At 69.9% G+C, this 57,671-nt stretch carries 41 protein-coding genes and 1 CRISPR repeat array (2 of these 42 running past the window's edge); of the genes, 18 read left to right on the forward strand and 23 right to left on the reverse strand.

The annotated features are described in order from the left end of the window. Both UA75_RS18370 and UA75_RS18375 read right to left on the reverse strand, forming a co-directional pair. Positions 1 to 3,129, reverse strand: partial view of a discoidin domain-containing protein gene (locus UA75_RS18370; protein WP_075741298.1) — the 5' portion only. The gene continues 1,086 nt to the left of window position 1, outside the view; only the first 3,129 of its 4,215 coding nucleotides appear in the window; the start codon lies at positions 3,127 to 3,129; its stop codon lies beyond the left edge, outside the window. Between the two features lie 276 nt (positions 3,130 to 3,405). After that, complete coding sequence (locus tag UA75_RS18375; RefSeq protein WP_083683304.1) at positions 3,406 to 4,182, reverse strand: DUF2306 domain-containing protein; 777 nt, start codon at positions 4,180 to 4,182, stop codon at positions 3,406 to 3,408. Positions 4,183 to 4,512: 330 nt separating this feature from the next. Between UA75_RS18375 and UA75_RS18380 the strand changes: the two genes are divergently transcribed. The 4 genes from UA75_RS18380 (at position 4,513) to UA75_RS18395 (ending at position 7,773) form a co-directional block, all read left to right on the forward strand. Further along, a complete protein-coding gene (locus UA75_RS18380) occupies positions 4,513 to 5,265 on the forward strand; it encodes a TetR/AcrR family transcriptional regulator (RefSeq protein WP_075741299.1) in 753 nt (250 codons plus the stop codon). 203 nt (positions 5,266 to 5,468) lie between these two features. Further along, the gene (locus UA75_RS18385) at positions 5,469 to 6,608 is read left to right on the forward strand and encodes an LLM class flavin-dependent oxidoreductase (RefSeq protein ID WP_075741300.1); all 1,140 of its coding nucleotides are present in this window, start codon (positions 5,469 to 5,471) and stop codon (positions 6,606 to 6,608) included. Continuing rightward, positions 6,605 to 7,231 (forward strand): FMN reductase, encoded by a 627-nt coding sequence (locus UA75_RS18390; protein ID WP_075741301.1) that lies wholly within the window; start codon positions 6,605 to 6,607, stop codon positions 7,229 to 7,231. The genes UA75_RS18385 and UA75_RS18390 overlap by 4 nt, the downstream gene beginning before the upstream one ends. After that, the gene (locus tag UA75_RS18395; RefSeq protein ID WP_232237309.1) at positions 7,228 to 7,773 is read left to right on the forward strand and encodes a MarR family winged helix-turn-helix transcriptional regulator; all 546 of its coding nucleotides are present in this window, start codon (positions 7,228 to 7,230) and stop codon (positions 7,771 to 7,773) included. The genes UA75_RS18390 and UA75_RS18395 overlap by 4 nt, the downstream gene beginning before the upstream one ends. A 256-nt stretch (positions 7,774 to 8,029) precedes the next feature. On the opposite strand, the gene UA75_RS18400 is transcribed toward UA75_RS18395, so the two are convergent. The 3 genes from UA75_RS18400 to UA75_RS18410 form a co-directional block, all read right to left on the reverse strand. Further along, positions 8,030 to 9,958, reverse strand: a complete 1,929-nt coding sequence (locus UA75_RS18400; RefSeq protein WP_075741302.1) for a S9 family peptidase — start codon at positions 9,956 to 9,958, stop codon at positions 8,030 to 8,032. Between the two features lie 123 nt (positions 9,959 to 10,081). Continuing rightward, positions 10,082 to 10,813, reverse strand: a complete 732-nt coding sequence (locus UA75_RS18405) for a MerR family transcriptional regulator (RefSeq protein WP_075741303.1) — start codon at positions 10,811 to 10,813, stop codon at positions 10,082 to 10,084. Positions 10,814 to 10,926: 113 nt separating this feature from the next. Next, a complete protein-coding gene (locus UA75_RS18410; protein ID WP_232237854.1) occupies positions 10,927 to 13,500 on the reverse strand; it encodes a bifunctional FO biosynthesis protein CofGH in 2,574 nt (857 codons plus the stop codon). Positions 13,501 to 13,878: 378 nt separating this feature from the next. Here UA75_RS18410 and UA75_RS18415 point away from each other — a divergent pair, with 378 nt between their 5' ends. Next, the gene (locus UA75_RS18415; protein WP_075741305.1) at positions 13,879 to 14,103 is read left to right on the forward strand and encodes a hypothetical protein; all 225 of its coding nucleotides are present in this window, start codon (positions 13,879 to 13,881) and stop codon (positions 14,101 to 14,103) included. Positions 14,104 to 14,129: 26 nt separating this feature from the next. Here UA75_RS18415 and UA75_RS18420 read toward each other — a convergent pair whose 3' ends face one another. Then, entirely contained in the window at positions 14,130 to 15,095 is a 966-nt protein-coding gene (locus UA75_RS18420; protein ID WP_075741306.1) for an ankyrin repeat domain-containing protein, read from the reverse strand. A 273-nt stretch (positions 15,096 to 15,368) separates the two neighbouring features. Between UA75_RS18420 and UA75_RS18425 the strand changes: the two genes are divergently transcribed. The 4 genes from UA75_RS18425 to UA75_RS33105 all read left to right on the forward strand — a co-directional run bounded on the left by UA75_RS18425 (position 15,369) and on the right by UA75_RS33105 (position 19,849). Next, positions 15,369 to 15,551: a hypothetical protein gene (locus UA75_RS18425; protein ID WP_075741307.1), complete on the forward strand. Its 183-nt coding sequence runs from the start codon at positions 15,369 to 15,371 to the stop codon at positions 15,549 to 15,551. Between the two features lie 71 nt (positions 15,552 to 15,622). Beyond that, positions 15,623 to 15,913 carry a hypothetical protein gene (locus tag UA75_RS18430; protein ID WP_075741308.1) on the forward strand — a complete coding sequence of 97 codons (291 nt, stop codon included), beginning with the start codon at positions 15,623 to 15,625 and terminating at the stop codon, positions 15,911 to 15,913. 101 nt (positions 15,914 to 16,014) lie between these two features. Further along, a CRISPR array of direct repeats spans positions 16,015 to 17,009; the repeat unit is 37 nt; unit sequence GTTGCGATCCTCACCGGCCCCGAAGGGCCGGTGCCAC. A 352-nt stretch (positions 17,010 to 17,361) separates the two neighbouring features. Beyond that, a complete protein-coding gene (locus UA75_RS18435) occupies positions 17,362 to 18,651 on the forward strand; it encodes a YeeE/YedE family protein (RefSeq protein ID WP_075741309.1) in 1,290 nt (429 codons plus the stop codon). A gap of 310 nt (positions 18,652 to 18,961) precedes the next feature. Further along, on the forward strand, positions 18,962 to 19,849 hold the full coding sequence (locus UA75_RS33105) for an HIRAN domain-containing protein (protein WP_157434281.1): 888 nt from the start codon (positions 18,962 to 18,964) through the stop codon (positions 19,847 to 19,849). Between the two features lie 159 nt (positions 19,850 to 20,008). Here UA75_RS33105 and UA75_RS18440 read toward each other — a convergent pair whose 3' ends face one another. The 5 genes from UA75_RS18440 to UA75_RS18450 all read right to left on the reverse strand — a co-directional run bounded on the left by UA75_RS18440 (position 20,009) and on the right by UA75_RS18450 (position 25,097). Then, entirely contained in the window at positions 20,009 to 22,819 is a 2,811-nt protein-coding gene (locus UA75_RS18440; protein WP_232237310.1) for a family 78 glycoside hydrolase catalytic domain, read from the reverse strand. Positions 22,820 to 23,055: 236 nt separating this feature from the next. Continuing rightward, on the reverse strand, positions 23,056 to 23,187 hold the full coding sequence (locus UA75_RS34940; protein ID WP_257787607.1) for a hypothetical protein: 132 nt from the start codon (positions 23,185 to 23,187) through the stop codon (positions 23,056 to 23,058). Continuing rightward, complete coding sequence (locus UA75_RS33110; protein WP_157434282.1) at positions 23,184 to 23,378, reverse strand: hypothetical protein; 195 nt, start codon at positions 23,376 to 23,378, stop codon at positions 23,184 to 23,186. The genes UA75_RS34940 and UA75_RS33110 overlap by 4 nt, the downstream gene beginning before the upstream one ends. Beyond that, positions 23,375 to 24,235, reverse strand: a complete 861-nt coding sequence (locus tag UA75_RS18445) for an AfsR/SARP family transcriptional regulator (RefSeq protein WP_075741311.1) — start codon at positions 24,233 to 24,235, stop codon at positions 23,375 to 23,377. The genes UA75_RS33110 and UA75_RS18445 overlap by 4 nt, the downstream gene beginning before the upstream one ends. A 571-nt stretch (positions 24,236 to 24,806) precedes the next feature. After that, positions 24,807 to 25,097 (reverse strand): hypothetical protein, encoded by a 291-nt coding sequence (locus tag UA75_RS18450; protein WP_075741312.1) that lies wholly within the window; start codon positions 25,095 to 25,097, stop codon positions 24,807 to 24,809. A 581-nt stretch (positions 25,098 to 25,678) separates the two neighbouring features. Between UA75_RS18450 and UA75_RS18455 the strand changes: the two genes are divergently transcribed. Beyond that, the gene (locus UA75_RS18455) at positions 25,679 to 25,957 is read left to right on the forward strand and encodes an SHOCT domain-containing protein (RefSeq protein ID WP_075741313.1); all 279 of its coding nucleotides are present in this window, start codon (positions 25,679 to 25,681) and stop codon (positions 25,955 to 25,957) included. Between the two features lie 241 nt (positions 25,958 to 26,198). Here the strand turns inward: UA75_RS18455 and UA75_RS18460 are convergent, their stop codons facing one another. Continuing rightward, positions 26,199 to 26,924, reverse strand: coding sequence for a hypothetical protein (locus UA75_RS18460; RefSeq protein ID WP_075741314.1), 726 nt, complete (start codon positions 26,922 to 26,924; stop codon positions 26,199 to 26,201). A gap of 658 nt (positions 26,925 to 27,582) precedes the next feature. On the opposite strand from UA75_RS18460, the gene UA75_RS18465 reads away from it, so the two are divergent. The 3 genes from UA75_RS18465 (at position 27,583) to UA75_RS34655 (ending at position 29,087) form a co-directional block, all read left to right on the forward strand. Beyond that, entirely contained in the window at positions 27,583 to 28,437 is an 855-nt protein-coding gene (locus UA75_RS18465; RefSeq protein WP_075743941.1) for a siderophore-interacting protein, read from the forward strand. A 114-nt stretch (positions 28,438 to 28,551) separates the two neighbouring features. Further along, positions 28,552 to 28,788: a hypothetical protein gene (locus UA75_RS34650; protein WP_232237311.1), complete on the forward strand. Its 237-nt coding sequence runs from the start codon at positions 28,552 to 28,554 to the stop codon at positions 28,786 to 28,788. After that, positions 28,785 to 29,087, forward strand: coding sequence for a pyridoxamine 5'-phosphate oxidase family protein (locus UA75_RS34655; RefSeq protein ID WP_232237312.1), 303 nt, complete (start codon positions 28,785 to 28,787; stop codon positions 29,085 to 29,087). The genes UA75_RS34650 and UA75_RS34655 overlap by 4 nt, the downstream gene beginning before the upstream one ends. Before the next feature lie 445 nt (positions 29,088 to 29,532). Here the strand turns inward: UA75_RS34655 and UA75_RS18475 are convergent, their stop codons facing one another. From UA75_RS18475 to UA75_RS18505, 7 genes are all read right to left on the reverse strand, one after another. After that, the gene (locus UA75_RS18475) at positions 29,533 to 30,588 is read right to left on the reverse strand and encodes an MDR family NADP-dependent oxidoreductase (protein ID WP_075741315.1); all 1,056 of its coding nucleotides are present in this window, start codon (positions 30,586 to 30,588) and stop codon (positions 29,533 to 29,535) included. Continuing rightward, positions 30,585 to 32,336, reverse strand: a complete 1,752-nt coding sequence (locus tag UA75_RS18480; protein ID WP_075741316.1) for a phytoene desaturase family protein — start codon at positions 32,334 to 32,336, stop codon at positions 30,585 to 30,587. The genes UA75_RS18475 and UA75_RS18480 overlap by 4 nt, the downstream gene beginning before the upstream one ends. A gap of 34 nt (positions 32,337 to 32,370) precedes the next feature. After that, positions 32,371 to 34,038: a phytoene desaturase family protein gene (locus UA75_RS18485; RefSeq protein ID WP_075743942.1), complete on the reverse strand. Its 1,668-nt coding sequence runs from the start codon at positions 34,036 to 34,038 to the stop codon at positions 32,371 to 32,373. Beyond that, the gene (locus UA75_RS18490; protein WP_075741317.1) at positions 34,028 to 43,531 is read right to left on the reverse strand and encodes a hybrid non-ribosomal peptide synthetase/type I polyketide synthase; all 9,504 of its coding nucleotides are present in this window, start codon (positions 43,529 to 43,531) and stop codon (positions 34,028 to 34,030) included. Before UA75_RS18490 ends, UA75_RS18485 begins: the two co-directional genes overlap by 11 nt. Positions 43,532 to 43,589: 58 nt before the next feature. Beyond that, positions 43,590 to 44,468, reverse strand: coding sequence for a sterol desaturase family protein (locus UA75_RS18495; RefSeq protein ID WP_075741318.1), 879 nt, complete (start codon positions 44,466 to 44,468; stop codon positions 43,590 to 43,592). Positions 44,469 to 46,560: 2,092 nt separating this feature from the next. Beyond that, a complete protein-coding gene (locus tag UA75_RS18500; RefSeq protein ID WP_075741319.1) occupies positions 46,561 to 47,514 on the reverse strand; it encodes an alpha/beta fold hydrolase in 954 nt (317 codons plus the stop codon). Then, on the reverse strand, positions 47,511 to 48,341 hold the full coding sequence (locus UA75_RS18505; protein WP_075741320.1) for an NAD(P)H-binding protein: 831 nt from the start codon (positions 48,339 to 48,341) through the stop codon (positions 47,511 to 47,513). Before UA75_RS18505 ends, UA75_RS18500 begins: the two co-directional genes overlap by 4 nt. 479 nt (positions 48,342 to 48,820) lie before the next feature. Here UA75_RS18505 and UA75_RS18510 point away from each other — a divergent pair, with 479 nt between their 5' ends. Further along, positions 48,821 to 49,705: a tachylectin-related carbohydrate-binding protein gene (locus UA75_RS18510; RefSeq protein WP_198042766.1), complete on the forward strand. Its 885-nt coding sequence runs from the start codon at positions 48,821 to 48,823 to the stop codon at positions 49,703 to 49,705. Between the two features lie 562 nt (positions 49,706 to 50,267). Here UA75_RS18510 and UA75_RS18520 read toward each other — a convergent pair. Further along, positions 50,268 to 50,915 (reverse strand): dienelactone hydrolase family protein, encoded by a 648-nt coding sequence (locus UA75_RS18520; RefSeq protein WP_075741323.1) that lies wholly within the window; start codon positions 50,913 to 50,915, stop codon positions 50,268 to 50,270. 982 nt (positions 50,916 to 51,897) lie between these two features. Next, complete coding sequence (locus UA75_RS18525) at positions 51,898 to 52,440, reverse strand: mycothiol transferase (RefSeq protein ID WP_075741324.1); 543 nt, start codon at positions 52,438 to 52,440, stop codon at positions 51,898 to 51,900. Between the two features lie 452 nt (positions 52,441 to 52,892). Between UA75_RS18525 and UA75_RS18530 the strand changes: the two genes are divergently transcribed. Both UA75_RS18530 and UA75_RS18535 read left to right on the forward strand, forming a co-directional pair. Further along, entirely contained in the window at positions 52,893 to 53,564 is a 672-nt protein-coding gene (locus tag UA75_RS18530) for a lytic polysaccharide monooxygenase (protein WP_075743943.1), read from the forward strand. A 293-nt stretch (positions 53,565 to 53,857) separates the two neighbouring features. Further along, complete coding sequence (locus tag UA75_RS18535; RefSeq protein WP_232237313.1) at positions 53,858 to 54,382, forward strand: DUF6314 family protein; 525 nt, start codon at positions 53,858 to 53,860, stop codon at positions 54,380 to 54,382. A 350-nt stretch (positions 54,383 to 54,732) separates the two neighbouring features. Here UA75_RS18535 and pip read toward each other — a convergent pair whose 3' ends face one another. Beyond that, positions 54,733 to 55,707 carry a prolyl aminopeptidase gene (gene pip, locus UA75_RS18540; protein WP_075741325.1) on the reverse strand — a complete coding sequence of 325 codons (975 nt, stop codon included), beginning with the start codon at positions 55,705 to 55,707 and terminating at the stop codon, positions 54,733 to 54,735. Positions 55,708 to 55,758: 51 nt separating this feature from the next. Between pip and UA75_RS18545 the strand changes: the two genes are divergently transcribed. Further along, complete coding sequence (locus UA75_RS18545; RefSeq protein WP_075741326.1) at positions 55,759 to 56,271, forward strand: MarR family winged helix-turn-helix transcriptional regulator; 513 nt, start codon at positions 55,759 to 55,761, stop codon at positions 56,269 to 56,271. 73 nt (positions 56,272 to 56,344) lie between these two features. Here UA75_RS18545 and UA75_RS18550 read toward each other — a convergent pair whose 3' ends face one another. Beyond that, positions 56,345 to 56,971: a TetR/AcrR family transcriptional regulator gene (locus tag UA75_RS18550; RefSeq protein WP_075741327.1), complete on the reverse strand. Its 627-nt coding sequence runs from the start codon at positions 56,969 to 56,971 to the stop codon at positions 56,345 to 56,347. Between the two features lie 133 nt (positions 56,972 to 57,104). On the opposite strand from UA75_RS18550, the gene UA75_RS18555 reads away from it, so the two are divergent. After that, positions 57,105 to 57,671, forward strand: partial view of an MMPL family transporter gene (locus UA75_RS18555; protein WP_232237314.1) — the beginning only. Its footprint extends 1,647 nt past the window's final position; 567 of the gene's 2,214 nt are visible here — the first part of the coding sequence; its start codon is at positions 57,105 to 57,107; its stop codon lies off the right edge, out of view.

A 57,671-nucleotide genomic window follows, 5' to 3' on the forward strand; every position in this document is an offset into this window, starting at 1 on the left:
GGTACTGCTCAGCTCGCCTGCGGGCAGGCCGTCGTCCTTGACGACACCGATCAGTCGCGCCTGGCCGGGCACCCGGTGGCCTGCGTCCACTCTGGCCTGCACCTGCGGCGCCGCGTCCTGGGACTCGGCGGGCGGCTCGCCGGTGGCGAAGGCCTGGAACTCCTTGAGGCCGATCGGATGGCCGGGCTGTCCCGTCAGGTCCACCCGCAGCGCCGAGGTCTCGACCGGGGCGAAGCGGATCTCGTTGTGATTGGCCCGAGGGTAGGCGGGGGTGCGCACCGGTTGCGCCACCTCCCGCCATTGGTCGCCGTCGCGGTAGGAGACGGTGTAGAGCGCGGGCTCCCGGTGGCCGCGCGGCTGCTTGTCATTGCGAAAGAACAGCCGGACCTCGTCGACGGTCTGGGTCGCGCCCAGCTCCACGTCGAGGGAGTGGCGGTTCTCCGATGATCCCTCGGTGCTCCAGAACGGCTCGTTGATCGTGGCGCCGTCCACCGCGCCTGCCGGTCCGCGATTCGGCGCGGAGTAGGAGGCCGACGCCGAGGCGCCCTCGGCGACGTTGGCCGCGTCGCGGGTGCTGCCGATGTCGCGGCCGGCCTTGGCGAAGACGTCGACCACGCGGCTGTCGTCGGCATAGGTGACGTCCTGTGCCTCGGTGACCGAGGCCGCCGCCTGGTGCAGCACCTCGGCGGGTTCGCCGGGGAACTCCGCCTCGCCGGTGGCCGGGTCGTAGATCACCGGGGTGAGCGCGTCGAGGGTGAGGACGCGTTCGCCGTCCAGGTACAGGGAATACCCCTCCGGCACGTCCTGGCCGTAGTGGCGGACGCCGTCGCCGGGTTCGTCCCAGACGATCGCCAGGTCGCCGCCTCGATAGCGCAGGTTCTCCACGGCGAAGTGATCCCAGCCGAGGTCGATCGGGGACAGCTCCACCCTGGTGTCGGTGCGGGGTCGCAGGCCCGCGACGTCCTCGATGATCGTGTAGTTGGTGGTGCCGAGCATCGTGTGATGAATCCAGGAGCGGTAGCCGATGCGCTGCGCCTCGGGGTCGCCGTCGGCCCAGAACTCGTTCTGGTCGGGCCAGCGGTTGTCGCCGCCGACGTAGTGGGACCAGGCGTTCCACATCAGCAGCTTCTCGTACAGCTCCGGTGTGACGTGCTCGGACGGGTAGTTCCGCAGCGCGGAGCTGTAGACGTCGAAGTAGCGCTGGGCGTTGATGACGGAGAAGTTGTTGGTGCCGGGATGGCCCTGCTGGGCGGCCTCGGTCTTATCCGCCTGGTTGGCGGTGAAGAAGGGGAACACCGGGTACTCGCGTCGGTCGGCGAGCAGCCGCAGCGCGTCGACGTACTCCGGTTCGTTCGGCATCAGGCCGACGGCGAAGGGGATGTAGTTGTTCCCCTCCTTCCACGGCACCAGGGCGTCGGTGGCGACGTGCCGGTGCTTGATCATCCGATCCGTCGGGTCCCACAGGTGTTCCAGGGTCGCCGCGCGGATGCGTTCGGCGATCGCGTCGAGTTCGGCGGCCTTCTCGTCCTCGCCCAGCAGCTCGTAGGCGGCGGAGGCAGCCTGCGCGCCCGCGAAGACGTAGCCGGACTCGGCGCGGTCGAGCTGTCCGGCCCGCCAGTGGAAGGAGACGGCGTCGGCGTCGTTGCCGGTCATCGCGCCCCAGTCGTACTCGATGAGGCCGTTGTCGTCGTGGTCGTAGGTGTCGAGCTGATCGCGCACGTCGCCCTCGGCGTAGCGGGCGAGGTTGCGGACGACGCCGTCGGGGCCGCCGTGCACCAGATAGGACTGCCAGGCCGCCTCGACGAGGTACTGGGTGTAGCTGTTGCTCCAGTTCTCCGGGTCGCCGGGGTTGTCGCGGAAGCGGCCGCCGCGCGAGGTCTCCCCTGTCGAGACCCAGGTGCCGTAGGCCCAGGCGGGGTCGCGGAGGTATTTCAGGTCGTCGACGAACATCCCGGTGGTCAGGGCGATGGAGTTGTTGTAGCCCAGCACGCCCTCGATCGCGGTGGGGAACTGGTAGTCGTCACCGGGGATGTCGGCGTCGAGGAAGTTGTAGCGCAGCAGCCACCAGCGGTAGTAGAGCGTCTTGCCGAGGTCGGCCGAGGGCACGTCCAGATAGGGCAGGTTCTCGCCCCACCAGCGGTTGTACTCCTGGACGTGGGTGCGGAAGGCCTCGCCGGGCTCGGCGGCGCGGACGGCCTCGTACTCCGTGCTCGACGCCGGGATCTCCTCGGTGACCAGGCCGAGCCGGACGCTGGTGTGGGCGGTGCCGCCTGCGGGGATCTCCAGTGTTCCCCGCAGTGCGCCGTCCTGCGCGGTCAGGCCCGCGCCGGAGAAGCGCGGGTAGAGGGTGGTGAGGTCGTTGCGGACCGAGGCGGCGCCGGTCAGCTCGTCTCCCGTGCCCTCGGCGGCGTACGGCGAGACCGCCGCGACGTCCAGTGCTCGCGATGACGCGCCCGCATTGCGGAATTCAAGGTCGGTGACCAGCACGTTGGCCTCGGTGATGAACTTGCGCTGCACCACCGTCAGGCCCGCGCCCGCGTCGAACTCGCTGCGCCAGTGGCTCGGCGCCTGCATCCGGGCCGGAACGTCCTCGCGGAGGTCGATCGCCGTGCCGTCGGCGGACAACTCGACCCGGTAACCGGGTCGGTCGTCGATGCTCTCCCAGTAGGCGAGCTGCCCGCCGAACCCGAGCACGCCGGGTTGATGGGTCTTCATGAACGCCGCGCGGCCCCGGGTGAAGAGCCAGTCGCCCGAGGGGTCGCGGCCGTGGCGGGCGAGCATCCGATCCATCCAGAAGTCGGTGCCGTCGCCCGCCGCGAGGTCGGCCTCGAAGCCCGCCGCCAGCGTGCCGCCGACGCGAAAGGGCTCGGGCAGCGGCGGCACCGGCTCGTCATCACCGCTGAAGCTCGGGTAGCCGATGGTCTCGTTGGCGAACTCCACAGCGAGGGGCGTCTCGCCGGAGTCCTGCCCGACGGCGGCCGGGTTCATGGCCGAGGCGGCGAGCAGGGCTCCGGCGGCGGCCAGCGTCAGGATGCGGGGCCGGGCCCGGGACGCCGCCGAGCGGACGGGCCCGGATCGGCGGCGCTCGGCACGGGCGGCGCCGAGTCCGGCGACACGTCGAGGAGACACGAGAACCTCCAGGTGATCGGGCAGGCGTGCCGGTCGGCGGCAGGGAGGACGGCGGCGATCCCGCGACCGTCGCGCACTTCCCGGCCACCCGAGGTGATCGACGACATCGAGTCTGGTCGGCGCCGCGAGAGCCGGACAAGACTTTCCAGTCAGTTTCAGGACACCGCGTCACCGCCTGGGCCGGGCGAGGCCCGTCCCGCCGCCGCAGGGCGACGACGGGGACGAGACCGGGTTCTAGCGCCCCCTGCCGCCCGGCGGTTCCGCCGAGGACTCGGCTCAGGCCGTCGGTGCCGCAGCCCCGCGGCCTGCTCGGCGGTCCGCCCGGGCCCGACGCTCGCGGGACTGGCCGTATTGGAGCCAGGCCTCGGTCAGGAACAGGACCACCGTCCAGCCCAGCCAGGTGGCCAGCCCCGAGATCGCGTAGTCGAAGGCGAGCTGGCTGCCGCCGAACGTCGTGTCCAGCTGCGGTTCCAGGATCATCCAGGCCAGCGCACCCCACACCCGATTGGTGATGATCGACATCGTCAGCGCGAAGCTGCGAATCATCCAGCGGCGATGCTCGGCGAACCGGCGGGCACGGACGCGGCGGAATGCGGTGATGGTGAAGACCAGCCAGAGGATCGAGAGGATGACGCTGCTGGTCTGTGCCACCGGGCCGGTCGGGGTGTGCACCGCGATCACCATGCCGGTGAGCGCGCCGGGGATGCAGGCGATGACGTAGGCGCGGCCGAGCATCCGGTGTGCTCGCCGGAAGCGCGTCCGGAACCACGGCCACACCTGGAACACGCCGGTGATCATCGCCACCGAGGCGAGCAGGACGTGCGCCACCAGCAGCGGGTAGTAGTAGGCGACGCCCTCGGGTAAGGGCACCCGAGCGAGGCCGGGGTCGCCGGTCAGGTACGGCGGCAGCGAGAAGCCGACGAAGGCCACGGCCACGAGGGCCAGCGGCACCACCCAGGGCCGCCGCCACCACGACTTCGGTCTGTCGGGACGTCGGGGTGCCTGCTCCGCGCTGTCGGGTTGCAGCGCAGGCGAGCCGGTCGACGTGGTCATCGGTCGTCTCCTTCGGACTGATCATGGGCAGCTTCGTCCGGGGGCGCCGATCGACTCCTCGATCCGTCTTGGCCGCGCGTCGGGCAGCAGGCCTTGAAGGCCGCCGACTGGTCACCGAAGACAGGCGCGGCGGCACGGCGGTGGCGTCGTCACGGCGTGCGTGATCGCCGCAGCCCGAGGCGGGTGTCTCGCCCTCCGTGCTGCTGGTCGACCGAACTGCGCCGTGTCCCCCATCAAAACTGCGAACCACGTTCGCGGTTCTGCGAAAGGGTTTCGCAGTTTTGCGGTACTGTCAAGCTCGATCGAGAACCGACGACGCAGAGGGCGGACATGACGGACGACGACGCGAAGCGAGCCGCCGCACGCAGCCTGGAGCTGCTCTGGGGTGAGCGGCAGCGCCCGCGACGTGGGCCGAAGCCGAGCCTGAGCGTCGACGAGATCGTGCGGGCCGCCATCGAAGTGGCCGACGCCGACGGGCTGCCCGCACTCTCGATGGGGCGGGTAGCCGAACAGCTCGGCACCGGAGTCGCCTCGTTGTACCGCTACGTCCCGGGCAAGGCCGAACTCGTCGCCCTCGTCGTCGACGCGGTGCTCGGGAGTCCGCCGCCGTCGGTCACCGAGGGCACCGACTGGCGGAGTCGCCTCGCGGAGTGGGCGCGCTTCTCGCTCGACGTCTTCCGGCGTCGCACCTGGATACTGCCGCTGCTGACCACCAGGAAAGGCGTTCCGGGGCCGAACGAGACCAGCTGGCTGGAGTCCGCCCTCGCCGCGACCTCGAACACCGGGCTCGCCGACGTCGAGCGCGTCGAGGTGATCTCCCTGCTCACCATGTACGTGCGCGGGGCGGCACAGGTCGCCGCCGACATGCGGCTCGGCACCCCGGACGAGGAGGTGAGCGACTCGCCGGTCTCCGGTCCGATGCTGCGGCTGATCAGCAGCGAACGCTTCCCGACCCTGAGCTCAGTCGTGGCATCGGGAACCTTCGAGCAGCCCACCGACGTCGTCGAGTTCGGCCTCAACCGCGTCCTCGACGGGATCGAGGCGTTCATCCAGACGAAGACGAATCAGAGCGGCCCGGCCTGACGCCCGGTGACCGGCAGGCCGCGCCGCTGCACGAGCGACTCCCCCGCCCCGCCGATCGGGCGACCGACGGCTCCGGCGGTGCCGCTCCGCCGGAATCCTCAGGTTTTACATCGCAAGAACAGACCAGGCAGAACCGAAGACAGGAACATTCACAGCCTCGGCCGTGTTATGCATGCGCATACACTTTCCAGGAGGCTGACGAGATGCAGTTCGGGATCTTCACCGTCGGAGACGTCACACCAGACCCGACCGACGGCACCACGCCCACCGAGGCGGAGCGGATCAAGGCGCTGGTCGCCATCGCGATGAAGGCCGAGGAGATCGGGCTCGACGTCTTCGCGACCGGCGAGCACCACAACCCGCCGTTCGTCCCCTCCTCCCCCACGACCATGCTCGGCTACATCGCGGCCCGCACCGAGCGGCTGCTGCTGTCCACCGCGACGACGCTGATCACGACGAACGACCCGGTGAAGATCGCCGAGGACTACGCCATGCTTCAGCACCTCGCCGACGGACGGGTGGATCTGATGCTCGGCCGGGGCAACACCGGGCCGGTCTACCCGTGGTTCGGCCAGGACATCCGGCAGGGCATCCCGCTGGCGGTGGAGAACTACGCGCTGCTGCACCAGTTGTGGCGCGAGGACGTGGTGGACTGGGAAGGCCGCTTCCGCACGCCCCTGCAGTCCTTCACCTCGACGCCCCGCCCGCTGGACGGCGTGCCGCCGTTCGTCTGGCACGGTTCGATCCGCAGCCCCGAGATCGCCGAGCAGGCCGCCTACTACGGCGACGGCTTCTTCGCCAACCACATCTTCTGGCCGAAGGAGCACTTCATCCGGCTGATCAACCTGTACCGCACCCGCTTCGAGCACTACGGGCACGGCGCGGCCGATCAGGCGATCGTCGGACTCGGCGGGCAGCTGTTCCTGCGGCCGAAGTCGCAGGACGCGGTCCGGGAGTTCCGGCCGTACTTCGACAACGCGCCGGTCTACGGGCACGGGCCGTCGTTGGAGGACTTCATGGAGCAGACGCCGCTGACCGTCGGCAGCCCGCAGGAGGCGATCGACAAGACGCTGCGGTTCCGGGAGTACTTCGGCGACTACCAGCGGCAGCTGTTCCTGGTCGACCACGCGGGCCTGCCGTTGAAGACCGTCCTGGAACAGCTCGACATCATCGGCGAGGAGGTGCTGCCCGTGCTGCGCAAGGAGTTCGACGCGCTGCGGCCCGCCCACGTCCCGGCGGCCCCGACCCACGCGAGCCTGCGGGCCGCGCGGGAGCAGGCCCGGGAACACGCAGGCGCCGCCGAGACCGACGCCGTCACGACCGACGCCGGGGGGCAGCGATGATCACCCGCACGCTCACCGTGGTGACCGCCGGCCTCAGCCAGCCGTCGTCGACCAGGCTGCTGGCCGACCGGCTGGCCGAGGCCTCGGCGCGAGCCCTCGGTGAGCAGGACGTCCACGTCGACACCGAGGTGATCGAACTCCGGTCCCACGCCAAGGAGCTGGCCGACCATCTGCTGACCGGCTTCCCTGCCGGCGGTCTGCGCACGGCGATCGACCGCGTCACGAACTCCGACGGGCTGATCGCCGTGACACCGATCTTCACCGCCTCCTACAGCGGGCTGTTCAAGATGTTCTTCGACGTGCTCGACGCCGACGCGCTGGCGGGCCTGCCCGTCCTCGTCGGCGCGACGGGCGGCACGGCCCGGCATTCGCTCGCCCTGGATCACGCGCTGCGGCCGATGTTCGGCTACCTGCGGGCGGTCGTCGTCCCCACCGGCGTCTACGCCGCATCCGAGGACTGGGGCACCGGCGGCGGCGACAACGGCCTGGTGAGCAGGATCGATCGGGCCGCGGGCGAGCTGGCCGGGCTGATAGCGGGCCGACCGGCCGCCCGCACCGCCACCGATCCCTTCGACGACCCGGTGCCCTTCTCCCAGCTCCTCGGCCGGACGGAGGAGCCGTGAGCAGGGGAGAGCGGACGGCGCGGCCTGCCGGGGCCGAGTCCGGCGATGCCGAGGACCAGCGGGCGCGGTCCTCGGCCCGGATGGCCGAGCGGGACGCCCGCCGGGCCAAGGTCGACGTGTGGCGCTCGCTGATGGAGGTCCACGCGACGGTGCTCGCCGAGCTGGAAGACGAGTTCGCCACCCGACACAGCCTGTCGGTGAGCGAATTCGACGCGCTGTCCAACATCCCGACCGGCGGGGTGCGGCTGCGCGAGCTGACCGACCGCGTCGTGCTGAGCCAGAGCGCGGTGAGCAGGCTCGTCGACCGACTGGAGCGACGCGGACTCGTCGAACGCTCGGTGCTGCCGGACGACTCCCGTGCCGTCTACGTCCGCCTCACCTCGGCTGGGCGCAGGCTGATGCTGGCGGCGATCCGCACCAACGCCGCCGTCGTGGAGCGGGCCTTCGCCGACCGGCTCTCGGAACCGGAGCTGCGGGCGTTGGGGACGGTGTTCGGCAGGCTGCGGCCTCGGCAGGTGTCGCGGGACCCGAGACTGCGGTGACGGAGGTCGAGGGCGAGACGGCGGTCTCGCCCTCGTCCGCGATGCCTACGGCGGCGACCTCGACGCTGAAGGACATCTCCCTCGTCGCCCAGCGCGCCCGCTCGAGGTCATGGCGAAGATCGACCTGCGCCTCCGACGGCTTCAGTCGACTCGTCCCCCTCGATCCTGGTGATGCTCGGCTACCTGCCTCGTTCGCTGCGGCGAGCAGGCGGTGCGGCACGATTCTCGGATTTCCCGACGTTGCTGCTCGCGACGGTCAGGACGCGGCCGGGTCGGTGGCGCGTCCGCCGAGGTGGCGGGCCAGGAATCGCTCCAGGGTGCGGTAGAGCTCGATGTTGCTGTCGGGATTGATGAACCAATGGCCCTCGGTCTCGTTGAGCAGGTATTCCACCTCCGCGCCTCGAGCGCGCAACGCCTCTACTATCCGGTCGGAGTGGCGGCGGGCTACGCGGACGTCGTTGGCACCGTGGATGAGCAGCATCGGGGCGGTGATGTCCCCGACCCTGCTGATCGGCGAGCGGGCGAGCAGGTCGGCTTCCTGGTCCGGGTCGTCCGGGTCGCCCATGTAGCGGAGGTAGCTGTTCTGGATGCCGCGCCTGACGACGGGGATCACCGACCGGATGAGGTCGGGCAGGTCGGACATGCCGGTGTAGCTGACGGCGGCGGCGAAACGGTCGGGGGTGAACGCGGCCCCGACCAGGGCGGCGTAACCGCCGTAGGAACAGCCGTAGATCGCGACCCGGTCGGGATCGGTGTGGCCCTGTGCGATCGCCCAGTCCAGGGCGTCGATCACGTCGTCGTGGATGCGCCCGGCGAACTCGCCGATCGCGGCCTGGGTGTGGGCCTTGCCGTAGCCGGTCGAGCCACGGAAGTTCACCTGCAGCACCGCGTAACCTCGGTTGGCCAGCAGCTGTACCTCCGGGTCGTAGCACCAGCTGTCGCGATACCACGGCCCGCCGTGCAGCAACAGCACCGTCGGAAGGCCGCGGGGCTCCACCCCGGTCGGCAGGGTGAGGTGGCAGGGCAGGTTCAGGCCGTCGCGAGCGGGGACGGTGACCGGGCTGACCGGGGCGAGCCGGGCGGGGTCCAGGTGCGGGTAGGGGCGGAACAGCCGCCGGGCCGCCCCGGTGGTGTGGTCGTAGAACCAGGTGACGCCGGGGTCGCGGTCGTGGGTGAAGTCGACCACCCAACGCTGTCCGCCTGCATCGCAGGAGAGGTGAGCCGGGTCGCCGTCGGACAGCTCGGCCAGCCTCGGCAGGACCTCGGCGAACTGCGGGTCGAGGGCGTGGATCACCTGGCGGTCGCCGAGGTAGCGGGCCCCGAGCAGCTTTCCGGTCGTCGGATGAACGATCAGGGCGGACGGGAACCGGGGATCGGCCTCCGGGCGGGGGGTGTCCAGGTCGAACACGGGGTGGCTGTCCACCCCGACCTGCTCACCGCTGTCCAGATCCACCCGCACCAGTCGGGTGCGGTCCGAGCCTCGGGACGAGCCGATCCACAGCCCCGTCCCGTCCGGGGTGGGCACGCAGGGCAGGACGCCGAAGATGTGGTCGTCGCCGGGGAACCGCGTGATCAGGCGCTGGGCACCGTCGTTCCAGTCCGACAGCAGGTGATCGCCGTCGTCCGCCATGCTGAAGGCGAGGATCCGCTCCTGCGGCGTGCACTGCCAGCCGAGGACGTCGCCGGGGTTCTCGGCGAGCAGGGTCAGCCGGGCGGTGTCGAGGTCGAGCTCGTAGAGATCGATCAGGTCGGGTCGACGCGCGTTGAGCTGCACGAAAACCGTCCCCGGCCGGTCCGAGGAGAACTGGGTGCCCAACAGGCGCACCCCGTCGATCGGGGTGAGGTCGATCGCGGGCTCCTCCGGACGGGTCGGATCGACCCGATGCAGATGGGCGTTCTCGTCGCCGTCGGTGTCCTGGGTGAACAGCAGATAACGGGAATCGGCGGTCCAGAAGAACGCGTCGATGCTGCGGTGGTCGTCGGAGGTGACGCGTCGGGAGGCCGGGTCGTCCACCGCGTCGGTCTCGGGCCAGTCCCCGGCCAGGTCACGGACGAACACGTTGAGCCGGTCCCGCCACGGGGCGAAGTAGGCGACCTTCGTGCCGTCCGGGGAGAGCCGGGCGCGGCTGCGGGCAGGCGGGCCGAAGAACTCCTCGACGGCGATCAGTTGCGGCAGGGTCCTCATGGCGGGTCCTCCAGGGTCGGCATCGCGGACACCCCCGAGTCCAATCCCTGACGTCGCGTCGGACTCAAGCCCGGTCTGCGTGATTCACGCCATATCGGCAGGCAAGGGCCGGGGCGGCCCCGGTCAGGACCCGTCGGACCGGATCAACCGCTGCTCGACCCGACGCAGGACGCGGTGCTGCACGGGCCGCAGGTTGTGCTCGCCCAGTTCGTCCACCAGCGCCGACGCCCGCCGGTCGATGGCGGGCAGCGCGGTCAGGCGCGCCACCATCGGTTCCAGATGCGCGACCAGGTCGTCGATGAGCGCCGCGACCTCGTCGTCGGGGGTGTCGGAATCGAGGGCGTAGAACCGCGCCGTGAGCGGAGCGACGGTCGCCGTACCGGCGCTGAGCAGCGCGATGAGCTCGGCGTGGCCCGCCTCGCCGAGCAGGTGCCCGACCAGCAGCAGCTGCTCGTGCTCGTAACGGGCCATCGTGGCCGGTACGGCCGGTTCGGGGGCCGACCGGAACGCCGCCAGCTCCGGGGGCAGATCCGGTGGGGAGCCCGTGCGGCGCAGCACGGCGATACTGGCCCGGCGAGCGGTGAACCGTTCGATCTCCGCGGCGGCCTGCCGGTCGAGCTCCTCGAGCAGCTGCTCGGCGGCCCCCGGATCGTCCAGCACCGGGGGCAGCGCGGACAGCGGGACGCCGAGGGCCGTCAACCGAGTGATGCGCAGGAGCCGAACCAGGTGGCCCACGTCGTAGCGCCGATAGCCACCGGCCGAACGCGGCGGCTCGGCCAGCAACCCGATCTGGTGGTAATGGCGCAGCGTGCGGACGGTGACACCGGCCAGTTCGGCGAGTTCACTGCTGAGCAACGGTCGTCCGCTCCTTCGGTTCCGGATCGCGCAGAGCACCGAGGGCGAGCACGGCCGACAGCCCGGCGACCGCGAATCTGCCACCACGCACGTCGCCGATACTCAGCCCGCCCTCACCCCTGATGCGCCGCGCAGGTCGCGCCCTCGGCGACCGCCCCGCCGACCGGCGACAACCCGAGCTGCACCCGGCCAACCCGGCCGTAGGTGGTGCCGCGCTGCCGGGCCGGGCGGCCGATGCGGTCGGCCAGGGCACGGAGCTGCTCGACGGTGCGCGCGGAGCCGTGTTCGGAGCCCGCCATCCGGCTGATGGTCTCCTCCATGAGCGTGCCGCCGACGTCGTTGGCGCCGCCGGTGAGCACCTCGGTGGAGCCCTCCTCGCCGAGCTTCACCCAGGAGCACTGCACGTTGTCGATCCGGCCGTGCAGCAGGAGCCGCGCCATGGCGTGCACCGCGCGGTTGTCCCGCCGCGTCGGCCCCGGCCGGGCCAGGCCCGCCAGGTAGAGCGGCGCGTTGCGGTGGACGAAGGGCAGCGGCACGAACTCGGTGAAGCCACCGACCCCGTTCGCCTTCGCCGTGTCCTGCACTCCGGCGAGGGTGCGCAGGTGGCCCAGCCAGTGTTCCGGGGTGTCGACGTGGCCGTACATCATCGTCGAGGAGGACGGGATGCCCAGCCGGTGCGCGGTGCTGACGACCTCGATCCACTGGGCGGCGGGCAGCTTCCCCTTGGTCAGCACCCAGCGGACGTCGTCGTCGAGGATCTCGGCGGCGGTGCCGGGGATGCTGCCCAGCCCGGCGTCGCGCAGCTCGGTGAGGCACTCCTCGATGCTGATGCCCGCCTTGGCCGCGACGCTGACGATCTCCATCGGACTGAAGGCGTGCACGTGCATCTCCGGCACGCGGGCCCGCACCGCGCGCACCAGGTCGACGTAGCCGGTGACCGGCAGCTTCGGGTCGATGCCGCCCTGCATGCAGACCTCGGTGGCGCCCGCCCGCCAGGCCTCCTCGGCCCGGTCGGCGACCTCCGCCGGAGACAGGCGGTAGGCGTCTGCGTCGCGTTCCCGCTGGGCGAAGGCGCAGAATCGGCAGCCCACGTAGCAGATGTTGGAGAAGTTGATGTTGCGGTTGACGACGTAGGTGACGTCGTCGCCGACGACGCTGCGACGCAGGTCGTCCGCGAGGCCCGCGAGCGCGTCCAGCGCCACGCCGTCGCAGGTCATCAAGGCCATGGCGGCGGCGGTGTTGGCCTCGTCGAGCAGGGCGGCCGGGTCGGCGGCGGCGATGCGCAGGCCCGCGCGGACGTCGGTGTCCAGGCGTTCGGGTGCGGCGGTGTCCGGCAGGCTCGCCTTGAGCGAGTCCCAGTCGCCGTAGACGGTGTCGAAGTCGCCGCGCCGGTCCTCACTGCGGCCGACGGTGTCGATGCCGACGTGCAGGTCGGTGCGGCCGACCGACTCGATCCCGCCGTCGGGCTCCTGCCAGGGGCGGCCCGCGAGGACGGCGGCCTCGTCGGCGAGACCGTCCGGGGTGGCCAGCGCCGCGACGTGGGCCGCGACCCTGGTGTCGAGCCACTGGGTGCTGTCCCCGGCTAGGCCCTGCCGCAGATGACGCGGGTAGATGGTGAGCCGCTCACGCAGGGCGAAGCCGTTCTCGGCGGTGACCTCGCGCAGCGCGTCGATCGCGGGCCAGGGGCGTTCGGGGTTGACGTGGTCGGGCGTCACCGGGGACACCCCGCCCCAGTCGTCGATGCCTGCCCGCAGCATCAGGCCGTGTTCGGCCCCGACGAGGTTCGGCGGCGCCTGCACGCTGACGCCCGAGGGCATCAGCAGCCGGGCCACCGCGATCGTGGCCGCGAGTTCGTTCAGGTCGGCGTCGGGCATTCCGCGCATCGCGGTGTCCGGCTTGGCGCGGAAGTTCTGGACGATCACCTCTTGGAGATGCCCGTACTGGCGGGCGGAGGCACGCAGGGCGAGCAACGCCTCGGCGCGTTCGAGGCGCGTCTCGCCGATGCCGATGAGGATGCCGCTGGTGAAGGGGATGCCGATGCGACCGGCCTCGGCGAGCACCTTGAGCCGGACGGCGGGCTCCTTGTCCGGGCTGGCGTAGTGCGGCATGCCCTTCTCGCTCCACAGCCGCTCGGACGTGGTCTCCAGCATCATGCCCATGCTGGGAGCGACGGGCTTGAGCCTGGTCATCTCGGACCAGCTCAGCACGCCGGGGTTGAGATGCGGGAGCAGGCCGGTCTCCTCCAGGACCGCGACGGCACAGGACCGCAGGTAGTCCACTGTGGACGAGTAGCCGCGTGCCTCGAGCCACTCGGAGGCGGCGTCCCAGCGCAGCTCCGGCCGGTCGCCCAGGGTGAACAGGGCCTCTTTGCAGCCCGCCTCGGCGCCCTGGCGCGCGATTGCCACGACCTCCTCGCGCTCGAGATAGGCGGACTCGACCTTGTGCGGCACGGTCGCGAAGGTGCAGTAGTGGCAGCGGTCGCGGCACAACCGGGTCAGGGGGATGAACACCTTGCGGCTGTAGGTGACCAGGCCTGCGCGGCCCTCCGCCGTCAGGTGCGCATCACGCGCCCGACCCGCGACCGCGAGGAGTTCGTCGAGATCGGCGTCACGGGCGTGCAGCAGCACGGAGGCCTCGGTGGCGTCGAGCGTCACCCCGTCCCTGGCGCGACGCAAGGCCCGCCGCATAGCCGACGCGGCCGGGGCTGGTTCTAGCGGGGACGGCTCCAGTTCGATCGACACGAACCGAGGCTAACAAGCGGCTGCACGGAAATCCCCTGTCGCTCCAGGGAGATACCCACCCAGTCGGGTATGTCACTGAACGGAATAGATCCGGAGCGCGGCGGCAGAAGACAGTCGAACGACTCCAGGCGGTTGTTCGGTCGGCATTCGTTGAATTCCCTGATGGCCGCACGGAGACAGGCGGGACTCGGCCGCGCCCGACGATCTCACCGTGCAGGCCGACGGTGACCAGGCCTCGGCGGGGTCCGGGGGATGCAGCTCGCGGCGGGGGCTCGATGTCGGCAGGCCTCCGTGGACGACAGCGTCGATCGGTAGTGCGTCACGATGAGCCGTGACGTCACCCTGTCGACGGGCTACGCGGCAGGCCCGTTCTCCTATCTTGCCGAGCCGGGCGACGGCCCCGACCACGATGTCGAGGACGCTGCCGGCGCCTCGGACCCGCTCCGCGCCTGGTCCGAGATCTCATCGCCGAAGGGAAGGCGACAGACCGAGGCACCGCACCCGGCAGGCCGCCGAGGCTGTGGGAGCAGAATGACGGGCTCGCCCTGACACCTTCGCCGTCGTAGCGCGGCCGATCATTGCCAATAGTCCCGGTCTGGCAGGCGGAGCCAGCGATCGGGCGGCCCGGCGACCGGACGGGTGTCTGTCGGCCGAAGCCCGGCATAAGCACACGCGTAGGCCACCCCCGAGTACCGATAGAGGTACGCGGCGAGGACTTCTTCGGACGACGTGGCGCCGTGCCAGTGGCCGCAGATCAGGTCCGAGCCTTCGATCACCCCGTCCCGCACGATACTGCCCTGACCGCCGCTCTTCGGGTTGACGTAGAGCCCGTAGGCATGTGTGCCGACCGAGACGCGGGTCGCGACGCCGGGCATCGACGGCCCGTATCCCCACGGCTGCGTGAGGATGACGCCGCCCGGCACGTCGGTGACGCCGAAGATGCGCAGCGTCTCGTTGTCCAGTTCGCGGTCCCAGGGATCGTCGACGAACGAGCCGGGTCCGGTGTCGGTCATCGGCACGGCGTCCAGGCGTCGGGCCGTCTCGGCTGCCGTGACGTCGGCGACGCACAGCAGCCCGAAGCCGTCGAAGTAGTCATCGCCCAGTGCCGCGATCAGCCTGCGGCCCTCCGCCGAAGCGGCCTTCTCCGCAGCCGACAGGCACACCCCGTCGGGCGGGCTGCCGAACAATCCGGCATCGGCACCCGCCAGGCTGAGCCTGCCCGGCGACCAGCCCGACATCATCGGCTGCCACGGGTCCGCCCCGGCGGCGAGGAGTGCACGGGCATTCTCCGGCCAGCCCTCGTAGACGGCCGTCCAGAGCGCGGTGTGACCACTGGATCGAGCATCGACGTCGCGAACTCGCCCGGCCAACTCGGCGACCACCTCGGGCGAGCCTTCGGAGGCCGCCTGGTGCAGGGGCGGATCACCCAGATACCCGCCGACGTTCGGATCGGCACCCGCGTCGAATCGAGCCCGGACCTCGGCAAGGTCGGTCCAGGGCGGTGTGGGTTTCGCCCAGCCCGTCGATGAGACACCCGCCACGACATTCCCCCGTTTCGACCACGTCCGGTACGCCGCTCGTGGGGTCACCGGACACCTCGACAGCACGGGAACGGTAGCCGGGACCGCCGACGATTCTCGGGTCCACAGCGGACAGAGCGCTCCCGACATCGAGCTTGCCCCCGGTCGACAGCGGGTCAGCTCGGAACCGTGGTCGCGCTTCGGCTGCTCCCTTTGACCTTCCAGCAACGCGAAGCTGACGCCTGCTGATATCCAAGCACCACACACCGGAGGGTCGACAGCATCGGATCGCCGATGACCGGGCTGATCTTCCTCATCGTCACCTCGGCACGCTCGGTCTGGGCCGAGTACTGCGGGAGCGACCCGCGACGAGGACGCTCCGAGGTGCGGCCGATGACCGGGCTGGTCACCGCGAGCCGGGTGCGCTGCCGATCTCAGACCAGGAATCGAGTCACCACACCGCGCAATACAAGGTGAGCCCAAGCCGCCCGGCCGGAGAAGACCTCGTGCGGCAGGACGGGAGCGAGGCTGCCGTACTCTGCCGGGCCATGCCATCTTTCCGCGTGACGATGACGATCGGGATGCTGCGACCCGGTGTCGCACCGGAGCGAGTCGTGCCGACCGCCGCCGAGGCCGCAGCCGAGTTCGCCACCGTCGAGGCCTCGGCAGTGGACGTCGTGGCGGGCGAAGCCCGAGTCACGGTCCGCTTCACGGCAGGCGACCAGCAGATCGCCCGACAGATCGGTGACCACGTCGTCTCCGCGACCGCCGCCGTCGCCGAGACGCGAGCCTGGACGCTCACCCACCGCACCAGAGGCCAGTGGACCGTGCTCGCCTGAACGCGACGGGTCGCGGTTGATGAGCGGCCTTGTGATCCACCGGCCCCGAAGGGCCGGTGGCACTTCATCCGTCTACGTAATTCGACGCTGTCGAAGATGGAGTTGCGATCCTCACCGGCTCCGAAGGGCCGGTGCCACCGCCCTGGATCGAGGGGCTTCGCCTCGTGGATCGGCCAGTTGCGATCCTCACCGGCCCCGGAGGGCCGGTGCCACCTGTCTCGGCCGCCCAGCACCCGCAGCTGCTGTTCGGTGTTGCGATCCTCACCGGACCCGAAGGGCCGGTGCCACCCACGCGGGGATGTTGTCGGCGGTGTCGGTGGGGGTTGCGATCCTCACCGGCCCCGAAGGGCCAGTGCCACTCCCCGCGCAGATCGCGAGCCGTCGGCACGCGGTCGTTGCGATCCTCACCGGCCCCGAAGGGCCGGTGCCACGCAGCTCGCGGTCGGTCTGGAGGAGGTCACGAGAAGGTTGCGATCCTCACCGGCCCCGAAGGGCCGGTGCCACCGCCACTCGTCAACGGCTGCGCGACCGACTGGCCTTGTTGCGATCCTCACCGGCCCCGAAGGGCCGGTGCCACCAGTGCGGACAGCTCGCCCTGGTGACGGCTGTGGACGTTGCGATCCTCACCGGCCCCGAAGGGCCGGTGCCACTCGAGCCCGTCGGCCGCCAGGCGGGCCGGTCTGGGCAGTTGCGATCCTCACCGGCCCCGGAGGGCCGGTGCCACCCGGCGGGGCTTCGTCAGCCTGCGATCAGATCAGATCAGTTGCGATCCTCACCGGCCCCGGAGGGCCGGTGCCACCGCCGCCGAACTGCTGGCGGTGATCGCGGTGCGCCTCGTTGCGATCCTCACCGGCCCCGGAGGGCCGGTGCCACCCGCCTGGTCGTCGCCGGCGACGGCGTGGAGATCCCGGTTGCGATCCTCACCGGCCCCGGAGGGCCGGTGCCACGCCAGCCCCGGCGTGTTGGCAACCCCCGCCGACGACAGTTGCGATCCTCACCGGCCCCGGAGGGCCGGTGCCACCCGCGATCCGCACCCGGGCGTAATGCCCGCGATTACCGGTTGCGATCCTCACCGGCCCCGAAGGGCCGGTGCCACCCTGCCGCAGCAGGGGTATTGCCTTCCTCAACGCGCCAAGGTTACCGAGCAGTGACCAACACGCCCGAATTTGAGTTCGGAGTCGCCAGGCGTGTCGCATGACGCTTGCCCTCCCCAAGCGATTCGGCGACGGTTGGCGTCACCGGATCAGCCGGAGCGGTACAAGCCCGACCGCCCACTCTACGAGACGGCCGGTCCGACACATGCTCACGACGGCCGGGACGAATGTGTCTGCCCGTCGAGCAGGCAGGCACGGCGACGTCCATCCAGTGAGACACCCTGCCCGGCCGACCGGTGACGACCTAGCCTCCCGGGATAGTCCGCGCAGCCGACTCTCGTCCTGGAGTGCCCCGTGTCCGCCACCACCGACCAGCCCACCGGCGGAAACGCCGGGAGAACCGCCGATCTGCTCCTGAGGTCGCCGACGTCGTGCGCCGCACCGACGCCCGCCCCGGAGGAGCCGGTCCGGGTGGTCCCGCTCACCATCGCGGCAGTCCTGGCGGTCGCGCTGAGCTGGTACGTGTGGATCACGCACGGGCCTCTTCCCGGCGCGCTGCTGATGATCGGCTTAGGCCTCGGCGTGGCGCTCTTCCACTCGCGGTTCGGCTTCACCTCGGCCTGGCGGCAGCTCGTCGCCGTCGGCAACGGCCGGGGGCTGCGGGCGCATGCGCTGCTGCTCGGCACGGCGGCCACGTTGATCTCGCTCATCGTGGTCTCCGGCGCGGGTCTGTTCGGGGCTGTTCCCGAGGTGTCGGCGGGTCCGATCGGCCTGGCGTTGTTCGCGGGCGCGGCCCTCTTCGCCGTCGGCATGCAGCTCGGCGGGGCCTGCGCCTCGGGCACGCTGTTCGCCGTCGGCGCCGGGCAGTCGACGATCGTGCTGACGCTGGGCGGCTTCATCCTGGGCTCGGTGTTCTACACCTGGGCCTTCCCCGTCTTCGACGGCTGGCCGCAGGTGCCGGGCATCCTGTTGTCCGATCACGTCGGCTGGTTCGGTTCCTGGGCGATCACCATCGTCGTGCTGCTCGGCATCGTGCTGCTGACCAGGGTCGTGCAGGCTCATCGCACGCCCCCGCCGGTCGGCGCAGTGCCCACGGCGCGCGGGATCGCCAGGGTGTTCCGGGGCTCGTGGCCGCTGCTGGTCGGCGCCGTGGTTCTCGCGGTGCTCGCCGCCTCGGTGGTCCTGGTGTCCGGCGGCACCTGGGGAGTCACCTTCGCTTTCGCCCTCTGGGGAGCGAAACTCCTCCAGGTCATCGGGTTTCAGCCCGAGGCATGGGAGTTCTGGCAGAGCAGCAGCAACGCCCAGGCCCTGGCCGCTCCGCTGCTGACGGACAAGACCAGCCTCACCAACCTCGGTATCATCCTCGGCGCGGCGGTCGCCGCAGCGGCGGCGGGCGCCTGGCGTTTCCGGGCCGAGATCCCGTGGCGGACCGCGTTGGCGGCCGTGCTGGGCGGCGTGTTGATGGGTATCGGGGCGCGGCTGGCGGGCGGCTGCAACATCGGCGCCTACCTCGGCGGCATCTCCACCGGCAGCCTGCACGGCTGGCTGTGGGGCGCGTTCGCGCTCGGCGGCACCTGGATCGGCCTCCGACTGCGCCCGCTGTTCGGGCTCGCCACCCCGAAGCCCAGCGACAGCGTGTGCTGAGGCAGAAATCTTCCTGAGGGGCAGTTCCGGAGAGAATCGATCGACAACAGCCGTCGCTCCAACCCCCAGCGGAACTGTCGATCATGGCAACTCGCCTCCTTCCTAGCCCCACACCGGCCGCTATTCAACGGCTTGGTCACGATCTTGCGATTATTCGTAACAGCATCGCGCGCTTCCTCGATCAACCAGTTTGGTCGAGAGTGATACACATCACGGGAGGTTGCGTCAAATGTGGCCCTTCTCCAGGAAGCCCCGAAGCGAAAAATCGGCGCCCTCAGCACGCGTCCCTGAGCCGAGTGCGCTGAGACCAATGAGCAGGCAGGCCCGCCAGCCACCCATCTCGATTCAATGGGGCAAACCTGCCAACACCGAACCCGAAGGCGCGGAACCCGCAAGATTCTCACCGATCACACTGTCTTTGCTGCAACTTCCTGCCGAGGGACGAGTTCCAGTCGTCGGGGAGTCTTACTATCAGCAGGCGTTGCGCTTTGTGACGAGAGGGGCGACGTCTGGCAACACCTTCGACGATCACATTCCAGTCACCGCAGCACTGGTTCCGGAACCGTATAACCCATGGGACAAGACCGCCGTACGAATTGACGTCGTACTCGGACAACAATCAGTCAAAGTAGGATATCTCAGCCGGGAATTGGCCCGCCTCTACCATGCCGAACTCATCAAGATCCTCCACAGCGGAAGAATGGGCACCTGCCCCGACCGCATCACTGGGGGCGGACGAAAGTACTACGGAATATACCTACACTTATCCGACCCCCGATCATTGCGCATCGCGAACGGATCAGAACATCCCGCAATAGCGCAGGAGCAGGATGGCGTGGCGATACTCCATGGTGAACGGACTTGTGCAGTGACACAAGGAGGAAAGCACCAGGACGTCCTTCAGCGCTACGCTCCCGCTGACCGACAAGGCCGCCAGTCAGTGACAGCCTCACTACACTTCTGCGTGATCGGATCAGGAAAATACAGAGGAAAGCAGGCAATCGAGGTCCGATTACGTGGACGACGCATCGGGCAGCTGACCTACGCCACAACGTTACGATACCGGGGTATTGTCCAAGAAATCATCGACCGCGGATCTACCGCCACATGCCAGGCTAGCATCAGGAACACCGACAAAGGAATACAGGTAGAGTTGTTGATGCCAAGCGACCCGGACCACAAACCGAGTTTCAACTAGCCGTCGAGCCGACAACACAGCCACGACTCGGACCGGTGAAACCGAGGAGGAAATGATACTGGTAATCTGAGATCTCGAAGGGTCGATCCGGACAGGAAGACTCGACGACCTAGGGCTCGAGATCGAAGTCCGCCCCAGGTCGTCGATATTCCAGGTGGATCAGCGCGGCCCGGTCCCCCGCACCGGGATGAACTTCGCACTCCCCGAGCCGACCTCGAAGATCACCCGGTCCTCGGTGGTCTCGACGTGGCGCGCCGGGGTCCGGCCCGCGGACCGGTAGGTCATGCCCTCGATCCTCGGCAGCTCCACCCTGGCGGTCACGTTGACCGGAATGTCCATGTCGGCACGGACTCCGCGTTTCGTCCGCTCCCAGTCCAGCGACACCGGTCCGCGCTGAGTGTGCACGGTTCCCTCGGCGTCCGCCGGTCCGGCGGCGGGCGGCACGATCAGCACGGTCGCCCCGCCCGGCTCGCCGAGGCGGATGCCGAGCATGGTCTCGACGACGTCGACGGCGGCCTGCGCGCCCCAGCCGTGCGACTGGCTGTGGTTGGTGCCCTCGTCCAGGGTCCAGGCCTCCCAGGTGAAGGTTCCGCCCTGCTCCAGGATGTTCGCCCACCCGAGATCCTCGCGGTCGGTGAGCAGTTCCAGCACCGCGTCCGGCCGGTCGGCGTCGGAGAGGGCCTGCAACAGCCAGTGCGCCGTCATCGGTCCCTGCCGCATCCCCATCGAGGTGAGGTGGTCGGCCAGCGCCGAGTAGTCCTCCTGCGGGGCGATGCCGAACGCGATCGCATAGGAGGTCGAGTGCTGGCCTCGGTGCGTGCTCTGCGTCCCGTCGGCGTGCAGGCCGTCGACGTAGACGCCCTCGGCGTCCCGCAGGCGCTCGTTCATCGTGTCCGCCAGCGCCAGCTCCGCCTGGCGATAGTCCGCGAACTCCGACGCCGGCCGCTCCAGCACCTCGGCCATGTCGGCCGTGCGGCGCAGCACCTCGACGGCCTGGGCGTTGATGGTGGTGCGGGCGGCGGCGTCCATGTCGTAGCCGAAGCGGCCGGGCGCGGGCCAGTCGACGATGCCGTACTCGTAGGCGCCGCTGCCGCCGGACAGCTCGGTGACCAGGCCCGCCGTCGGCCCGTCCTCGGGGATGTGGCGCAGCACGTACTCGGCGGTCTCGCGGATCGCCGGGTAGGCCTCGGCGAGCAGCTGGCGGTCGCCGGTGACCTCGTAGTACCGCCACACCCAGTCGACGAACATCTCGGTGTAGTCGGGGATGTCGCGCTTGCCGTCGCCGTTCGGGTAGACCGCGTTGTATCGGCCCGCGTCCTCGCCGTCGGCCCAGTGCCTGGCCTGGGAGGCGAGGAACTCGCGGATCGCCTGCCGGGTGGCCTCGCGCTCGCCGAAGCCCTGCATCGTCGCGTAGGAGATGGTCACGGCATCGCCGAGGAACTGCCCCTTCTCCCTGGTGGGGGTGTCGACGAACTGCTCCTGCACGGAGTACAGCGCCGACCGCTGCATCATGTCCCAGACCTCGGTGAGGGTCTCGTCTGAGCTGTGGAAGCTCGCCTCCTCGTCGGCGGGCACGGCGGTGTGCACGAGGACGGCGGAGACGTCCTCGACGTCGATGTCCTCGCCCGCGTCGGGGATCTCCAGGTAACGGAAGCCCAGATGGGTGAAGGCCTGGTATTCCTGGGCGCCGTCGACCTGGGTGTAGGGGAAGGTCATCACGGTGTCCTGAGTGGACAGCCGGTCCGCCGACACCCGCCCGTCCTCGGTTAGTTCGTAGCCCGCGAGGATCGGCACGGTCCGCCCGGTCTCGCCCTCGTCGAAGCGCACGACGGGCCGCGCCGGGATGATCACGCCGAAGTCGGCGACCGGCGTCCCGTCTTCGGCCCTCAGCAGTTCGACGGCCGGGATCTCGGTCTCGGCCAGTCGTGTCTCCTGGCCGATCAGCCGGGTGAAGGGCTCGGCGGGACGGGCGCCAAGGCTGGTCGCGGCGAGCCAGTCGGTGTCGTTGAAGCCCGGTCGCGCCCAGTCGGCGACGATGCCGCGGGCGTCCTGCGCGTCGACCCGGTCGCCCTCGCCGTTGCGCCTCGGCGCGTCGGCGACGAACCGGGTGTCGCGGGCGACCCGCCAGGTGTCGTCGGTGACGACCACCTGCCTGCTGCCGTCCTCGTGCTCGATGACCAGCTTGTGCAGCAGGCCGGGCGCCGAGGACGGTCTGCCCTGTCCGCTGCCGTACCAGTGGTAGCGTGCCCCGACGGCCAGCGGCTCGCCCGGCTCGACGAGGTCGGTGACGTCGGCGGCCTGGTAGTAGCCCTCGTCGGAATGGGCGAAGGAGGTGCCTCGATCGGCGCGCTCCCCGTTGAGGAACAGCTCGTAAGTGTGGTCGGCCGCCGTGTAGGCGCGGGCTCGGATCACGGGGCTGTCGGCGACGACGATCTCGGTGCGCGCCAGGGTGTAGTCGTCGGCCTCGGTGACGTCCCGGCGGATCCACTCGGCGCCGTCCCAGTCCGCATCGCCGAGGCCGGTCTCGAATCTCGCGGGCTCGGCCCACGGCGAGACGCTGCCCGCGCGGTCCCAGGTGCGGACGGTCCACCGGTATTCCCGGCCCGCGACGAGGTCCGGGCCGGTGTAGGACACCGAGGACTGCTCGGCGGAGGGCTGTCGGCGGCTGTCCCAGACCTCGGCGCCGTCGGCCGCGCGGTGGACTCTGATCTGGTAGGCGGTCTGCGTCTCGTTCGGGTCGCGATCCTGCGGCAGCCAGCCGAACGAGGGCGGTCCCTCGACGTTCAGCGGCGCCGCGCCGTCGTCGACGGTCAGGGACGACGGGGCCTGCGGGGCACGGTTGCGGGCGTCGCCTGCCGCCGATCCGGCGGGGAGTCCGATGCCGACGGCCAGGCCGACGGCGGACAGTAAGGCGGTCCCGATCACGGCACGTCGCTGGCGCATCGTCGCTCCCAGAGGTTGGTCGGTCACTCACCGGCACCCTAGGCAGCCGGTGGAACGGTAGCGAGGAAACAGCCGGATTCGGCCATTCACCGACAGCCGCAGTCTCCACCGTCCCAGGGGAAGGGGGACGCCGGCGAGGACCGAGCCGAGCAGCCTGCACGTCTCGCCTGGGGGAGGACCTCCGCTGGAGTCTCGGGACTGCGGACCCGACGGGCGACCGTCCCGAGGGGGAGCGTCTCAAGCGGCCCACGCGCGTCGACGCCTCAGTCGCCGAGCAGCACGAGGATCCGACGATCGGCAAGGCGGGAACGGTACAGCGCCGCCCGCTCGGCCAGGCCGTCCGGCATGACCGCGTCGGTGACGCCGAGCGCGCGCAGCAGCTCCGCCAGCATCACGACCGGTTCCCTCGGCAGATCCGAGGTGCCGCGAGATCGAGGTGGAGCTGCCCGTCGGGAAACAGCCCACGCACCTGGTGAGCGGCGTGCACGGCCAACGTCGACTTGCCCGTTCCCGGCGGGCCCACGACCACCGGAATGCGACCGACGGCGGGCGGCGCGCCTGCGGCGAGACCACCACGACCGGTCAAGGTCGCGAGCAGGCTGTCGAACTCGGCGACGCGGCCGGTGAGGTCGGGATGTCTGAGGGAAGCTGACAGACCGGCGATAGCACCGGCTGCGGCAGCTCGCCCGCCGAGTCGAGTGCGGGATCAGCCCGCAGGATCTGCTCGTGCACCATGCGCAGCCGAGGCCCCGGATCGGCGCCGAGTTCCTCGGCCAGCAGTCTTCGGACGTCCTGGAACACCGCCAGCGCCTCGGCGTGCCTGCCCCCTCGATAGAGCGCGATCATGTGCAGCTCGCGCACTCGTTCTCGAAACGGGTGTTCGGCGGCCAGCCTGGACAGCTCGGCGATCGCAGGCACGTTCTCGCCGCGCGACAGATCGAGTTCGGCCAGCTCCTCCCATGCGCGGACCCGATACTCGTCGAGGCGCGCTCGCTCGGTCACGGCGTCGGCGGTCTCGATGCCGCTGAAGGCCGGGCCGCGCCACAACGCCGACGCCTCGCCCAGCCCGAGCCGCGCGCCTGCCTGATCACCGACGACCCGACGCTGCACAGCCTCGGCGAGGAGCCGGACGAACCGTCCACTGTCGAGCTGTTCCGGGCTCACCCGGAGCAGATAGCCGTGGCCGACCGACTCCAGCGTGCGACTGTCCAGGCCCAGCGCTCGGCGAACCTCCCCGACGTACTTCTGCACGAGGTTGACCGCACTCGGTGGCGGTCTGTCGCCCCAGACGACGTCGATGATCTGTTCTCGATCGACCCGATCGTCGGCGTGCAGCAGCAGGACCGCCAGGACCAGCCGTCGCTTTCCCGACGGCAGTCGCACCGCCACCGAGCCCCGACATGCCACGACGGGCCCGAGTACCCCGAAGAGCAGTTCTGACATGCCGCAGGCTCCGCTCCCCCCAGTGTCCGTTCCGGGCTGGACTCGCATCGCCCGTGCGTCCGTTTTCCCGGCGGAGGCGCTCCTCTGTTCGCACCATTTTCGCGTAGGCGGCCTCGATTCCACCGTGCTTTTTCGAGGGACCGCCGCCTGCCGCAATTCGACTGGGCGGTGTTGTCTTCTGTTCGGCGTCGTCGGCCCGACTGCACCGCCGCACCGTTGCCTCGTTCACGACGATGTGGTGTCCCCCATGCCAAATCTACTCGGCGACGACGAGCAATGATCGGTAATTCACTCGCCGGATGCCCGCCCTGCACCCGATCGCCGATCCGTTCCCGACGAAACTGGAAGCTCTTACGTCTCATCGATGTTCCGCAGCGGTGCAGCGGTTCTGCCCCGACCGATGACAGGGTTCCGGCCGGCCGAGCCTGGGGTCTTCGGCTGATGACGCAGGAGGCTGACATGCACAAGGGGATCATGATGATCGTCTGCGCCGTGCTCATGGCGCTGGGCCCGGTCTCGAGGGCGACGGCCGCCGATCCGCCCCACCCGGCCCGACGACGGATCGAACCGGTCAGCGGGCCCCGCAGGCCCGCGAGGACTGCTCGACAGCGGGATGAAACGGCCGGCGGAGCTCGACGAGGTGGAACGTCGGATCGCCCGGCCGGCGCGCGACCTGATCGACCGGGGGGTGGCCGAGGACATCCTGCGCGATGACGTGGCCGCCGAGGTGCTGTTCGAGATCTTCACCGGGCTGTTGGGCAACGTGTTGCGCCTGGTGCTGCTGAATCGTCTCGGTGCAGAACAGGCGGGCGCCGTCGTCGCCGCCGTCTTCCTCGATGGCGCGGGCCGGTCCGCACCGCACGGGACGGCTGACCGGCCTCAGGTCCGTCGACTCCGTCGACCGGCCGCACCGCCTATACGGACAGCGGACCCGCAGGCCCGTCGGCGGCGACGTCGTCGGCCTGCTGCACGGGCGTCGGTGCCCCGCCCGACAGGACCGAAGGGTCCCGCCATCAGGGCTTTTCGACCCTGGCGACGGCCCCGCCGTGCGCGGCAGGGTGGAGGACGTCCGATTCGGAGAGCGATTCGGGGTCCGACTCGGATGCGGGCAGGGGTGTGGCCTGGTCCAGAGCCGCCAGGCAGCAGTCGGGTGAGCACACCCGGTGCCCGGCCGGGCGCGTACATCGTCGTCCCGACCGGGCACGGCCCGCGACCTCAGTCCGGCGGGCAGGCAGGTCGGCGGTCGCTACAGACGCGGACGCCGGCATCGCGCGGCTCGCCGGGACGGGGTGAGGAACATCGTGGGCTCGGAGCACTCCGAGCCCACCACGTCCCTCGACGGCCCAGGAACTCGACCAGGCTCAGCCGAACTCGCCGGGCGAAGCACGACAGCCGCGCCGAGGTGCGCGAGCGGACCGGCGGCAAGGACGGGAGGCAGGCGTCATGCCGTACTGGGATCACGGTCAGGCAGGCGGGGGCTGGCTCATGCTCCTCGGAATGCTCATCTTCTGGGCCGGGCTGATCACCGTGGTGGTGCTCGTGCTTCGCCGGTTCGCACACGCGTCACCTCGGCACGGCGGTTGGGCAGGCGGCGACCAGGGCGGCGGCGCGTACCACGTCCTCGACGACAGGTTCGCCCGAGGCGAGATCGACAGGGACGAGTACGAGAGTCGACGGGCGACCCTGCGCGAGTCACACGGCAGATCGGAATCGGGGCGCTGACCGGTAGCGGCCGAGTGTGGTTCATCGGCAGAACCGGAAGGCCGGTTCGACCGGCACAGGCGGAACCATCCGAGCGACGGGCTCGTCAATTCTGGGGATGCAGGCGGGCAACGGAGTTCGAGGGACCGCCGAGGCCGGGCGTCGAAGCAGACGACCCGGCCGTTGCCTGCGCCCGAACCCCAGCCGTCGCCCGCACCTGCGCCGAGACGGACGACGACGACGTTCGTCCCCACATCCGCCGTCAGGACCGCCAGGCGACGCGGGCGCCCGCGACCCAGCCGCCCGCACAGGACTCCCGCAACTCGGCGGCCCGCAGGGCGTCGGTGTAGGTCTGTCCGGGATTCGCGAGGTGGACGTCCGGAGGCACCACGCCGAGCCGGAAGCCGTAGAGGACCACCACCTGCCCCGAGGACGAGGCGGCGGCGAGCCACTCCGGGGCGGCCGTGATCTCGGCGCGAGCCCACAATCCGTCCTCGTCGTCGCGCAGTTCCAGGCCGCCGTCGGCCCGGCTCAGGGTCCAGCCGGGCGCGTCGTCGACCGCCGAGGCAGGCGTGGCGACGCGGCCGCCGAAACCGGCCTGCACGATTATCTCGATCTGCAGTTCGGTGGCGGCGCCGTCCCCGTCGGTGACCATCAGCGTCCGGCGGGGCTCACAGAGCAGCACGGGGGCCGGTCGCACCGGGTGTCCCGGCCCGGTCACCTCGTCGGCGTCCCGCGCAGCCTCCGCGGTCGGCTCGCCCTCGGCCTGCCGGGGCGTCGCGTCGTCTTCGGCGGTGAGCGCCGGATGCCCGGCAGGCAGCGCCCGGCCGACGACCTCGGTGTCGGCGGCGATGCGCTGCGCCTCGGTCGGCTCCGATCCCTGCGCGGTGACCGGGCGGGAGAGCGTGGGCAGCCGACCAGTCGGAACCCGCCGCTCGGCCGCCGTGGCAGCCTCCCGGCGTTGACGCTTCGCTCGACGTCCGCTCATCTCCCGAGCCTGCCCGCTGCATCTCGACCCGCACACCGCACTCACCCCATCGAGGGACCAGGGCCGAGGCGGCCCGTGATCCCGAGTTCCGAGGTCACAGGCGGCCTCGCTCGGTGGCTGCGAGGCAGGCCCGGTGCAGGCTGGGCGGCGACGTGGCGCCTCGGCGCCGTCGGAGGCGCGGTGGGCACCGCAGACCGGTGCACGATTCGCGGTGCGGGGCGGCGACCGACCGGCGACCGATAAAGCACCGACGGCGACCCAGCTGTACGGCGTGCCGTTGTCCGGACCGAACGGACCGGCAGGCCCTCGCCCGGCTCGGCCACGTTCCAGCCCGACCCTGCCACCGACTCGGCCCGGCTCAGCCGGCCCGGCCACGGCCCCGATCCGAGATGTGACCGTGTTCATGGGCGGGGACGATCCAGCCGAACGTCAGATAACTTAGGCTTACCGAACTTTAGGGCAGCCAAGGCTAAGCAACACCCGGAGAGTCTCCTGATGAGTTCCACCCCGCCGCGCCTCCGGGGCCCACTCGCGGCGGCCCTGCTCGGCCTTCCGGGCGGGCACGATCCGGTGTCGACGCACGCAGCACCGTGGTCGCCGAGAACGAATCACGTCGACATGAGACGGTCCCCCGCGACCGTCGGTGCAGGAGCAGCCGATGTCCGTCAACACCGAGATCCGCGCCGCACGCTCCGCCGTGGTGCGGCCGTTCTCCCTCTTCTACATCACCGCGACCGCCGTCCGTTCCCTCACCCCGAACATGGTGCGGGTCACCTTCGGCGGTCCGGACCTGGCCGGGTTCACCAGCGGCGGCCTTGATCAGCGGGTGAAGCTCTTCTTTCCGCTGCCGGGCCAGGACGTGCCCGCGCTGCCCCCGCCGGACGACTGGTACCAGGCCTACCAGGACATGTCCGACGAGGTCCGGCCGATCATGCGGACCTTCACCATCCGGACCCACCGCCCGGACGTCCAGGAGATCGACATCGACTTCGCGGTGCACGGCGATGTCGGCCCGGCATCGCGATGGGCGATCCGGGCCCGGCCCGGGGACGTCCTCGGACTGCTCGGCCCCGACGTGCGTCATCCGGCGGGCAGCGGCGTGGAGTACCACCCGAGTCCGTCGGAATGGCAGCTCATCGTCGGCGACGACACGGCGCTGCCTGCCATCGGCGCGATCATCGAGACGCTGCAGGCGGGCACCCGCGTCCGCGCCTTCGTCGAGGTCGCCAGCGACGCCGACGTCCAGGAGTTCGACACCGGCGGAGACGTGGAGATCACCTGGCTCGCCAGGACGGGAAGCCAGACCACGCCTGTATCCCGGCTCGTCGAGGCCGTCCGGAACGCCGATCTGCCCTCGGGCACCGCCTACGCGTGGACGGCAGGCGAGTCCGGCATGATCCGCGAGCTGCGCAGGCACCTGCTCACCGAACTCGGCTGGGATCGCGGTCAGGGCTACTTCGGCGGTTACTGGCGGGCCGACAGCACCCCGGAGCCGACGGATTCCGACGACTGATGCTCGACGCCGCCGCCCGCGCCCCCGCAGACCGGTGGTGCGCGGGCAGGCGGCGATCCGAGGGCAGGCGGGCCGCGGCCGTCGCCGGGGACGAGCACACCGACGAGAGGCGACATGACAGCACGACTCGACCCGACCGAGGACGTTCGGGCGGTGACCACCGAGGCCGAGCTTCGCGAGATCGTCGACGAGCCCCTGCCGAGGATCGCCGAGAAGGCCATCCCGTTCGTCGACGCCGAGTCTCGGCGGTTCATCGGGGCCTCGCCGTTTCTTCCTGCTCGCCACGACCGGCGCGGACGGCAGTCTCGACGTCTCCCCGAGGGGAGACCCGCCCGGCAGCGTCGGCGGTGACGGCGGACGGCCGCTCGGTGGTGTTCGCCGATCGGGAGGGAAACCGCAGGCTCGACAGCCTTCGGAACATCCTGTCGCACGCGCGGGTCGGCATGCTCTTCCTCGTCCCCGGCATGCGCGAGACGCTGCGGGTGAACGAGCGCGCGACCCTCGTCAGGGACGCCCCGTTCCTGCCCCGGCTGGCGCTGGCGGGGCAGGACCCCGAAGCTGGCCGTCCTGGTCGAGATCGACGAGTTGTTCCTGCACTGCGGACGCTCGCTCACCAAGGCAGGCCTGTGGGAACCGGCCGACTGGCCTGATCGCAACACCGTGCCCGGCGTCGGCGAGCTGATCAGCAGCCTCCGCGAGGCCAGAGAGCGATCGGCGACCGACGGCGGGGCCGCGAGCGGCTGACCGGCCTCGCCAGGACACGGCCGGGCGGCGTGGCCGTGACCAGTGAGAAGAGCGCGAACAGCGGCGAGTCCGCAATGCAGGGACCGAGGACACGGCTGATCACAGCGCCGGTGGGTGTACTGCGCATCGCCGTGTCCTCGACGGGTCGACCGGACACGGTGCGGCGCACTCGACCCGACCGGCGACGGCCACCGCACCGCCGCACCGGGGGCTCCGTGTAGTTGCCCCATCGGGCCGGGACGACCGCCCGGCCGCCCCGGCCCCCGCTCTTACCCTCCCTATCGGCCCCGTGCGTCGGGCACCGACCCGGACCGCCTGTTCAGTCCAGCAGGCAGCCCACACCCGGATCGCTCACAGCTTCACCAGCACCTTGCCGCGATTGGCGTCCCGGTCCACATACAGGCTCCGATAGGCGTCGGGGATGTCGTCGAAGCCCTCTCGGATGGTCTGGTCGTAGGCGATCTCGCCTCGGCGGACCAGGCCGCCCACCTCCTCGTGCAGCGCTGCCCAGTTCTGCTCGGTGAACCACTCCAGCGAGAAGATCCCTCGGATCGTCGTGCGCGGGAACATGATGTAGGGCAGCAGCCTCGGTCCGACGTACTCGGCGCCGACCTGGGTCGCCCACTGCCAGCACACCGCCACCTGACTGTCGATGTTCAGCATCGTGAACGCCACGTCGGTGATCGTGCCGCCCAGGCTGTCGAAGTACCTGTCGATGCCGTCTGGCGCCGCCGCCGACAACGCAGCCCGCACGGTGTCCGCGTCGTCGCCCTGGCGGTAGTCCACCACCGTGTCGAAGCCGAGTCCGATGAGGTACTCCGCCTTCGCCGCCGAACCGGTCGTGCCGATCACCCGCGCCCCGGCCCGCATCGCGAGCTGGCCCACCAGCGACCCGAGCGCGCCGGAGGCCCCGCTGATGAGGACCGTGTCGCCGTCTCGGATCGTCATGAACTTGGTCAACGTGCCCCAGGCGGTCATGCCCGGCCCGCCCATGATGCTCAGTGCCGTGGAGATCGGCAGCCGCTCGTCGTAGTCGGCCGGGTCAAGCCGACGATAGGACGGGAACACCATCGGGAAGGTCCCGGTCTGCCACAGAGCGGGGGTGCCGTTGCTCACGACATGGCTGCGCCAACCGCCGAAGCCCTGCACCAGGTCGCCCGGCTGATGGGCGGCCGCAGGGCCGGCCTCGATCACCTCCATGATCGAGTCCGCCCCCATGTGGTCCCCGATCGGCGTGTCCAGCGCGATGCCCTGGAGGTAGGGATCGACCGACACGTACAGCGTCCTGAGCAGCATCTCGTCGTCCTTCAGGACGACGTCCACATCCTCCGTCACCTTCTCGTAGATCCGGCGTACGTCGGGGACGCCCGCCTGGTGTTCGGCAACGACCCATTTGTCGATCTTCACTGTGCTCCTCGCTCTGCTGACCGCGATCCTGCGGCGACGGGTTCGGGGGCGGGCTCCGCTGCGGGCCGCCGGGACGGTCCGACCGGGATGACGACGTGCGTCGGCAGCGGCTTCGTCTCGTCGATCGAGGCGGTGAACTCGCGGCCGTCGTCCCGGCAGACGAACTGCATGACGTGTCGGCCCGCCGCCGCCGCCCGGATGAGGCCGCCCGTGGTGGCCCACACCCCGGAGAAGTAGAAGTTCTTCAGGCCGGGCAGCCCCGGCCCGTACTTGCGGACCAGGACCTCCAGGGTCTCGCCGCTCTCCACGAACGGCTGCCAGCCCAGCACCGTGCCGTCGTAGTTGCCGGTGTACCGGACCTGGGTGAGCGGGCTCGACATGTCGCGCACCGCGACGGCGTCGGTCAGGCCGGGAAACCGCTTCTCCAGGAACGAGAGGATGGCGTTGCGCACCTGCCGTTTGGCCTGGTGGTAGTCGCGCCCGTGCCGCACCGGCAGGGTGTGCAGCTCCTCGCCCTTACGGATCCGGCTGGCCTGCTCCGGCCCGTCGTTCAGCTCCCGCCACGGTGCGATGTCGCAGAAGTAGGTGGCGTAGACGACGGTCGTCGCCTCGGGAGACAACTCCGGATAGTGCATGCTGCGGAACTGGACGTTCATACTCGAGTGGCGGATGCCGATCATGTCGGCCGCCTCGTCCTCGGTGAGCAGATACGTGGTGCACGGCTCGCCCTCGGGGAACGGACGGCGCAGCCCGAGGAACAGGATGAAGTAGCCGGGGAACACCATGCCCGGCTCCTCGATGGTCTGGGTATAGAGCTTGCGGTACTCGTCGTTGAGGTACCGGCCCTGGAGGAACTTCATCGTGGTGGTGTGCCCGTCGGCGGCCGAGACCACGATGTCGGCACGGACCTCACGGCCGTCGCTGAGGCGGACGCCGACCGCCGTGTCGTCCTCGACGATCACCTCCTCCACCTTGGCGTTGTAGGTGACCTCGCCGCCGAGCCGCTGGTAGCGCTCCTCGATCGACCGGGCCAGGCCCATCGACCCGCCCTCCGGCACGCCTGCGGACAGGTTCGCGTGCGAGGCGAGTTGGAAGTAGTTCGGGAGCACCGGGAAGGCCGGATGCCGCTCGTACAGGATGAAGTTGAAGGCCTCGCGCAACAGGGGATGACGGAACTTCGCCGAGTAGTCCGACATCAGCACGCTGATGGACTTGCGGACGACGTTGAAGTACGGGAGGTAGCGGGACAGCATCCGCCAGCGCTCGGTCGTCTTCATCAGACCGACGGGTTTGAGGAACGGGTACACCGCAAGAGCCTTCTTGAACTTGCGCAGGCCGTCGCAGAAGTCGCGGATGTGCCGGGCGTCCTCGGGTGAGATGTCGGTCAGGTGCGCCTGGAGTCGATCGGGGTCGGAGTAGAAGTAGACCGCCTGGCCGTCCCGGCCGCGCACGATGTTGAAGACGTCGAAGTGCCGCATCTCCTTGCCCTGCAGGGCACCGAGCTCGAGCCAGATCTGGTGCATCTCGTTGCCGGGCCCGTTGCCCAACAGCCAGCTGATGCAGCAGTCGAACGTGAAGTTCCCCCGATCCCAGGACGTGCAGCACCCGCCGGGGAACTCATGCATCTCGAAGATCCGGCTCTCGTAGCCGTTCATCTGTGCATAGCAGCCGGTGGACAGTCCGCCGAGGCCCGCGCCGATGATGATCATCGTCTTCCTCGGGCGTGTCGGGGTGGTGGTGCGTGCCATGTGATCTGCTCCTCGGAGTTGACGCCTCGATCGGTTACTGCACGGGCCGGGAGTCGAGTTGGGGAAGGTGGCCGAGCTTGTCGGGATGCCACGGCTCGCCTGCGGGGCTCTCCCAGGCCTGGAACTCCAGGCCCAGCTCCTCGCACAGGAACTGCGTGACGAATCGCCCGGTGGACGCGGCGCGGATCAGGCCGCCCAGGCCGACCCACTGGCCCGCCATGGAGAAGCCGTGCAGCCCGGGCAGCCGCATGTGCTCCTTGTTGATCAGCTTGGCGGCGAGGTCGTCGGCATCGGAGAAGGCCTTCCAGGCGAGGATGCTGCCGTCGTAGTTGCCGGTGTAGCGATTGGTCGTCGCAGGCGTGGCCACGTCCACGAGCTCGATCCGATCGGCCAGGTCGGGCATCCGCCGGGCCAGCAGGTTCCGGACGAAGTCGGCGAGCCTGCGCTTCTGCGCCCAGTACTCGCGGCGATTCGAGGTGCGCAGCGTCTTCCAGTAGGAGTAGTCGCTGAAGTAGGTGCAGTGGATCACCGACTTGCCCTCCGGCGCGAAGCCGTCGGAGTACTGGGAGCGCAGCTGCACGACGACGCTGTTCTGCAGCGCGCCAGGCAGCTCGGCGGCCTCCTCGTCGGACAGCAGATACGTCGTGCTGTGCATCTGGTCCGGATGGAAGTCGCCCTCGATGCCGACGAAGGCCGAGACCACGGCGGGGAACAGGGTTCCCGGCCTGGTCAGCAGCTCGTCGTAGAGGCGGTCGATGGTCGGACCCGTGTAGTGCCCCTCCAACAGGTCGTAGATCGTGGTGCGGCCGTCGCACGCCGCGACGATGTGGTCGGCGTAGAGCCGCTGCCCGCCCTTGAGTTCGACGCCGATCGCCCGGTCGTCCTCCACCAGGATTCGCCCGACCCGAGCCCGATAGGTGATGTCCCCGCCGAGGGAGGTGTAGCGCTCCTCGATCGAACGGGCCAGGCCCAGCGAGCCGCCCTGCGGGAAGCCCGCGTTGTCGTTGTGGGCGCTGGCCATGTTGAACAGGAACGGCAGGAGCGGGAAGTCCTCCGGGTCCTGGAAGAAGATGTTGCGGAACGCCTTGCGCAGCAGCGGATCGGTGAACCGGTCCGCGAAGGTGTGCATCTGCGTGGCGGCCGTCCGCCAGAACAGTCGGAAGGCGGGCAGGACGGTGCGCAGCTTCTTGAGCTTCTGGCCGACGCTCTCCAACGGCGGCGGCGTCAGGAAGGGATACAGGTCGATCGCGATGAAGCGCCGCAGGTCGCGGCAGAACTGCTGGATCAGCTTCCGGTCTGCAGGCGAGATCGCCAGCAGGTGTGCCTCCAGCCGATCGGGATCGTTGTAGAACGTCACCGATCGGCCGTCGGAGTCGACGACCTTGTTGAAGACCGGGAAGTTCCGCATCGTCTTGCCGTCGAGCGCGCCCAGCTCCCGCCACACCTGGTTGGCGTCGTTGCCCTCGGCGGTGCCGATCAGCCATTCGATGCAGTAGTCGAAGATGTAGCCGTCGCGAGACCAGGCGGTGCAGCAGCCGCCCGGCAGCACGTGCTTCTCCAGGATTCGGGTCTCCATCCCGCTCATCTGGGCGTAGCAGCCGGTGGACATCCCGGCGACCCCCGCCCCGATGACCAGCACCCTCGGCCTGGTGCCGGGTGGGCGCTCGCGGCTGCCCCACCCGGCGACGAGGTCACGCACCACCGACGCCACCTCCCGTGAGGATCTCCCTGGTCAGACCGGCGTTGCCCGCGAGGAAGTCCTCGTCGAGCATCTCGGCGTGGCTGCCGAAGCCGCGGAACACCGAGGTGCTCGTGGTCGAGGTGCCGTGCCAGGTGCCGCGCTGCGCGGCGCCGTAGAACTCCACCTTCTGCTCGTCGGAGATCACGCTGACCGAGGCGCCGACCATCCCGAGGTTCGGCGTGCGGCTGCAGAAGCGGATGTAGTCCCTGGCCTGTTCCAGGGTCTCCTGGGTGAGGATCTCCGAGCCGGTGTGCTTGCGCAGGTGCTCGCCGAGTTCCTGTTCGAAGGCCTCGAAGCGCTCGCTGCCCAGTTCGAAGGCCTCCGGAATCCGATAGGAGTCCATGATCACCACGTTCGGGACCACCCGTCCTCTGGACTCCAGGACCTTGGCGACGTCGAAGGCGAGGTTGCCGCCCAGCGAGTAGCCGAACAGCGGACACGGGCCTTCCGGCGCGAGCTCCTCGATCAGGTCCGCGTACTGCGTCACCTTGTCGTCCCCGGCGAGGTAGTTGAACGCGACGAACTCGTGTTCTGGCAGGTGGGCGGCGAACCTGCGGTAGATCAGGCCGTGGCCGCCCGCAGGTGGGAAGCAGAACACCCTCGGCCCCTGGCCGATGTTGAACCGCAGGTAGGGGCGGGCGCCCGCCAGCCGACCGGTGACGATGTGCTCCACGGTCCTGGCCATGCCGTGCAGGGTGGTGACGGTGAAGAGCTGGCTGACAGGGATGCTGATGCCGAACTCCGCCTGGAGGTGGTAGATCAGCTCGATCAGCCTGATCGAGCTGCCGCCCGACTCGAAGAAGTCGTGCCGCAGGCCCACCTGGTCGAGTCCGAGCAGCGACTTCCAGTGCTCGGCCATCCGCACCTCGTAGAGGGTCACCGGCGGCTCGTACTCCTGTTCGTCGTGTTCGCCGCTCGGTGCGGGCAGGGCGGCGAGGTCGACCTTGCCGTTGGGCGAGAGCGGCAGCGCGGTCAGCGCCACGAAGTGCGAGGGGATCATGAAGGTCGGCAGCCGCTCGGCCAGGTGACTGCGCAGGTCGCGCAGGTCCAGCTCCGCGCCGGGCGACGCGATGCAGTAGGCGCACAAGGTCTGCTCGCCGCGTGCGTCCGGTCGCAAGGTCACGACGGCCTCCGCCAGCTGCGGCCAGTCGGCCAGCTGCGATTCGATCTCGCCGATCTCGATGCGATGGCCGCGCACCTTGACCTGTCCGTCGACCCGTCCGAGGAGCTGCACTCGTCCCTCGGCGTCCCAGCGCGCCAGGTCACCGGTGCGGTACAGCCGCATCGCCTCGGCGCCCGGCACCGCTGCCGTGTCCGACACGTGCCCGTTGCTGGGGCCGGACCCGTTCGTCGACGCCGGGTCGAGTGCGAGGCCGCTCGGCGTCGGCGCCCAGTCGACGAACCGCCGCGCCGTCTGCTCCGCGTCGCCCGCATAGCCGATGGCCACGCCGTCGCCGCCTACCCACAGCTCGCCGGGGACGCCGACCGGAACCGGCTGGGCGTGCTCGTCGAGGATGTAGAGCGTGCTGTTGGGCAGCGGCCTGCCGATCGGCACCATCTGGCTCGGTTCCAGGCCGTCGGCCGAGCCTTCGAAGTAGGCGCTGTCGATGGTCGCCTCGCTGAGCCCGTAGGAGTTGACCACCCTGGTCTGCGGCCCGCACAGGTCGCGCAGCCGCTGGTACTCCTCGACCTTCCATGCGTCGGAGCCGACGATCAGCAGGCGCAGGAAGTCCAGTCGCAGCCCCTCGTGGTCGCAGGTGTTCATCAGCGCCCGGACGACCGCCGGGACGAACTCGCCGCAGTCGACCCGCTCGGCCAGCATCGTCCGATGCAGTCGCGCGGTGTCGAACAGCAGCTCACGGGTGACCAGGACCAGCGTCCCCCCGGAGCACAGCGCGCGGACCAGGTCCCCGGTGAAGACGTCGAAGGAGAAGCTCGCCATCTGCAGGTGCACCCGGACGTCGGTGTCCAGGCGGTACTCGCCGCGCCAGGAGTCGTAGGCCGAGGCGAGACTGCGATGGCTGACCTGCACCGCCTTCGGCCTGCCGGTCGAGCCTGAGGTGTAGATGACGTAGGCAGGGGACGCCGCATCGACCGGCTCGGGGTCGAGGGGCTGTGCGGTCTCGGCCTCGCGATGCAGGTCCTCCAGGGTCAGCACGTCCTGGACGACGAGTCCGGACAGGCGATCACGGCGGGCGGCGTCGACGACGGCGAACGCGGCGTCGACGTTGCGGACCATGAAGGCCAGCCGGTCGGTCGGGTGGTCGGGGTCCAGCGGCAGGTAGGCGCCGCCGGTCTTGAGCACCGCCAGCACCGTGACGATCAGCTCGGGCGACTTCTCCAGGCACAGCGCCACCACCGAGCCCGGTCCGACGCCCAGGGCACGCAGCCTGCCCGCCAGGCGCGCGGCCCGGCCGTCGAGTTCGCCGTAGGTCAGTCGCGCGGGTTGCGCCTCGCCCCCGGCGTCGGCCGCCGCGGCGGGCGGCGACGACACGGCGAGGGCGTCGGGCTGCTCGGCGGCTTGCCTGCTGATCAGCTCGTGCACCGGCACCTCGTGCTCGACGACGCGACCGACGCCGCTGAACTCGCCGAGGATGCGGCTGCGCTCCTCGACGCCGAGCAGGTCGAGCCTGCTGATCGGCGTCGACGCGGACGCCTGCGTCAACGACTCCAGCACCGTGACGTAATGCGACGCCATCCGCCGCATCGTCTCGGACAGGAACAGGTCGGTGTTGTACTTGAAGACACAGTGGAACCGCTGGTCCGCCTCCTCCTCGTACACCGAGAGGGTGAGGTCGAACTGGCCCTCCTCCTCCGGCAGCTCGATGTAGTCCAGCCGATAGCCGTACTTCTCGGTGGCGACCTTGTGGACGAGCAGGATGAACATCGCCTGGAACACCGCGGAGCGGCTCGGGTCGTGTTGCAGCCCCAGCTTCTCGACCAGCAGCACGAACGGGTACTCCTGGTTGTCGAGCCCGTTGAGCACGGTGGCCCGCACCTGTTCCAGCAGCGCGGCGACCGACGGGGCGCCCCCGAGGTCGACGTACAGCGGCAGCGGGTTGACGAAGTAGCCGTAGACCGACGAGAACTCCTTCTGCGTCCTGCCGGTCACCGGGCTGCCCACGATGACGTCGTCCTGACCGGTGTAGCGGTGCAGCAGGACGTAGTAGGCGCTCATCAGGACCATGAACACCGTGACGTCGTGTTCCCGGGCCAGGGCGTGCACCCGTGCGCTCAACTCGGCGTCGAGGGCGAAGAACTCCGAGGCCCCGTTGTAGGTCTGCACGACCGGCCGGGGCCGGTCCGTCGGCAGGTTGAGGATCGGGACCTCGGCGGGCAGGTGATCCTGCCAGTAGTCGAGCATCCGCTGCGCATCGCGCCCGGCCAGGAATCGGTTCTGCCAGTTGAGGAAGTCCAGGTAGCTCGCCGACGGCGGTGCCAGCTCGACGCTGCGACCCTCGCGCAGGCCCTCGTAGACCGCGAGGAGCTCCTCGATGAAGGTGAACGTCGAGATCGCGTCGGAGATGATGTGGTGAACGGCCTTCATGATCACCCAGCGGTCGTCGGCGCGTTTGAACAGCCGGAACCGGATCAGGGGATCGCGTTCGAGGTCGTAGGGCTTGCGGTACTCCTGGATGATCATCTGGTAGATGTCGTCCCAGTCGCGGCCGACGACGTCGAACAGCGCGATGTCGTCGGGGATGTCCGCGACGTCGCGAAGCTGCTGCACCGGCCTGCCCTCGTGCAGCGTGAAGTTGGCTCGCAGGCTGGGATGCCGGGCGATCAGCGTGCGCACGGCCTGGAACATCAGTTCGGGTTCGAGTTCGACGCGCACCTCCACGGCGCCGCCGATGTTGTAGGCGAAGCCGTCGGGACTGAGCTGCTTGAGGAACCACAGCGCCGTCTGGTTCTGGGTGAGGGGATGCGCTCGCTCGTCGTCGTAGAGCTCGACCGCGTCGGCCGCCGCGTCGTCGTCGCCTGCGGCGACCAGCTCGACGAGTCCGTCATGGAGCTGGGCGACGGCCTCGCTGATCGGTGCGCTGCTCAACAGCGCCACCACCGGCAACGCCACCTTCAGCTCGGTGTGAATCCTGGCCCGCAGCTCCATCGCCAGCAGCGAGTCGAGTCCGAGGGCGCCGAGGCTGATCGAGGGGTCGACCTGTTCGGTCTTCACTCGGAGCACCGTGGCGACCACCGCCGTGAAGTGCTCGGTCAGCAGCAGCCGCCGCTTCTCCTCGTCCGCGTCGCGGAAGGCGTCCAGGAAGCTGCTGCCGTCGGCCGTGGCCTCGGTGGCCGAGGCGGCGAGTTCGGCCACCAGCGACGGCGGCGAGGGATACCAGGCGAGGAAGACCGGCCAGTCCACCACCGTGGCGACCAGGAGCTGCGCCCGATCCTGGCCGATGACACGTTCGAGGACGGCCATGCCCGCGTCCGGCGACAGGGAACTCATCCCCCGACTGTTGCGGTAGTGGTCGATCAGCCCGAGTTCCTCGATCATGCCGGTGGCCCACGGGCCCCAGTCGATGCTCAGCGCAGGCAGCCCACGGGCCCGCCGGTGATGGGCCAGGGCGTCCAGGAACGCGTTGCCCGCCGCGTAGTTGGTCTGGCCCGCCGTGGTCAGCAGCGAGGCGACCGAGGCGAAGAGCACGAAGTGGTCGAGGGGCTCGTCGCGCAGGTGGTGGTGCAGCAGGTAGGCGCCGACCACCTTCGGATCGTGGACGGCGTCGAAGATCGTGCGGTCCATGTCCGGGACCAGGGTGTCGCGAACGTGGCCCGCGAGGTGGAACACCCCTCGGATCGGCGAGGAGGCGTTCGCCCGATACTCGGCCAGCCAGGACGTGAGGCCGTCCTCGTCGGTGATGTCCAGCGGCGCGAGGATCGTCTCGGCACCCGCCGAGGCCAGTTCCGTCAGCAGCCGCACCCCGCGTCCCGCCGGAGTGTCCGGATCGACCTCGTGCCACCGATCGCGCGCCGGGAGCCGCGTGCGACCGACGAGGATCAGTCGACGGGCGCCCCTGGCGACGAGAGTGCGGCACAGCAGCCTGCCCAGCGCGCCGAAGGCGCCGGTCACCAGGTAGCTGCCGTCGGGGCGCAGGCGCAGGGGCAGCGGACGGGTCAGGTCCTCCGCCGTCGTGAGTCTGCTGGTCCGGCGCCCGTCCGCTCGCAGCGCGATCTCGTCCTCGTCGACGATCGAGGCCTCACGCAGCAGCGCCCGTGCCTCGGCGAGTCGCGAGTCCGCCGCGCGGCCGGCTGCCGCGTCGAGGTCGATCAGCTTGCCCCGGTATGGGATCAGCTCCTGGTTCCAGAGCACCCGACCGACGCCCCAGGCAGGTGCGCCGAGCGGCTCGACCTGGTCATCCGAGGACACCGCCTGCGTACCTCGAGTGACGATGTGCAGCCTGCCCGCCGCCGGGGAGTCGTCCGCCGCACTCGCGGACAGCGTCTGTGCGAGCGCGATGAGCGAGTAGGTGCCGAGGCTCTCCTGCGCGGCTAAGGCCGACCGATCGGTGTCCTCGAGGGACGGCAGATCCAGGTTCCAGAGGTGCACGATGGTGCCGAAGGAGGGCACGCCGCCGTCCGCCAGCTCGGCGAACAGCCGGGCGAGCTGCTCGGCCGACCCCGGCTCGACGGTGGACTCCCGCCGATCCGACGCCATCGCGTACTCGAGGCCCGGCCGCACCAGGTGGCAGCGTCCGCCCCGCGTCATGACCAGCTCAGCGAGCTCGTCGGCCACTCCCCCGCCGTCGGCAAAGATCAGCCAGTCCGCCGAGACCGGATCGGCGGCGCCCAGTGCGTCCCGCCCGTCGTCGACCGCCTCCGGCGGCAGGGGCGCGTCGATCCAGTTCACCTCGGTCAGCCATCGGTCGATCGTGGCCAGCCCGACCGTCGTGGCCGCCTTCTCGACGTCGGCGGCGCGGAAGCCGCCGATCCGTCCCAGCGCCACACCCGTGTCGGAGAAGACCACGATGTCGCCGCGCAGTTCGTCGCCCTCGCGACGGGTGACGACGGCATGCACCCACAGGGGTTGATCGCCGACCGGCGCGAACCGGACCTCGTCGATCGACAGCGGCAGCCGGATGCCGGTGGACGAGGGATCGTCGGCGCCGTGGTCGTCGAGGAGCTGCGGGGTCAGCAGGGACTGGAAGCAGGCGTCGAGCAGCGCCGGATGGAAGTGGTGCCCGGCGGCGTCGTCGCCGAGGACCTCGGCGGGGCGGATGCGGGCCAGTGCCTCGTCGGCGCCGACCCAGACCTCCTCGATGCACTGGAACGCCGGGCCGTACTCATAGCCGAGCCGGGCCAGTCCCGCGTAGCAGTCCGGCGAGTCGAGGCGTCGCGCGGTGCGCGCCCGGATCGCGTCGAGGTCCAGTCGCTCGTTCAGTCGCCGTCGCTGTCCGGTCCGCAGCACCCCGCAGGCGTGCACACTCGGCTCCTGCTCCTCGGCGCCGACCGTGGCGATGGTGAATCCCGCGTCCTCCGAGGAGAAGGCGAGCTGGACCGTCTTCACCTCGTCGTCCGGCAGGAACAGGGCCTTGCGCAGTTCGACGTCGGCGATGGTCGCCTCGGCGCCGCCGGTCATCGCCCGCACCGCCTGCACCGCCATCTCCAGATAGCCCGCCGCCGGGAACACGACGTTGCCCTGAATGCGGTGATCGGCGAGATACGGCAGCTTCTCGACGTCCAGCCGCGCCTCCCAGGTCGGCTCGACGTTGGCCATCCGGCGGCCGAGTAACGGGTGGTCGAGCCTGCCGAGGCGGATCTGCTCCACCGGCTTGGGCTCCACCCAGTACCGGTCGCGTTTGAAGGGGTACCGGGGCAGCGTGATCGACGGTCCCTCGCGGTGCAGGGCCGTCCAGTCGATGTCGACGCCCAGGTTGTGCAGGCTCGCCAGCGACATCGCGATCCGAGCCGCCTCGTCCTCGTTCCGTCGGATGGAGGGCAGGGCACGGCCCTCGGCGGCACGGGCGTCGAGGCATTCGCGGATCGAGTGGCCGAGCACCGGATGCGGGCCGATCTCCAGGAAGAGCCCGTGCCCGTCGTCCACCAGCCGGTCGATCGCCGACTGGAAGCGGACGCTGTCCCGGACGTTGTGCCACCAGTAGCTCGCGTCCAGCTCGGTGCCGTGTGCCAGACCCTCCCGGGCGGTCAGGTACAGCGGGACCTTCGCCTCCTGCGGCGTGATCTCGGCCAGCGAGGACAGCAGCTCGTCCTTGACGAGGTCCATCCGCGCGCTGTGATATGGCACCCGGACCGTGAGGAACCTGGCGAAGACCTGTTCGGAGCGCAGGACGTCGGCGATCTCGGCGAGCGCGTCTTCGTCGCCCGCCAGCGTCATGGCCGTCGGGCTGTTGATCGCGGCGATGGACACGCGGTCCCCGTAGGACTCGATCCGTCGGGCGGCGTCGTCCTCCGACAGGCTGACCGCCAGCATGGTGCCGGTGCCGACCAGCTTCTGCTGCAGGCGGCTCCGATGCACGACGACGGTGACGGCGTCGCGCAGCGAGTACACGCCCGCCTCATAGAACGCGGCGACCTCGCCGGTGCTGTGTCCGACGACGGCGTCGGGTCGCACGCCGTAGGACCGCCACAGGGCCGCGAGTCCGACCTGGACGGCGAAGTTCGCGGGCTGAGCCAGCCACGTCTCGGCCATATGGGAATCGGCCTCGTCCGCGTTCATCTCGGCGACCAGCGACCAGCCTGCGAGCGCGGCGATCTCGCGATCGCACCGGTCCACGGCCTCCCGATAGACGGGCTCGCTCTCGTACAGCAGGCGGCCCATCGCCCACCACTGCGGCCCCATGCCGGTGAAGGCCCAGACCAGCCGTCGTCCCTTCTGCTCCCACACCTGGTCGAGCAGGACGTGCGGATGTGCCTCGCCCGCCAGGAACGCGGCGAGTCGTTCATCCAGGGACTCCCGCGAGGAGTACACGACCGACAACCGTGACTCGAGGTGCTGCCGACGATGCGCCAGCGTGCCGCCCACGGCCGCGAGCGAGGCAGGCGCACCGTTGACGCCCGCCAGTTCGCGCTGGATGCCCCGGACGAGGTCGGGAAGGACCGCCGGGTCGCGCGCAGTCAGCGGCAGGATGTTGTAGCCCGGCCGAGGATCCCGATGAGTCGACTCCTCGGCGACCGGCCGAGGCGCCTCCTCCAGCAGGACGTGGGCGTTCGTGCCGCCGAAGCCGAACGCGTTCACACCTGCGCGCGCGGGTCCGTCGTGCGCGGGCCAGTCGGTGACCTCGGTGGGGATCTCATACGGCAGCGCCGCGAGGTCGATGGCCGGGTTGACGTGGTCCAGATTGATGTGCGGCGGGATCTTCTGGTGTTTCAGGGACAGCGCGACCTTGATCAGCCCGGCGATGCCCGCAGCCGATTCGGTGTGCCCGATGTTGGTCTTGACCGAGCCGACGTAGCACTGCGAGTCGGGCTTGCGGCCGATCGCCAGCGCCTGCCCGAGCGCGTTGGCCTCCAGCGGATCGCCCACCGGCGTGGACGTGCCGTGTGCCTCCACGTACTGCAGGTCGCCGGGCGCGATGCCCGCCTCGGCACACACCCGGTCGATGAGGCTGATCTGCGCCTCGGGATTGGGCACGGTGATGCCGCTGGTGCGGCCGTCCTGGTTGACGCCGCTCCCGATGATCACCGCGTGGATCGGGTCGCCGTCACGCACCGCGTCGTCCAGACGTTTGAGTGCGATCACACCTACCCCCTCGGCGCGGACGTAGCCGTTCGCGGAGGCGTCGAAGGTGCGGGATCGGCCGTCGGGCGAGAGGAAGCCGCCCTTGGTCTCGGCGATGGTGTACTGCGGCGTCATGTGCAGGAGCGTTCCGCCCGCCAACGCCAGGTTCGTCTCGCCTCGGCGCAGGCTTCGGCAGGCCAGGTCGACCGCCACCAGCGAGGAGCTGCACGCGGTGTCGATCGAGAGGCTGGGGCCCCGGAAGTCGAAGCAGTAGGAGATGCGATTCGACACCATCGTCATCATCGTTCCGGTGGCCGTGTGGGCCGCCAGCGTGTCGAACGAGAGGTCGGCGAACTGCACGATCTTGTAGTCGAGGGTGAAGGCGCCGACGAACACGCCGACGTCGGTTCCGGCGAGTTCGCCGGGCTTCTGCCCGCCGTCCTCCAGCGCCTCCCAGGCCACCTCGAGCAGCTTGCGCTGCTGCGGATCCATGTGGTCGGCCTCGCGTGGGCTGATGCCGAAGAAGGCCGGGTCGAACTCGTCGAAGCCGTCGATGTAGCCGCCTCTGCCCCCGACCAGGCGGCCGGGTTTGGTCTTGTCCCTGCTGCCGAGCGTCCCGACGTCATATCTGTCCGCCGGGGTCGGTGTGATGCAGTCTTTCCCGTCGAGCAGGTTCTGCCAGAACGTTCGGTAGTCCGACGCGCTGCCCGGCAGTCGGCAGCCGATACCGATGATCGCGACCTTGTCGCGGGCGGCAGGATACTGTGATTCCGTCACCGTGAAATCCTTCGATCGAGGCACTGCGTCACGAAACAGGGACCAACGGGTCGGCCGCTCAGGCCGAGTCGGTCTTCTTTGGAGATTCAGCCGATGCGGTGGCCGCGTCTGCGGCACTGCCTTCGGCGGCGGATTCCCGCTGCTTCCGCCAGGGATGCAGCAGGGTGGCGATCAGCGAGGACGTCTTGGGGAAGGAATCCGGATCGTGCAGGCCGACCGCGACCGGCACTCGACCGGGATACCAGGTGAAGCTGCCGAACACCCGGTCCCAGACCGACACGTCGGAACTGAAGTGGCCTGCCTCATCCAGATCGATGCTGTGATGCAGCCGGTGTTGCTCGGGGCTGGCCACCACGTGATTCAGCCAGCCGATTCGAACGTCGATGTTGGCATGCACGAAATAGCCCTGGGCGACGATGAACAGACCGACCAGGAACACCGCCGGATGGGAGAATCCCACGAGTGCGAGCCCTAGTTGTACCAGGCCCTGGGTCAGCGCGATGTCCACGACGTGGTTCACGCCGTTGTTGGCGACGTTGACCTTGTCAGGGACGTGGTGCACGCCGTGCAGGCGCCACAGCCATGGGTGGTTGTGGGAGATGCGGTGCACCCAGTAGCTCACCAACGAGCCCAGGAGCAGCGCGAACGGAATCTCCAACCAGATCGGCAGGCTCGACTCTGGAACCGCGACGGCACCGACGATGGCGGCGACGGGGAGCTGCGCGAGGCCTGCGCCCAGCATGGTGAGCACCAGGTAGACGCCGTACCACGCCCATTCGCTGCGGCTGGGATGCCAGTCCACCTCGTACGGGATCAGCCGCTCCAGCAACGCGAGCACAGCGATCGTGCCGACCAGGAAACCGAAGTTGACCAGGCCGAAATCCCACCCGTTATGCAGCGCCGCCGCACCGGTGAGCACCATTGCGAGGAGCAGCATCGGATACGTGACATAGCAAAGAAAAGGCCGCGGAGGGGCCGCCTCTGCGGCCGTTTCTCTACTGGTCTTCGAGGCCTGTCTTCCGACGTAGGGACGAATATTCATGGCATTGTCCATCCACTTCGAGCCACCGGAGAAACCCGGCCAGGCCGGCGCCTGCCAGGACGATTGTGAGCACAACTGGTGCGAACGCGACACGGGAATCGCCAGCGAGCCGAGACCCACGCTGGACTCGATTCGGGAGCGCAGTAACGACAGTGCACTTCCCACCGTTGGCGCGCAAGACTCTATTCCGGGGAGACCCCTATGCAGTACTCACAATCTCAATCCTTGATATTCAGACAGTATTCACCGGCCGGCGGCCGTCGGATCACTCGGACGGCGGACCGGCGGGCGGCCAGACAGGATCCGGAGCAGCGGCGTTCCTCGCGTCCGACAACAGTGTGAGACGCGATCACGTGCAGCAGGTCGCACTGCACCATGGACTTCGCCGACTCCAACGGGCGCGGATAGCCGTGCCTGTCGGGAAGGTCCGGTCAGGCAGGCACCCGGCGCAGCGAAGCAGGCTGATCGGCTGACGAGTACCCGAACTCGTCAGTCACGTCGAACGGCGTGATGCCTCGATCCGTCGCGAACCGGCAACGCCCCCGCCGCGCGCCGTCGGCTGCGGTGGCCGGAGCCGACGGCCAAGCCGAAGGAGCCGTCATCGTCGACGGCTGGCGTTCCTCCCTCGGGGCGCGATCGTCCCCGCCGATTCCCCCTTGCCGTCGCCGCGAGTCCGACGAACAGCCGAGACGCCGAGGCCCTCAAGCGCCCATCGTTCGCCGGCCGACGGCGCGGAAGACGGAGCCCCGGAAAACGTCGATCGTCATCCGCCCCGCCTCCAATGCCCCGAACCGACTGCCCGCCGACGTCCCCATGACGGGTCTGCCGACGCTCCCCACGGGCCCCCTGGGACATGATTCCCTCCCCACCGGATCATCACCGAAAGTGTTCGAGTAGATGCTATCGGTAGTGGGAAGCGTTCAGGGATCACCCGATCGGTCATAGGTTCGCGACCGCCCCGCACCGTAGAGCAACAGTGATCGTCACGACGTGACCGCAATACCGCGCGAGGCGCCGCATCGACGGTGACGACCCTGTCGATCCCGTTCTACACCGTTCACCCGCGACCTCGGCCAGAGCACGACAGCCCTTGGCGCGGTCGGCGAACCGCCCCCGTCGAACGGGCCCGCGACGACCGGTCGTTCATTCCGCGAATTGATTCCAGCTTTTTCCCTTGTCGCGAATTTCGATTCGAGAACAGCGAGGTTCTTCGATATTGTCGACGACCGATCCGACCTCATCGAGACCGCAATCGCAGGCCCGCAGTGGAGCGTCCAGCCGGGACGATTGCGCCGGGCTCGCGCCCGCGCCGGGCCCGGCTGGACGCCCCGCCCGCCATCCGCCGTATTCGGTCGCTCCCGGCGGCCCCCTCGGCAGGCGGATCGCGAGGTCCGGGACATCACGGCTGACCTGATCTGCCCCGATGGCTGTCGGCGGCGGTATGTCTGGGGCCGACGGCCCGCAGCCCGAGCCAGCTGCGTACGAGTGCGACACAGTGCAGCCGTGCCCCGTCGACCGGCCCGACAACCGCTCCGGGCGGTCCGGGCCAACGTCGGCACGGACCGAAATCCGTGAACCTGAAAATGATTACTCGGCCGCTGTTCAACGATTTTTCCGATCGGCCGCTCGTGACTCATCGACATTTCCTGCGTAGGCCGCGTCCGCCGCCTTCCGCACGGGCGACTCGCCGCATCGACCCGACTTGCGCGCCGCTTCCCCGGGGGCCTGAATCCGTCCCGGCCTCGGACCCGACTCCGCCCCGGTTCACCGGTCCGAATCGGACGAGCCGACGCGTCGAGGAACGGGACATGCCGCGCGGCGGGCGGCCGTGTGCGACGACGCGGACGCGCGGCGATGTCGTGCCATCAGGCGGCCCGCGTTCGCCGCCGGAGTGCCGCAGGCGTGCGCCGCCCGGCGGCGAACACCCGTCTGCGGCCCGTCCCGTCACCCGAGCGAGGTATCCAAAGTGCCCTGTCGTGTCACCGTGTCACCGTGTCGACCCCGGTTCCGCTCCGACCGATCGATTCGTTCGATCGACGACATGCGCGATGATCGCGCTCGCCAACGGCTGATGCACCGCCGCGGGCAGCGCATGGCCCATGCCGGGGATCTCCGCGAACCGCGCATCGGGGATCACCTCCGCCAGGTGCCTGCCGTGCGGCGGCGGGCTGATCGGGTCCAGCGGCCCCTGGATCACCAGCGTGGGCGTGGTGATCCCCGCCAGTTCCGCGCCCCGTTCGGTGAGCGGCTGCTCGATCAAGCCGTGCGGGTGCACCTCCGGCGGCCGAGTCGGCCCGACGTGATCGAGCACTCTGGCCTGCGCACGACGAAACGCGACCTCGTCGAACGGCAGCTCCGTACCCGCCAAGGCCTTCCAGTGGTCGACGATCCCGTCCAGTTCCGCAGCCCGGCCCGGCGCGCCGGGCTGCGGATCGAGCACCGACTCGACGAACCAGCGATGCGGTGTGGGCAGTCCGTCCAGGGTGGGCTCGCCCGTCAAGGCCCGATCCCAGTTGCCGAAGAAGTCGACCCCCAGCGAGAAGGCGCCGACGAGCGTCATCCCGGCCAGTCGACGTCGGTGGTCCACGGCGAGCAACTGCCCGAGGACAGCCCCCATGCCGAAGCCGACGACGTAGGCGGCATCGACGCCCCAGCCGTCGAGAACAGCGACGGCATCGGAGGCCAGGTCGTCGAAGTCGTAGGGATGCTCGGCGAAGTCGCGGACGGTGGACAGTCCGGTGTCCCGGTGGTCATACCGCAGAACCCGCAGCCCCGCCGAGGTCAACAGCTCGACGAACTCGTCCGGCCATTCCAGGCCCGACTGGCAGTCCCCCGCGATCAACAGGATGGTGGGGTGCGCCGGATCGCCCGAGCTGCGAGTCCACAGCTCGACGTCTCCGGCGGTGACGAACCGGTCGTCTTCCACGACGGCATCGCTCATCGGAAGTCCTCCGCGTGGTCGATCGCCCACTCTTCGAGGGTGCGGGCGGGTCTGCCGGTGACCTGCTCGACGGTCGACAGCACCGGCTCGGGCCTGCCCACCCGCTTGGCCCAGAGATCGAGCAGCCACTCGGTCACCTCCTCGGGCAGTTCCTCGGCCATCGCCTCCCGCCACTGCTCCGGGGTCAGCTCCTCCACCGTCAGCTCCCGGCCGAGAGCCCTGCCGATGGCCTGCACCTGCTCGAATTTGGTCAACGACTCCGGTCCGGACAGCGGGTACCTCGCGCCGACGTGGCCGTCGGTGAGCAGGGCCGCCACGGCGACCTCGGCGATGTCGTCCTCATGAACCGGTGCCTGTGCCACGTCGCCGTAGACGAGCCGCACCACCCCCTCCGCTCGAATGGACTCGGCCCAGTCCCTGGCGTTACCCGCGAACATGCCCGGCCGCACGTGGGTCCACTCCAGGCCGGACCGCTCCACCGCTCGCTCGACCAGGCGATAGTCCTCGCCGCCCGCCTCATCGGGGTCGTCGGCGGTCGTGCCGGAGAGCACGACGATCCGCCGCACCCCCGCCAGCCGAATCCGCTGCACCACCTCGTCCGCCACCGGAGCCGCAGCCGGGAACAGGTACACCCGGTCGGCGCCGACGAACACCTGATCCAAGGTCTCCGGTCGTTCCAGGTCGCCCGCCACGACCTCGACGCCTGCGGGCAGCGCCGCCGCCTCGGGCTGCCTGGTCACCGCCCGCACCTCGACGCCTGCCGCCAACAGCCTCGCGACAACCCGCCTGCCGACGGTCCCGGTCGCACCGGTCACCACGATCCGCACGCATACTCCCCTGTCCTGGATTCCTCCGGAGCGGGCCGAGAACCGATGACCGCGTCACCGTGATCTCCCGCCCCGTCCGGCTCGACCCGCGCGACGCTACGGGCCGGACCGATCCCCGCGCCTATAGAACTTTGCTTTCATAAATAGCGTTCTATTCGCTTGACAGCGCCGCGGCCCGGCTCTCTCTGAATACGTGCGGCGAGCTGCCATCGCGGTGGTTACGGGCCGCGAGAAGTCCGCCGCCGACAATCCGGGAGGACCGATGAGCGCGACTTCCACCGCGCTCTCGACCGCGAGACCGAAGGGCTGGCGAGGGAATGGATATCCGACTCCCCCAGCGACTTCGAAAGAAACAAACCGGATGAAGAATGTCGCCCCTACTCCGTAGGATTCGATCATTGCGAACCGAAACCGTCCGCCGCCCCGCCCCCGTGCAGCAGCCCGGCACCGGGGCGGCGGACCAGGCAGAAGGAGATCACGTGCGAGAACGTCGCAGTTCGAGAATGTCGGTGCTGGCCGTCGGCATTCTGGCGATGTCCCTGCTGGCAGGGCTGCCTGCCCTGGCAGCGTCGCCCGCCACGGAGGAGGAGCCGATCCTGGAGTGCCACACGTTCGCACGGTTCTACACCGCTGATCCGAACGGCGACGTCTACCACAGTGCGCACAGCGACCCGATCGGCGGCGCGACTCGTTGGAATGTCGCCGTGGGGGCGATCGGAAACAGCGTCGACGGCCGAATGCTCGCCGGCCCGGCGGGCCTGCTCTACGAGATCAAGAGCGACGGACTACTGCAGATGTACCGGCGCGGCGACTCCGGTTGGGAACAGTGGGAGGACGGCGGTTTTTCGCGCGATTTCCAGACCACCTTGGGCGGCTACACCAGCACGGCCTGGCGAAATCGAATCACCGTCGACTCGACCGGCGACTTCTACTTCATTCGCGGAAACAATCAGCTGTACCGCGCGACCCTCGATGACGAGACCCGCGAACTGCGGCAGCAATCGATCGACGCCGACTGGAGCCGGTTCGACCTGATCACCGCCGCCGGGCCGGGCGTGCTCTACGCACGCGAGTCGGACGGAACGCTGTACCGCTACCAGTACGACGCGGCGACGGAGCAGTGGACCGACCAGGGCACCTGGATGGCGGACGGCTGGGAGCGGTTCGCCCAGGCGGCCTCGCCCGGCGGTGACGTCCTCTACGCCGTCGACACCGAGAGCGGGCAGTTGCACTGGCAGCGCTTCCTCCCGTACTCGGATGACACGATCGAGTCGAGGATCGTCTCCCGAAGCACGTGGACGGAGCGCAGTATCGCGATCACGAGCGACTCCTGTGCCTGGACGGGGACCTCCGCGACGACATGACCTGACCGACGACGGGTGTCAGCCCGCACCTGATGCGGTCCGCATCTCCTCGCTCGGCTCGGTGGACTCCGGGCCCGTTCCAGACGGCGCCCGGAGTCGGTCGAGCCGCGCCGGGACAGACGCCCCTGAGTCGGGAGGAGGCAGCCGCCGTCTTCCTCGCCGCGCCGCCTCGCCGTCGAGGCCGGTCGCGGTTGCCGCAGTCGTCCGGCGCGGAGTGCCTGCCGGTCCGGACGTCTGTGGTGGAAGGACCCGGTTCCTGGTCGGATTGACGCGGGGCACGTCCGTCTGGTCCGAGGTGGACGGCGATCTCCCGCACGCACGTCGGCGCTCACGGCGCGGCGGGTCCGAGGCGCTGAAACACTCGACCTGCGGAGTTCGTCAGGATCGGCCCGCCCTCTTCGGTCCCGGCGTCTCGGCGGAGTCCAGGACCGGATCAGGCGCTCCGCCGTCTCGGCTCGGACCGACGCCCCGAGTCGGGCTCGGCAGCGGACTGATCGACGCCGTATCGGGCCCGTGAGGCGAGCCGCAGGCACCCGTTCGACGGCGGTGACCGCGATCAGCCTCAGCCCGCCAGGTGCCTGCGGAACCAGTCGGCCGCCAACCGCGCCACCTCGTCCATGGCGCCGTCCTCCTCGAACAGATGACCGGCGTCGGCGACGACCTCGATGCGATGGGGGGCGGAGAGTTCCGCCGAGGCCTGCCGGTTGAGCGTGAGCACCTGTTCGTCGCGACCGCCGACGATCAGCAACGTGGGGGCGCGCACCTCGCGCAAGGCCGCCAGGCCTGCGAGGTCGGGACGGCCGCCCCTGGACACCACGGCCCGGACCTCGGAGAGCCCGGCGGCAGCCACCAGCGCCGCAGCCGCTCCCGTGCTCGCACCGAAGAGCCCGAGGGGCAGCCTGTTCGTCGAGTCGGCGCGAATCCAGGCCGCCGCGTCGGCGACCCGCTCGGCCAACAACGGGATGTCGAAGCGCAGCTCGCCGGTCCGCTCGTCGCGCAGTGCCTCCTCCTCCGTCAGCAGATCGAGGCGCAGGGTGGCCAGCCGCCGATCGTGCAGCACGCCGGCCACCGCACGATTACGCGGACTGTGCCGCGAGCTGCCTGAACCGTGGGCGAACACGACGATCCCCTGCGCGCCCTCTCCGACGGTCAGATCGCCTGCCAGGGTGCCTGCGGATGTGGAGATGGACACCGGCACCGATACCGCCATCGACCTCGCCTCCTCTCCTCATCGAACGAGCTGCCGCCTCGTCCCGACGCCGGACCGGTGGACCGAGCCGGGTGCGGCCCTCCCCGTGCCTGTTGGGTTTCCGCCTGCCGCCGAGGGCAAACGTGCCTACGCGATCACCTGCCCGCGACGTGGCCGCTCGATCGGGCGGCGATGCGCGGCCCGATCCCGTGGCAGGCCGCCCGTATCTCAGAGCCTGTTCTTGATCCCCCTGGAGTCGTGAGCGGGGATCAGCGTGGCTGAGCTGCCAGGCGGAGGAAAAAGACATGACGGAGTCATGTCGACTGACGACAACGCCGCAGATCGCCGCTGTCTGCCCCGCGCAACTGGAAAGTGGGGATCAAAAACAGGCTCTCAGGCTGTTCGCCGCCGAACCGCCCCGAGACACCGGCTCCGCAGGCAGGCAGGAGGAGTCCGGCGGTGTCCGACGGCGTGCATCGCCCGCCCGCCGAGTGAGCCACCGCGCCGGCTCGGATGCTCGCCCACCATGATCCGGCGCAGGGCTCGGGCATCGTCGAGGACCGACTCAGGGGCCCTGCCGCCGCCACGACGGCGTGCCCGGTCGAGCGTCGATGCCAGGGGACGTGTCGAGGCGCGCAGCTCGGATCATGAACTGAGCGTAGCGACGATTCCGGATTCGCCCGGCCTGGTCGTCGATGTTCATGACACCTGTCAGACGGATTGATGACAGCTGTCATGAAGAAGTCATGACACTTGCCACTACCACGCACGACCCGTGCCGGACAGGATCGACGGCATGCCTTCGCAGACCACGTTCCCGTCCGCCTCCAGGCAGGCCCGGCACCGGTCCGTCGACTACCGTCCGCTACCACACCGTCCCAGGCACGTCGGCGCGGCCGCGTCCCCGAATCGGGGGCGCCGAATCGCCCGCAGCCTTCTGCGGCTGCTCCGCCGAGGGCGTCTCCGGCATCCGCCCGATCCACGACGCCGGGTGGGGCGGCTGTCAGGCGTCCTCGCCGGTCTCCTCGGCCTGCCGTTCCAGCACACCGCGAAGGAAGGAGGCCTGGCCGGCATGTTGCAGATCGTCGGCCACCACGCTCACCAGCCTGGTGCACAGCGTCACCGGCGGGTCCCAGGTGTCATCGACGATCCGGTCGAAGTCCTCATCGGCAAGGCCTGCCAGGTACCGCGTGGTCATCGCATGGACCGCGTCGTGGTACCCGGTCAACAGATCCGGCGAATCGACGCAGACGACCCCGACCTCTCGTCCGGTCTGTCCGTATCCGGTGTCCGTCGGGCCGAACGGCAGGCCGAACCGGTCGAACCAGCCCTCGTCCGTCCAGACCTGTTCGACGCCCGCGAGTTCCGCCACGTGGTCGTCCTGCACGCGCGTCAGGTGCCACAACAGCCAGGAGATCGAGTTCGATTCACTGTCCAGCCGAGCCGAGAGCTGATCGGCGCTCAGCCCGGCTACGTTCTCCGCGACCAGATCGCGGATCCGGTCGAAGGCATCGGTCAACAGACGGGCGCTTCTCTCCGAGGTCACCCACCTCACGCTAGGAGACTTCGACAGAGGCGTCCCCGTGAACCAGTCGCAACAGCCCGTTCAGGGGTCACCGGGCGCAGCGGTGTGACGACGACGCAGCCGGCAACCGGGCCTCGGCCTCGCCCCTGGTGTCCCGCCCTCGCGCGCTGCCGCTGTTCGACTGCACGTGCACCTCCGACCAGCGCGGGCGCCCGGCCGTAGCGGCAGCCGGCGGCGATGTCGTCCGTCATGGTCCACACGGTCCCAGCGGGCCGCCGCGCCGCCGACCGAGGCCGGTTGGCCGGCTGCCGCAAGGGCCGGGTGGCCGCTCCAGCGCCGGATTCGGCCGATCGTCGGCGAGACCTGCTCGCCGAATGCGCTGTCCGGGGGATGCGATCGACGATTCCGGGCGGTTACCGTCGTACCGGGTGCGCGGTATCAAGGTTAATCCTCCACGAGACATGGAGAACGGGATGTCTTCTCTCACGCGTGCCCGAAATCCGCTGGCCGCTCGGGCGGTCGCCATCGCATCGGCAGTACTGCTGCTGCTTGCGGGCGTGTTCACCGGGACCTCCTCGGCCCACGGTTCGGTGATCGACCCGCCGTCGCGGAACTTCGGCTGTCACGACCGCTGGGGTACCGACCACCTCAACCCCGACATGGCCACCGAAGACCCGATGTGCTGGCAGGCCTGGCAGGACAATCCGAACGCGATGTGGAACTGGAACGGCCTCTACCGGGAGAACGTCGGCGGCAATCACCAGGCGGCCATCCCGGACGGGCAGCTCTGCAGCGGCGGCCGCGCCGAGGGCGGGCGGTACAACTCGATGGACGCCGTGGGCGACTGGGCAGCCGCCGACATCTCCAACGACTTCTCGGTGCACCTGTACGACCAGGCCTCCCACGGCGCCGACTACTTCCAGGTCTACGTCACCAGGCAGGGCTTCGACCCGCTGACCGAGAGCCTCGGCTGGGGCGATCTGGAGCTGGTCGAGGAGACCGGTTCCTACCCGCCCGCCACGGACATCACCTTCGACGTCAGCGCGCCGGGTCGCACCGGGCGCCACATCGTCTACACGATCTGGCAGGCCAGCCACATGGACCAGTCGTACTACATCTGCAGTGACGTGCGGTTCACCGGCTGATCGTTCGCTCGCCGACAGCACAGGCGGCGCCCCGCGGGGCAACGCAGGTCCTGGGAGTTCGAGGACTCGTGGTGCTCGTTCGCCACGATTCGGACTCAGCACCGGCACCGCCCGCGCCGACCACGCGCCGGGCGGTGCCGGTCCAGGCGACCAGACGACCGACTTCGCCGGACCGAGGCAGGCAGGCCGGTCGGCTGCCCCTGGCTCCTCGGGACGGGGAGCCGCCCGCCCGGCGCCGAGCCACAGCCGGCCGCACCAGCACACCGCCCCGGCGGGAGGAGAGAATACGCTCGGTGGAGCGAACTCGGTGGACTGCCGCCGTGCCGCCGGACGGCAGCGCGGGGTCGCCCAGACGGAAGAAGGCGGCGGTCATGACGGCGGTGGGACAGGCGCTTCCGGTGGCCGACCTGCCTGCCTATCTCCTCGGCCGGTGGCGGCTGGAGCGGGAGATCCTCGACGTCACGGGCTCTCGGCTGGGCAGCGTGACCGGCATCGCCGAGGTCCTGGACCACGATGATCGGCTCGGCTACACCGAACAGGGCGAACTGGTGCTCGCCACGTACCGAGGCCCGGTCAGTCGACGGCTGGACTACCGCCTCACCGGTCCAGGCCGGGCCGAGGTCCACTTCGACCACGGCGGGTTCTTCCACGAGGTGGATCTGCGAGACGGCCGCTGGAGTACTCGACACCCGTGCCGCGACGACGACTACCAGGGCTGCTACCACGTCGTGGACGAGGACCGCTGGCGGCAGAGGTGGACGGTGACCGGGCCGCGAAAGGACCATGCGATCGTCACCGAGTTCCGTCGTCTCGGCTGAGAACGCGTCGGGCCGCATCGCCCCGTCGACATCCTGCCGGGCCGCCGGAGGCTCGGTGCCGCGATCCCAGCCGTTGCGCAACCGACGGGGCGTCGGCGCGACCGTGTCCCCGATCGACGCCGAAGCCCGCCGCCCCCCACGACCAGCCCGACACTCGGCGTCCACTGTGATCCCCGCGACCCGCCGCCACTTGGCGCCGCGACCGGTCGCCCCCGCTGTCCCCCGCAACGCAACTCGGCGACGCGACGCGGCGTCCCCGGCAGGGACCGGCAGGCCCTCGCCACGGCCGCACGGCCGATCGCGGCAGGCCCGGCCAACTCGTCAGGCGGTCCGGACGCGATGCGGCCCGGTCACGACTCGCGCGCCGCGAACCGGTCCAGTGCGCGGTGGAGGTCCGTGCGCATCGTGGCGCTGCCGGTGTGTCCGGAGTCCTCGACGACGATCAACTCGGCGTCCGGCCAGTTGCGGGCGAGTTCCCACGCGGTGTCCAGGGGCGACCCGAGGTCATGCCTGCCGTGGATCAACACGCCGGGGATGCCTGCCAGTCGCCCTGCCTCGCGCAGGAGCACCCCCTCGGCCAGCCAGGCTCCGTGGGAGAAGTAGTGCGCACAGATCCGGACGAAGGCGAGCAGGTCGTCCGAAGCTCGGTTGCTGTAGGCGTTGGGGGTGCCGTTGGGCTCTCGCGAGATGACGGTGTCCTCCCACGTGATCCAGTCGTGCGCCGCGCGGGACCGCACCGTCGGGTCCGGATCAGCCGTCAGGCGGGCATAGGCCGCGAGCAGCTCGGGGACCCCGCCACCTCGGGCGGCCTCGGGAACGCCGTCGCGGAACCGTTCCCACTCCTGGGGGAACAGCCTCCCGACGCCTCGGTACAGCCAGTCGATCTCCGATCGTCGCGTCGTGGTGACGCCGGTGATGACGATCTCGGACACCCGGCTCGGATGACGTTCGGCGTAGGCGAGGATCAGGGTCGATCCCCAGGAGCCGCCGAAGAGCAGCCATCGATCGATGCCGAGGTGCTCGCGAAGCCGCTCCATGTCGGCCACCAGGTGGTCGGTGGTGTTGACGCTCATGTCGGTGGCCGGGTCACTCGCGTGCGGAGTGCTCTGTCCGCATCCCCGCTGGTCGAACAGCACGACCCGATAGCGTGCCGGATCGCAGTACCGGCTCAGTCCCCGGCTGCGGCCCGATCCCGGACCGCCGTGCACGATCAGGAGCGGCTTGCCGTCCGGGTTGCCGCCGACCGCCCAGGCGAGGTGGTTGCCGTCGCCGACGTCCAGCAGCCCCTCGTCGTAGGGCTCGATGGGCGGGGAGTGCTCGGTCATGCTCGGTTCCTCCAGCCTGCGCCAATACATTAGTGCTGTTACATTAGCCGCATGACGGAAGGCACCGACACCACCGGACCCGAGTTGCTCGGCACGCGGCTGCGCCACCTGCTGGAGCTGATGGAGGGTGACGTGGCGGCGGTGTACGCCGATCTCGGACTGGCCGACTTCCGCCCGCGATACACCCCGATCGTCTGGGCCGTCGCCGCCTCGGGCGGGAGTTCCATTCGCGATCTCGCCGCCGCCGTGGGCGTCACGCATTCGGCGGCCAGCCAGACCGTCGCGCAGATGGCCGAGGACGGACTGGTCGTGTTGACGCCCGGCTCCGACGCCAGGACACGCATCGTCGGACTGACGCCCAAGGCGGAACGACTGCTGCCCCGGCTCCGGGCGGAATGGCAGGCGACCACGACGGCGGCCCGTGCCCTGGACGCCGAACTCTCCGCACCGTTGAGCGCACTGGTCGACGAGGCCATCGCCGCCGTCCGTCGCAGGCCGATGCGACAGCGCATCGCCGACGTCGCGCCCGATCTCATCGCACAGCACCGCGACGACCGGCCCTGAGCGGAGCCGACCCGACGACGGATCCCCGCCATTCCCGTTCCGGCCGAGCCTGCGGCCCGAGGACGGCCGTCGCTCACCTGGCTCGGCCCGCGGTCTCCAGATAGGACACGAGCACGGTCTGCAACTCCGCCGTCATGGCCGCCTGTTCCGACGGGCTCGCCTCGGCGATCAGCGGGATCATGCCGCGCACGATCTGGATGACGACGGTCACGGTCCGGCTCAGAACGGCCGGGTCCAGTCCGGGCACCAGTGCCCCGATGAGCGCGGCGACCCGACCGTGGATGGCCTGCTGCACGGGGGCGACGGCGGCCCGCAGCGGCGCGGGCATGTCGGTCCTGGCGAACAGGGACTTGAAACCGGGATGCGCGAGGTTGAAGGCGACCAGCGGACCGACGACGCGCTCGACGGCGGCGGACAGCGTGACCCCGGCCGCCGACTCGGTGGCGAGCACCTCGGACCGGAACGCCTGGAGCCGCTCGGCGTAGTGGTCGGCCAGCGCCCGCGCGATGTCGTCCTTGTTCTTGAAGTACTGGTAGAGCGATCCGGGTGAGATCCCGGCCGCCCCGGCGATCGCGTTGGTGGTCGCACCCTCGTAGCCGTGTTCGGCGAACACCGTCGCCGACGCGTGCAGGATCTGCTCGATCCGCCGCTGCCCCCTGGCCTGTCGACGGGGCTCTCCCTGCCTCGCATCGTCGGTCATCAGTGCCCCCTGTTTCGGGATTCATCGGACGAACTAGACAACACGAGCAATTACTCGTATTCTCAGCGCCGTCGCAAACACGAGTACTTACTCGCCTATCGTACAGGGAGCCCGAACTTCCATGGTCGGTCGATTGACAACGCGCTTCCCCAAGTGGGTGCTCGCAGGCGCCGGGCTGTTATTCGTGCTCTTCGCGGTGCTGGCGGCAGGCACGATGGACGCGCTCGCGCTGAACCGCTACGAGGCGTTGAACTCGGAGTCGGTCGCCGCCCGCGAGGTACTCGGCGATCAGTTCGGCACCGGCAGCCCGAACGTGGCGATCCTGGTGGACGCCACCGAAGGAACGGTCGACGACGCCGAGGTCGCCGAGATCGGGCGCGGGATCACCGAGGCGCTCGCCGCGAACCCCGACGTCGGCGACGCCTGGTCCTACTGGAGTCCGAACGCGCCGGAGACCCTCGCGAGCACGGACCGCGAGCATGCCCTCGTCCTGGCCTGGGTGCCCGGCGATGCCGACCACGTGCGCGGCGAGGTCCTGCCCGAGATCGACGAGACAGTCGTGCAGTCGGTCGACAGCCCGGCGGCGGAGGTCGTGCTCGGCGGCGGCGACGAGATCTTCCGCGTGGTCGCGGGGCAGGCCCGCGAGGACTTCCTCCGCGCCGAGATGATCATCCTGCCCCTGGTCGCGCTGCTGCTGTGG

Source organism: Actinoalloteichus sp. GBA129-24 (assembly GCF_001941645.1).
GTDB lineage: Bacteria > Actinomycetota > Actinomycetes > Mycobacteriales > Pseudonocardiaceae > Actinoalloteichus_A > Actinoalloteichus_A fjordicus.

Bases quoted from the DNA above. Each gene is read 5' to 3' on its own strand.
- UA75_RS18375 (WP_083683304.1), bottom strand. From the start codon at position 4,182: ATGACCACGTCGACCGGCTCGCCTGCGCTGCAACCCGACAGCGCGGAG.
- UA75_RS18380 (WP_075741299.1), top strand. From the start codon at position 4,513: ATGACGGACGACGACGCGAAGCGAGCCGCCGCACGCAGCCTGGAGCTG.
- UA75_RS18385 (WP_075741300.1), top strand. From the start codon at position 5,469: ATGCAGTTCGGGATCTTCACCGTCGGAGACGTCACACCAGACCCGACC.
- UA75_RS18390 (WP_075741301.1), top strand. From the start codon at position 6,605: ATGATCACCCGCACGCTCACCGTGGTGACCGCCGGCCTCAGCCAGCCG.
- UA75_RS18400 (WP_075741302.1), bottom strand. From the start codon at position 9,958: ATGAGGACCCTGCCGCAACTGATCGCCGTCGAGGAGTTCTTCGGCCCG.
- UA75_RS18410 (WP_232237854.1), bottom strand. From the start codon at position 13,500: ATGCGGCGGGCCTTGCGTCGCGCCAGGGACGGGGTGACGCTCGACGCC.
- UA75_RS18415 (WP_075741305.1), top strand. From the start codon at position 13,879: ATGAGCCGTGACGTCACCCTGTCGACGGGCTACGCGGCAGGCCCGTTC.
- UA75_RS18425 (WP_075741307.1), top strand. From the start codon at position 15,369: ATGACCGGGCTGATCTTCCTCATCGTCACCTCGGCACGCTCGGTCTGG.
- UA75_RS18430 (WP_075741308.1), top strand. From the start codon at position 15,623: ATGCCATCTTTCCGCGTGACGATGACGATCGGGATGCTGCGACCCGGT.
- UA75_RS33105 (WP_157434281.1), top strand. From the start codon at position 18,962: ATGAGCAGGCAGGCCCGCCAGCCACCCATCTCGATTCAATGGGGCAAA.
- UA75_RS18445 (WP_075741311.1), bottom strand. From the start codon at position 24,235: ATGTCAGAACTGCTCTTCGGGGTACTCGGGCCCGTCGTGGCATGTCGG.
- UA75_RS18455 (WP_075741313.1), top strand. From the start codon at position 25,679: ATGCCGTACTGGGATCACGGTCAGGCAGGCGGGGGCTGGCTCATGCTC.
- UA75_RS18460 (WP_075741314.1), bottom strand. From the start codon at position 26,924: ATGAGCGGACGTCGAGCGAAGCGTCAACGCCGGGAGGCTGCCACGGCG.
- UA75_RS18465 (WP_075743941.1), top strand. From the start codon at position 27,583: ATGTCCGTCAACACCGAGATCCGCGCCGCACGCTCCGCCGTGGTGCGG.
- UA75_RS34650 (WP_232237311.1), top strand. From the start codon at position 28,552: ATGACAGCACGACTCGACCCGACCGAGGACGTTCGGGCGGTGACCACC.
- UA75_RS18480 (WP_075741316.1), bottom strand. From the start codon at position 32,336: ATGGCACGCACCACCACCCCGACACGCCCGAGGAAGACGATGATCATC.
- UA75_RS18495 (WP_075741318.1), bottom strand. From the start codon at position 44,468: ATGCTGCTCCTCGCAATGGTGCTCACCGGTGCGGCGGCGCTGCATAAC.
- UA75_RS18500 (WP_075741319.1), bottom strand. From the start codon at position 47,514: ATGAGCGATGCCGTCGTGGAAGACGACCGGTTCGTCACCGCCGGAGAC.
- UA75_RS18520 (WP_075741323.1), bottom strand. From the start codon at position 50,915: ATGGCGGTATCGGTGCCGGTGTCCATCTCCACATCCGCAGGCACCCTG.
- UA75_RS18530 (WP_075743943.1), top strand. From the start codon at position 52,893: ATGTCTTCTCTCACGCGTGCCCGAAATCCGCTGGCCGCTCGGGCGGTC.
- pip (WP_075741325.1), bottom strand. From the start codon at position 55,707: ATGACCGAGCACTCCCCGCCCATCGAGCCCTACGACGAGGGGCTGCTG.
- UA75_RS18545 (WP_075741326.1), top strand. From the start codon at position 55,759: ATGACGGAAGGCACCGACACCACCGGACCCGAGTTGCTCGGCACGCGG.
- UA75_RS18550 (WP_075741327.1), bottom strand. From the start codon at position 56,971: ATGACCGACGATGCGAGGCAGGGAGAGCCCCGTCGACAGGCCAGGGGG.